Source organism: Maribacter flavus (genome assembly GCF_008386635.1).
In the GTDB taxonomy this organism is placed as follows: Bacteria; Bacteroidota; Bacteroidia; order Flavobacteriales; family Flavobacteriaceae; genus Maribacter; species Maribacter flavus.
Genome location: NZ_VUOE01000005.1, coordinates 1 through 40576 on the forward strand (window position 1 = coordinate 1; position 40576 = coordinate 40576).

At 42.2% G+C, this 40576-nt stretch carries 37 protein-coding genes, 1 rRNA gene and 1 other RNA gene; 15 read left to right on the forward strand and 24 right to left on the reverse strand.

The genetic code is table 11. The features are described 5' to 3' along the window. From rrf to F0361_RS18400, 4 genes are all read left to right on the forward strand, one after another. A 5S ribosomal RNA gene (gene rrf, locus F0361_RS18385) occupies window positions 1-87 on the forward strand; the annotation flags it as partial. Between the two features lie 166 nt (window positions 88-253). After that, window positions 254-1591: an amidohydrolase family protein gene (locus F0361_RS18390; protein WP_154920861.1), complete on the forward strand. Its 1338-nt coding sequence runs from the start codon at window positions 254-256 to the stop codon at window positions 1589-1591. Then, window positions 1588-2235, forward strand: coding sequence for a PAQR family membrane homeostasis protein TrhA (gene trhA / locus F0361_RS18395; RefSeq protein WP_154920862.1), 648 nt, complete (start codon window positions 1588-1590; stop codon window positions 2233-2235). Before F0361_RS18390 ends, trhA begins: the two co-directional genes overlap by 4 nt. 31 nt (window positions 2236-2266) lie before the next feature. After that, a complete protein-coding gene (locus F0361_RS18400) occupies window positions 2267-4507 on the forward strand; it encodes a DUF7133 domain-containing protein (protein ID WP_246160935.1) in 2241 nt (746 codons plus the stop codon). Between the two features lie 4 nt (window positions 4508-4511). On the opposite strand, the gene F0361_RS18405 is transcribed toward F0361_RS18400, so the two are convergent. After that, entirely contained in the window at window positions 4512-5420 is a 909-nt protein-coding gene (locus tag F0361_RS18405; RefSeq protein WP_154920863.1) for a ThuA domain-containing protein, read from the reverse strand. 272 nt (window positions 5421-5692) lie between these two features. Here F0361_RS18405 and F0361_RS18410 point away from each other — a divergent pair, with 272 nt between their 5' ends. Both F0361_RS18410 and uxuA read left to right on the forward strand, forming a co-directional pair. Then, on the forward strand, window positions 5693-6511 hold the full coding sequence (locus F0361_RS18410; RefSeq protein ID WP_154920864.1) for an SDR family oxidoreductase: 819 nt from the start codon (window positions 5693-5695) through the stop codon (window positions 6509-6511). Continuing rightward, window positions 6511-7701 (forward strand): mannonate dehydratase, encoded by a 1191-nt coding sequence (uxuA, locus tag F0361_RS18415; protein ID WP_154920865.1) that lies wholly within the window; start codon window positions 6511-6513, stop codon window positions 7699-7701. Before F0361_RS18410 ends, uxuA begins: the two co-directional genes overlap by 1 nt. An 84-nt stretch (window positions 7702-7785) precedes the next feature. Here the strand turns inward: uxuA and F0361_RS18420 are convergent, their stop codons facing one another. Together F0361_RS18420 and F0361_RS18425 are read right to left on the reverse strand one after the other, a co-directional pair. Further along, entirely contained in the window at window positions 7786-8211 is a 426-nt protein-coding gene (locus tag F0361_RS18420; protein ID WP_154920866.1) for a DUF4268 domain-containing protein, read from the reverse strand. Continuing rightward, the gene (locus F0361_RS18425) at window positions 8211-8882 is read right to left on the reverse strand and encodes a ZIP family metal transporter (RefSeq protein WP_154920867.1); all 672 of its coding nucleotides are present in this window, start codon (window positions 8880-8882) and stop codon (window positions 8211-8213) included. Before F0361_RS18425 ends, F0361_RS18420 begins: the two co-directional genes overlap by 1 nt. Before the next feature lie 88 nt (window positions 8883-8970). Here F0361_RS18425 and F0361_RS18430 point away from each other — a divergent pair, with 88 nt between their 5' ends. Both F0361_RS18430 and F0361_RS18435 read left to right on the forward strand, forming a co-directional pair. Further along, window positions 8971-10146, forward strand: coding sequence for a THUMP domain-containing class I SAM-dependent RNA methyltransferase (locus F0361_RS18430; RefSeq protein WP_154920868.1), 1176 nt, complete (start codon window positions 8971-8973; stop codon window positions 10144-10146). Beyond that, window positions 10143-10373, forward strand: a complete 231-nt coding sequence (locus F0361_RS18435) for a hypothetical protein (RefSeq protein ID WP_154920869.1) — start codon at window positions 10143-10145, stop codon at window positions 10371-10373. The genes F0361_RS18430 and F0361_RS18435 overlap by 4 nt, the downstream gene beginning before the upstream one ends. Here F0361_RS18435 and F0361_RS18440 read toward each other — a convergent pair whose 3' ends face one another. Genes F0361_RS18440 through rlmD form a run of 3 tightly spaced genes read right to left on the reverse strand, consistent with a single transcriptional unit; the run spans window position 10374 to window position 13027 of the window. Next, window positions 10374-11126: a DUF6048 family protein gene (locus F0361_RS18440; protein ID WP_154920870.1), complete on the reverse strand. Its 753-nt coding sequence runs from the start codon at window positions 11124-11126 to the stop codon at window positions 10374-10376. It abuts the gene before it with no gap. Next, on the reverse strand, window positions 11107-11613 hold the full coding sequence (locus F0361_RS18445; RefSeq protein WP_154920871.1) for a DUF6452 family protein: 507 nt from the start codon (window positions 11611-11613) through the stop codon (window positions 11107-11109). The genes F0361_RS18440 and F0361_RS18445 overlap by 20 nt, the downstream gene beginning before the upstream one ends. Window position 11614: 1 nt before the next feature. Beyond that, the gene (gene rlmD / locus F0361_RS18450; RefSeq protein WP_154920872.1) at window positions 11615-13027 is read right to left on the reverse strand and encodes a 23S rRNA (uracil(1939)-C(5))-methyltransferase RlmD; all 1413 of its coding nucleotides are present in this window, start codon (window positions 13025-13027) and stop codon (window positions 11615-11617) included. Window positions 13028-13259: 232 nt separating this feature from the next. On the opposite strand from rlmD, the gene rocD reads away from it, so the two are divergent. Continuing rightward, on the forward strand, window positions 13260-14540 hold the full coding sequence (rocD, locus tag F0361_RS18455) for an ornithine--oxo-acid transaminase (protein ID WP_154920873.1): 1281 nt from the start codon (window positions 13260-13262) through the stop codon (window positions 14538-14540). A 49-nt stretch (window positions 14541-14589) separates the two neighbouring features. Here rocD and F0361_RS18460 read toward each other — a convergent pair whose 3' ends face one another. Genes F0361_RS18460 through F0361_RS18470 form a run of 3 tightly spaced genes read right to left on the reverse strand, consistent with a single transcriptional unit; the run spans window position 14590 to window position 15552 of the window. Continuing rightward, window positions 14590-14889, reverse strand: a complete 300-nt coding sequence (locus tag F0361_RS18460; RefSeq protein WP_317131751.1) for a CCC motif membrane protein — start codon at window positions 14887-14889, stop codon at window positions 14590-14592. 12 nt (window positions 14890-14901) lie between these two features. Continuing rightward, window positions 14902-15228, reverse strand: a complete 327-nt coding sequence (locus tag F0361_RS18465; protein WP_138259684.1) for a CCC motif membrane protein — start codon at window positions 15226-15228, stop codon at window positions 14902-14904. Between the two features lie 18 nt (window positions 15229-15246). Next, the gene (locus F0361_RS18470) at window positions 15247-15552 is read right to left on the reverse strand and encodes a DUF2752 domain-containing protein (RefSeq protein WP_154920875.1); all 306 of its coding nucleotides are present in this window, start codon (window positions 15550-15552) and stop codon (window positions 15247-15249) included. Window positions 15553-15610: 58 nt separating this feature from the next. Between F0361_RS18470 and F0361_RS18475 the strand changes: the two genes are divergently transcribed. After that, window positions 15611-16153: a Smr/MutS family protein gene (locus F0361_RS18475; RefSeq protein WP_154920876.1), complete on the forward strand. Its 543-nt coding sequence runs from the start codon at window positions 15611-15613 to the stop codon at window positions 16151-16153. A gap of 3 nt (window positions 16154-16156) precedes the next feature. On the opposite strand, the gene F0361_RS18480 is transcribed toward F0361_RS18475, so the two are convergent. Beyond that, window positions 16157-16660, reverse strand: a complete 504-nt coding sequence (locus F0361_RS18480) for a hypothetical protein (RefSeq protein WP_138259687.1) — start codon at window positions 16658-16660, stop codon at window positions 16157-16159. A 204-nt stretch (window positions 16661-16864) separates the two neighbouring features. Here F0361_RS18480 and F0361_RS18485 point away from each other — a divergent pair, with 204 nt between their 5' ends. Next, entirely contained in the window at window positions 16865-18013 is a 1149-nt protein-coding gene (locus tag F0361_RS18485; protein ID WP_138259688.1) for a cysteine desulfurase family protein, read from the forward strand. Between the two features lie 10 nt (window positions 18014-18023). On the opposite strand, the gene F0361_RS18490 is transcribed toward F0361_RS18485, so the two are convergent. Genes F0361_RS18490 through F0361_RS18500 form a run of 3 tightly spaced genes read right to left on the reverse strand, consistent with a single transcriptional unit; the run spans window position 18024 to window position 22846 of the window. Further along, a complete protein-coding gene (locus tag F0361_RS18490; protein ID WP_154920877.1) occupies window positions 18024-18674 on the reverse strand; it encodes a hypothetical protein in 651 nt (216 codons plus the stop codon). A gap of 9 nt (window positions 18675-18683) precedes the next feature. Further along, window positions 18684-21116: a TonB-dependent receptor gene (locus tag F0361_RS18495; RefSeq protein WP_154920878.1), complete on the reverse strand. Its 2433-nt coding sequence runs from the start codon at window positions 21114-21116 to the stop codon at window positions 18684-18686. Window positions 21117-21154: 38 nt separating this feature from the next. Next, window positions 21155-22846 carry a M23 family metallopeptidase gene (locus F0361_RS18500; protein ID WP_154920879.1) on the reverse strand — a complete coding sequence of 564 codons (1692 nt, stop codon included), beginning with the start codon at window positions 22844-22846 and terminating at the stop codon, window positions 21155-21157. A 190-nt stretch (window positions 22847-23036) separates the two neighbouring features. Here F0361_RS18500 and F0361_RS18505 point away from each other — a divergent pair, with 190 nt between their 5' ends. The 4 genes from F0361_RS18505 to rny all read left to right on the forward strand — a co-directional run bounded on the left by F0361_RS18505 (window position 23037) and on the right by rny (window position 25417). Next, entirely contained in the window at window positions 23037-23327 is a 291-nt protein-coding gene (locus tag F0361_RS18505) for a hypothetical protein (protein ID WP_138259692.1), read from the forward strand. 11 nt (window positions 23328-23338) lie between these two features. Next, entirely contained in the window at window positions 23339-23635 is a 297-nt protein-coding gene (locus F0361_RS18510; RefSeq protein ID WP_138259693.1) for a cell division protein ZapA, read from the forward strand. Between the two features lie 56 nt (window positions 23636-23691). Further along, window positions 23692-23801: non-coding RNA, 6S RNA (gene ssrS / locus F0361_RS18515), on the forward strand. 47 nt (window positions 23802-23848) lie between these two features. Continuing rightward, the gene (gene rny, locus F0361_RS18520; protein ID WP_138259694.1) at window positions 23849-25417 is read left to right on the forward strand and encodes a ribonuclease Y; all 1569 of its coding nucleotides are present in this window, start codon (window positions 23849-23851) and stop codon (window positions 25415-25417) included. A 400-nt stretch (window positions 25418-25817) separates the two neighbouring features. Here the strand turns inward: rny and F0361_RS18525 are convergent, their stop codons facing one another. The 11 genes from F0361_RS18525 to F0361_RS18575 all read right to left on the reverse strand — a co-directional run. Continuing rightward, complete coding sequence (locus F0361_RS18525; protein WP_138259695.1) at window positions 25818-26423, reverse strand: MarC family protein; 606 nt, start codon at window positions 26421-26423, stop codon at window positions 25818-25820. 1 nt (window position 26424) lies between these two features. Beyond that, window positions 26425-26946 carry a DUF3124 domain-containing protein gene (locus F0361_RS18530; RefSeq protein ID WP_154920880.1) on the reverse strand — a complete coding sequence of 174 codons (522 nt, stop codon included), beginning with the start codon at window positions 26944-26946 and terminating at the stop codon, window positions 26425-26427. Window positions 26947-27015: 69 nt separating this feature from the next. Next, window positions 27016-29061, reverse strand: coding sequence for a DUF349 domain-containing protein (locus F0361_RS18535; RefSeq protein ID WP_154920889.1), 2046 nt, complete (start codon window positions 29059-29061; stop codon window positions 27016-27018). Window positions 29062-29211: 150 nt separating this feature from the next. Further along, complete coding sequence (locus F0361_RS18540; protein ID WP_154920881.1) at window positions 29212-29973, reverse strand: shikimate dehydrogenase family protein; 762 nt, start codon at window positions 29971-29973, stop codon at window positions 29212-29214. Then, window positions 29945-30964, reverse strand: coding sequence for a DUF368 domain-containing protein (locus F0361_RS18545; RefSeq protein WP_154920882.1), 1020 nt, complete (start codon window positions 30962-30964; stop codon window positions 29945-29947). The genes F0361_RS18540 and F0361_RS18545 overlap by 29 nt, the downstream gene beginning before the upstream one ends. A 12-nt stretch (window positions 30965-30976) precedes the next feature. Next, window positions 30977-31891, reverse strand: coding sequence for a DUF368 domain-containing protein (locus tag F0361_RS18550; protein WP_154920883.1), 915 nt, complete (start codon window positions 31889-31891; stop codon window positions 30977-30979). A 19-nt stretch (window positions 31892-31910) separates the two neighbouring features. Then, window positions 31911-33314, reverse strand: coding sequence for a tetratricopeptide repeat protein (locus F0361_RS18555; RefSeq protein ID WP_154920884.1), 1404 nt, complete (start codon window positions 33312-33314; stop codon window positions 31911-31913). A gap of 103 nt (window positions 33315-33417) precedes the next feature. After that, window positions 33418-34593 carry an aspartate aminotransferase family protein gene (locus F0361_RS18560; RefSeq protein WP_154920885.1) on the reverse strand — a complete coding sequence of 392 codons (1176 nt, stop codon included), beginning with the start codon at window positions 34591-34593 and terminating at the stop codon, window positions 33418-33420. 12 nt (window positions 34594-34605) lie between these two features. Continuing rightward, entirely contained in the window at window positions 34606-36294 is a 1689-nt protein-coding gene (locus F0361_RS18565; protein ID WP_246160936.1) for an OstA-like protein, read from the reverse strand. 158 nt (window positions 36295-36452) lie between these two features. After that, window positions 36453-37442 carry a ThuA domain-containing protein gene (locus F0361_RS18570; protein ID WP_154920886.1) on the reverse strand — a complete coding sequence of 330 codons (990 nt, stop codon included), beginning with the start codon at window positions 37440-37442 and terminating at the stop codon, window positions 36453-36455. Window positions 37443-37552: 110 nt separating this feature from the next. After that, the coding region (locus F0361_RS18575) for a PVC-type heme-binding CxxCH protein (RefSeq protein WP_154920887.1) at window positions 37553-40576 on the reverse strand (3024 nt) is incomplete at its 5' end.

The window sequence follows — 40576 nt, forward strand, 5'->3', positions numbered from 1 at the left end:
ACCCCTTACCATTCCGAACAGGGAAGTTAAGACCGTTTGCGCCGATGGTACTGCTATACCAAGTGGGAGAGTAGGTAGCCGCCTTCCTCAAAGCCCCCTTACATAACGTAAGGGGGCTTTTTTTATGCCCAAAAATTTATACTATTTCCTAAGGTCATTACAAATTCTTTTACATTCTTGATTGAACAATCCTGTGTCTTGGATATATGTTTTATATTCCCTATTTAGTATCTTTCTTTTAAAATTAATATTCATGCGAAAATTTCAGTTTTTGTTCGTTGTCGTTCTGGTATTCATGAATTCCGTTAACGCTCAAAATACCAAGATTGCCCTAGTAGGAGGAACTCTTATAGATGGATTTGGGGGCATACCTATTAAGAACAGCGTAATCCTTATTGAAGGAGAATATATTAAGGAGATTGGCAGTGTTGCCACTTTAGAAATTCCTTCTGACTACACTGTGATATCTACTGAAGGAATGAGTGTATTACCAGGACTTTGGGATATGCATGTACATACCATGATCAATGGTCATGCAGATTACACCTATTGGGATAGAACATACCCGCCATTACTGGAGGATGTAATAATGCCTTCATCAGCAGAACAATTACTATTAGCTGGTGTAACAAGTGCCAGGGATTTAGGTGGACCATTGCAAGAAAGTATTAATGTTAGGGATGCTATCAATAACGGAGAAATACCAGGTGCCACATTATATGTTTCAGGACCTTTTATCCAGCATGAGCCCTATCCCGGCACTGAAGCATTTCGATGGGGAGTGAATGGAATTGAGGATGGTAGAAAAAAGATTAAAAAATTGGCTGATGCCGGTGTAGATGTCATCAAGCTAATCGATCAAGATAAAATGACGATGGAAGAAGTAAGGGCAATCGTTGATGAGGCACATAAGCAAGAACTTAAAGTAGTTGCACATGCCCACAGACCGGAAGAAATCAGGAAGGCACTTTTGGCTGGTGCAGATTGCTTTGAACACACTGGTTTATCCTCGGCCCCGGAATATCCGGATGATATTATGCAAATGATAAGGGAACGTACCGCAGATATGAGCCAAGGTCCTTTATTCTGGTGCCCTACTGTGGAAGGATTATATAACTATGAATATATTAGGGACAATCAGGAGGAACTTGATAATGACTCTTGGCACCGTGGTTTACCTGACAGTGTAATTATGGATATCAGGAACAGTTTTGCACATCCCGATCGACTTCCCTATTTTCAATTGACGCCTTCCAGGAAGCCTACCTTGGAAACAAAGGTCAAGCAACTCTTGGATGCAGGGGTCGTATTATTAATAGGAACGGATAGTGGCATTCCCATGAAGTTCCATAGTCAATCAACATGGCATGAATTTGATGTTTGGGTAAATGAGTTTGGAATCGACCCAATGTATGCCCTTAGGGCAGCTACCTATTGGCCCGCGTTATGGATGGGCGTTGCCGATAAGGTTGGGACCGTAACTCCTGGTAAATACGCTGATATCATTGCGGTAAAAGGTGATGTTCTTCGTCATATAAACATTTTGCAGGACGTTGACATCGTATTTAAAAAGGGCAAGCAGTACAAATGAATTTGAATCAACTCTTCAAAATAGGAAATCAAGATACAGAAGAGCGTTTAAACTCCTTTTCACACTTTTGTGGTGTTATTGCCTCTTGTATAGGTCTTATTTTTTTATGGAAGGATAACAACCATAGGTCGGTCTATTCGGAATTTAGTATTGGGGTGTATGGTATAAGTTTAATAGTACTATTTGCATCTTCGACATCCTATCATTTTGTTGACAATCCTAATTGGAAAAAACGCCTTCGAATTCTTGACCACATAAATATCTATTATTTGATTGCCGGTACATATACCCCAGTAGCCTTGATAACTTTGGTGAATGGAAACGGTTGGACCTTATTTTACATTGTATGGGCAATTGCAGCATTGGGAACAGCATTAAAAATTTTTTATACGGGGCGATTTGAATTTATTTCTCTGTTACTATATCTGGTTATGGGATGGTTGATTGTCTTCGACCTTAAAAATCTCCTCGCAAATTCTACTTCCCTTGGTCTAACTCTTTTGTTTCTTGGAGGCATGTTTTATAGTGCTGGAATTATGTTTTACGCAATTCAAAGAATTCCCTACAATCATTTTATTTGGCATTTGTTCGTTTTGGCCGGTGCCTTTTGTCATTGGTTCTTTTTATATACCGATGTAATCTAATTTTTAAATAATTGTCTAATTTGAAGATTCGATGATTATTCGAAACTATTTTATACTTCTCCTTATTCTTTTTGTCTCATGTAAGAAGGATTATCATGAAACGGATGTCGACTTGACAGCCTATATTTTACAGGATGGATTTAAATTAAAACCCATTGCCTCAGAACCTTTGCTCATAGCCCCCGTAGCTATGGATTTTGACAATCGAGGAAGAATTTGGGTCGCCGAAATGAACGGTTATATGAATACTATGGAGGGCAAAGGGGAGGAGTTGCCACTGGGAACGATTAAAATTTTGGAGGATAGGGATGGTGATGGCGTTATGGACCACGCCAAAAAGTTTTTGGATAGTTTGAGATTGCCCAGGGCCATCGCCCATGTATACGGAGGCTTGTTATATGCGGAACCCCCCAATCTTTGGTACGTTGAAATACAGAATGACAGACCGTTTAATCGCATATTGGTCGATTCTATGTATGCTCCGGACGGTAATCCGGAACATCAGCCCAATGGACTTATGATGAATGTGGATAATTGGATATATAATGCCAAATCGCACTTTAGATACCGCCAAGTAAATGGGCAATGGATAAAGGAACCAACTACTTTTAGAGGGCAATGGGGAATTACCCATGACAACTTTGGGCGTTTATACTACAATGATAATTCCAGACAATTATTGGGGGATTATGTTTTGCCAAATAGAACTACCCGTAACAAGTTCTTGAAACCAGCCCATAGCGTACATAAATTGCTAACGGAAGACCAGCGAGTGTACCCGTTACACGCCAGTTTGGTCAATAGGGGATATGCCGAAGGTATTTTGGATAAGGACAGTTTGTTGGTAGATGTAACCGCAGCTTGTGGACCGCTGGTATACAGGGGAGGAATGTTTCCATTGGAATATGACCAGAACGTTTTTGTCTGCGTGCCCGAGGCAAACCTGGTCAAGCGTAATATTTTGGAATTTCATGGCGACAGTACCAGTGCCTATCAGGCTTGGCAAGGAAAGGAGTTTTTAGCGTCGACCGATGAAGGCTTTAGACCCGTAAGCCTATCCAATGGTCCGGATGGGGCATTGTATATTGTGGATATGCACAGGGGCGTAATTGGTCACCATGCGTATTTGAGTCCATACTTCAAAAAGAAGGCCAAGGAAAAGTCCCTGGATACCATTATCAACAGAGGTAGGATCCTAAAAGTAGAAAGTGAAAATATTTCAATTGCAACCCCAGTAAACCTCGAGACAGCTACAGATGAGCATCTTTTAGAATGGCTAGATCATCCAAACGGTTGGGTCAGGAATCGTGCCCAGCAACTTTTAATAGACCGAAACAAGAAAGGATTAGTGAACTCTTTAGTCAATTTGGTGAAAGAAAAGGAACCCAGTATTTCGCAAATTCATGCCTTATATACGTTGGAAGGAATGGATACCTTGGATTTTGATCTTTTACTTCATGTTGCTAAAAATGGCGAAGAACAACTGGCTGTCCATGCTATTGTTTTGCTCGAATCTTTCGTAAATAGCACTAATACTGCCGATTTCCTTGAATTGGGGAATGGGATAATCAAGGAAAAAAGTCTATTTAAAGATATGTATTTGGCCAGTTCATTGGGTATTTGGGCGCATGGATCCAAAGAAATGCTAGCACCTTTGCTTGTGGAGTATAGTATTTTATATAAGGGAAATCCTATTATATCCGAAGCTTTGGTAAGCGGTGCCGAGGCCATACTGGAAGATTATAAGGTGATTTTGGACCAAATTGACTTTGATAGGTCATCGATTTTGTACCAAATGCTATTGGAAAGCATACAAAATAAAGCCGATGCTATTCTAAATCCAATTTACGTAAGTAAGGGATTGAAAGAAGATCCTAGAACCAAGGGTGCAAAAATCTTTAGGCAGATTTGCGCTGCATGTCATGGCATCAACGGAGAGGGAAATGAGGGGCTTGCTCCGCCATTGGTACATTCAGAGTATGTTTCCAAGCCTATTGAGCGCTTGGCTTTGATAATTTTAAATGGATTAAAGGGACCCATCCATGTAAATGGAAATCGGTATGAAATGAATCAGGCTATGCCAGGGTTAAAGAATAACGAAACGTTATCGGATAAGGACATAGCAGATGTAATTACCTATGTGAGCAATGCATTTGCGGATAACCCTCAGTGGATTTCGGAAGAAAGCGTAGGTGAATTAAGGAAAATAGAATCCCAGGATGGGAATGAATTTACCGAGGCTGAACTGTTGGAACTCGATTTTGAAAATTAAGTGACTAGGACTTCATTGGACTATCGTCACATTCTAAATCTCCCGTTGCATATAACAATCCATTGAGCAGAAATGAAAGTATGCTAGGGTTTTCATAGCTCTGTGGATTATGTGAAGGGGCGGAGTAAAAGACCCTACCTTTTCCAAACTTTTTTATCCAAGCCAAATAACTTATGTTTTTGGAAACTTCTTTATTTTTTCCTTCTATTTTTTCCGTCTCCATATATAGCAAAGGCTTAAAATCAAACTCAAAATAGGCGTTGTCAAAAAAATAAGGTTCGTCCACATGTGCAAAGCCTTCCCCATCAAAGGCTCTAAGAATAGGATGGTCTTTATCCGCCAGTTTGACTTGGATCAACTGCTGTTTGGGATGATAATCAAAACTTCCACCCACCAATTCACTGAATTTTTTGGATTTGTTCAGCATGGTAATGCCACCGTGAAGTACCACCAAACCGTTACCTTCCCGGATGTATTGCAAAAGATTGGTTTCATATTGCTCGGCTTTTGACCAAGCCGCATTAGCATTCAATTCTTTCTTAAAAACGTCGTAGAAGAGATTTCTAAAATCTCTTTCGGAACAATTGTTATTCAATACGATCGCATCAAATTGCTGGATATTTTCCTTGTTGAACATGGCAACATCCTTGGAAGTTGTGATATCAAAATTTTCACTTTTTTCCGCTATACCTTTGATTACGGCCTCGGTGTGTGGAACCGTCCAATGGTCAAACCCGGTGAATAGGCTAAAAATCAACACCTTTTTCCTTTCTTTCAATTTTGGATAATCATTCGGTAATTTGGATACGATGGAATTTGTCCATTCCTGGGTTAAATCGAAAGCTTCCAGATCTTGTGAAGAAACCTCAAGACACAGAAATAGCAAAATAAGGGAATAGACTAAAGTTCTCATACGTTTAAAACTAGGTTAATAACTTGATTCTTAAACATTTCCTATTGTAGAGGCATTTAACTTACCATATCAAATCCCTCTATGAGGGTTTCATTTATTTATTTGAAATGTATTGGAATATACGTTTGTTTTTCACGAATGTAAGTAATTAAAATTTCTTTATTGAGGCCGCATGATGGGATATGAATTTCGAATATCTTATTTTTAGCGCGAAAAACGTTCGTCCCCGGATTACTGGATTCCGGTGTGTCGTTAAAACTTAATTTACTTAAATGACCGATTTATTTTCCCTAAAAAATAAGATTGTTGCACTTTCTGGAGGAACGGGAACCTTGGGCGGATCTATCGCCAAATACTTGATCGAGCAAGAGGCTCGGGTAATTTTACTGGGAAGGTCAACAAAAAAATTAAGGGATAAAAAAAATGAACTCGATAGCATTTCCCCGGATCGCACATTTACTTTTGAAGTGGATGTTTTAAATGAGGAAGCACTTAACGAAGTTCGGGAGGAGATTGCCCAAAAGTTCGAAAAGTTAGATGGTCTGATCAATCTAGCAGGGGGGAATATACCTGGGGCAACTTTAAGTGCCAATCAAAGCATTTTTGATATAGCGATTTCGGATACACAAAAGGTCTTGGATATCAATCTTTTCGGGACGGTCATCCCAACGATCATATTGAGCGGGCTTATGGCGAGACAGGGACATGGTTCCATTATAAATATTTCCTCTATGGCCTCAAAACAGGCTATTTCAAGGGTTTTGGGCTATTCCATGGCCAAAGCGGGCGTAGATACCTTCACCCAATGGATGGCAAACGAAATGGCTTCCAAATTTACAAACAGGATTCGCGTAAACGCCATCGCTCCTGGGTTTTTTATCGGAAATCAAAATAGAAGCCTTTTGACAAACGAAGATGGCTCCTACACGGAGCGCGGAAACAAAATAATCAACAATACGCCCATGGCCCGTTTTGGGGATGCTTCGGAATTAAATGGAATGGTCCATTATTTATTGAGCGAGGCTTCCAGTTTTGTAACGGGTGTGTGTTATGATGTGGATGGTGGTTTTAATTCTTTTTCAGGAGTTTAATGGAATATTTAAAAAAGACATTTAGGTGGTTTGGACCCTCTTTTGGGGTTCGATTAAGCGATATTAGGCAAATTGGAGTGGAAGGTATTGTGGCCGCTTGTCAGGAAGTACCTTTGGGAGAGGTTTGGCCCAATGAAACCGTAGCATCCCTGAAATCTGAAATTGAAAGTGCGGGATTGGATTGGTCCGTAGTGGAAAGTGTGAACATCCATACTTCCATTAAATATGGTCTTCCGGATAGGGACCGATATATTTCCAATTACATTGAAACGCTTAAGAATTTGGCAAAGAACGATATAAAAGTTGTTTGCTATAATTTTATGCAACTGATCGATTGGACACGTACCAACTTGGATTACAAATTGCCCAATGGGGCATCGGCATTGCAATACGATCCACTGGCCGCAGCAGCTTTCGATTTATACATCCTTAAACGCTCAAATGCGGAAAAGGACTACAACGAAGTTTTTTTAAAGGAGGTAGCCTCTTTTTTCAAAAATTTATCGACCGAGGAGATTTCCAAACTCGAAAAGTCTATTTTCGCCGGAATGCCGGGTTCAAGGAAGCTTATCGATTTGAACGAGTTCAAAAAGAACCATGAAATCGTTTTGGGAATCAGTAAACAACAACTTCAGGATAATTTGGCCTATTTTCTGAAAGCTGTGATTCCCGAGGCAGAAAAATTGGGTGTTAAAATGGCCATCCATCCAGACGACCCACCATTTTCGGTATTTGGGGTACCAAGGATAGTTTCCAATTACGAGGAACTCAAGTTTTTGTTGGATGCCTGTCCTTCGCCCAGTAATGGATTAACATTTTGTTCCGGTTCCTTGGGGGCCTCTTCCAATAATGATTTGGTGAAGATCATCAAGGATTTTGGGGATAAGATTCACTTTATCCATTTGAGAAACGTTCAAAGAAACGAGAATGGAAGCTTTTATGAGGCCGAACACCTAAACGGTTCCGTTCCTATGCAAAAGGTCATGAAAGCTATTGTTGAAGAGCAGTTTAAAAGAAATGAAAAGGGTGGTATAGTTAATATTCCCATGCGACCCGATCACGGCCATGTGCTTTTGGACGATATCCAGAGACAGGACGAGTTCTATTCCGGATATTCCTTAATAGGAAGGGCTATGGGACTTGCCCAATTATCAGGACTTGAAATGGGTATTCGGGAAAGCCTTCTTTAACAAAGGGGTTTGTTTGGGCTAGGGAAACACGGAATTCCATTTTTTAAATCATTGCATTGCAAAATACAACCCTATATAAGGAATTCAAGATTTTAAAATATCCCTGAAATCTTCAAAAAAGGCCTCGACAAGGCCCATGTTTTCATTGAAAAATAACATGGTCTCCAACCAGGTATTTTTGTTGTGGATAGATACTCCGTTACGTTCAACATAAATTCTGGAAATCTCTTTTTGGTTTTCCAGCAAGTGGTATTCTTCGAATATTGCATTGTGCCAGTAGTCCTCCAAAAGAACGGATTTCAAGGATAGGAGTTTTTCCCATAGCAATATACGTTGTTCAAGGCCTCCCTCCACATCAATGGATACCAAGGCTTTTTTGGAGTCAAAAGTGAATTTAAATGTCAGCCCCTTTATTTTGGTTTTATAGAGTATCCATTTTTTGGGATATGATTTACCAAAGGAAATCCAGAATTCCTCCCTGAGTCTTCGTGATTTCTCTTTGCTGAACATTAAATAAAATAGGCTATGGTTATTCCAAGTACAATGACCACTAGTTTTCTTAGGTTGAATTTATGTCCTTCTGAACTTTCAAATAGGATTACCGTAGAAATATGGAGTAAAACCCCAATGACAATGGCATTAATGAACATCAGGTTGTCCATTATAAAACCAAAGGATTGCGATAGATAGGTTCCCAAAGGTGTCATCAACGAGAAAAGTAGTATGAACAATGCAGATGCAATTGTTTTCATTTTGGAGTTCAATAAAAAGAAGCTCAGAATTACGGCGATGGCTATCTTGTGGATCAGGATTCCGTAAATAATACTGTTGTTTTCGGAAATGGGAATACCTTCTAGAAGCGAATGGATGGAGAGACTTCCAAAAAGCAACCAGGGAAAGTTAGTATCGGTTTTGGACAAATGAACGTGTCCATGCTCCGCACCCTTGGAAAAGAATTCCAGGAATATCTGTAGTAATATCCCCAACATGATAAATATTCCTATACTTTTGGTATTGGAATGCTCGTACACTTCCGGCAGCAATTCAAAAATGGTCAATGCGAGCAAGAACGCCCCGCTAAAGGCCAGTAATAATCTAAAATGCTCCTTTTTTTTGGGTTTGGTAAAGAAAACAAAAACAAAACTTAGCAGTACACCAAGAATTGGCAGAATATAAATCATGTAAAGCAGGGTTTGTTGCCTAATTGAGAATGGCGAATCTTTGCTGCATCAAAATTAACGTATTTTTGTTGTATGCTAAACAATGAGTATGGGGAATAATTTTAGGATGGTAGCCAAAACACTTTTTGGCTTTGAAGAAATATTGGCCAAGGAACTTAGGAACCTTGGTGCAGGAAATGTTGAAATTGGGATTCGCAATGTGGCCTTTGACGGCGATACCGGATTCATGTACAAGGCCAATCTATGCTTGCGGACCGCTATTAAAATTATAAAACCCATCGCCACCTTCTCCGTATTAGGGGAGAATGATCTTTATAAAAAGATTTTTCGGATGGACTGGGCCGAATATTTGTCCGTGGACGATACGTTTGCCATTGATGCCACTGTTTTTTCCGATAATTTCACCCATTCGCTCTATGTTTCCCAAAAGACCAAGGATGCCATTGCCGATAAATTCCGAGAAACGGATGGCAAACGTCCCAATGTGGATGTCAAGAACCCGGACCTAAGAATCAACGTTCATATTCACAAAGATCAATGCAATGTTTCCTTGGATAGTTCCGGGGCCTCCTTGCACCACAGGGGCTACAGGACAGCGACCAATATAGCCCCCATTAATGAAGTCCTTGCTGCCGGAATTCTATTGTTGAGCGGGTGGGACGGCCAGTGTGATTTTATGGATCCTATGTGCGGCAGTGGAACCATGCTGGCGGAGGCGGCCATGATTGCCTGCAATATTCCGGCGAACATCAACCGGAAAGGTTTTGCATTTGAAAAATGGCTCGACTTTGATGCAGATCTTTATGAAAAAATTATCGAGGCAAGTCTCAAAAAGACCAGGGAATTCCATCATAAAATCATCGGAATGGACAAAGCTCCCTCAGCGGTAAGAAAGGCAACGGAGAATATTGAGAATGCAAACCTATCGGATTATATAGAAGTAAAAAGGGATAACTTTTTCAAGACGGAAAAGGAGACGGAAGGACCTTTACACATGTGTTTCAATCCGCCGTACGGCGAACGTTTGGACATCGACATGCAAAACTTTTATGCCTCCATTGGTGATACCTTAAAACAGGGATATCCCGGCACCAACGCATGGATGATTACTTCAAATCTGGATGCCCTGAAATTTGTTGGGCTAAGACCCTCACGCAAAATAAAGGTATTCAACAGCCATTTGGAGTCCCGTTTGGTACATTATGAAATGTATGAGGGAAGTAAGAAGGCGAAATATAATAAAACTGGAAATACAGAGTCATGAGTTTGAAGCAAAAGGCATTGTTGTTCAATTTTTTGGGATTTGCCGTTATTTTCCTCCTATTCCGGTTTGGACTTTCTTATTTGTTGGCCATCAAACCGGTATATATTTCGGTACTTTCCGCAGTTTTGGCAATGGTTATTGCCCCAAAATTTGCCGTCGCTAGCATTGAGGGTGTCAATAAATTGTTGATGAAGTGGATTTTCCTGAAGGGTTTTAAGGAATTGTGATTATTGCTCAGGCTCCAGTTCCTTGGGCTGTTTTTTCTTTTTGTAGAGGGGTAGGAAATAGGAAATGGAATAATTATAGCCTACACCAAACCGGGTACCGTCCGTGACCTTGTTAAAACCTGGAATCCAAAGGTTGGGAAACCGATCGTCCCCACCGTCAGAATTGGAAACCAAAATTCCCAAACGTACACTCGCTCCCAAAAATATATTTGCGAACAGTTCCACTTTGGTACCAAAAAGTGCCTCTATCCATACGGCGGACCTTCCGGAAAATTCCTCCGCTATGTTGGAGCTTTCTACAAAATCCGTCGGATTCCAGTACCTGTTGGAATTGAAATATTGATAGTTGTTCAAGGTCTGACTAAAACTGCTAAAAGCCAATCGGCCTCCATAATAGAGCAAATTTTGTTCCCCGTACCAGTTTTCATAGGTATTGTTGTCAAACCCCAATTTGAGGTAGCTTCCGGTTGTGGTAAAATTATATAGGTCTTCCTGTTTTGTCTTGTCTTCCGTACCTAGTTCAGCGGCCAAGTACAGTTTTTCCGTGAGTCTATAATCGGCCACAATTTCAAATCCCGTATAGTTCTCGTCCAAAGCGCTGATCAAGGGCCTACTAAGGTCGATTCCCGCACGCAGTCCGTAAGCCTGTTTATATTCCACGGTATCCTTGGGCTGGGTGTCAATGGGTTTGCTTTGGGCAAAACCAAACATCAGTCCGGATAGAAAAAGGGAATTAATGAAATATTTTGACATGTGTGGAGTCTGAGTTTGTAATATTGGCCCTAACGATTTCTATATCCAAGATCCAATTATCAGAGCCGGATTGTAGGTTGGTCGTAAGACTGTCATAATTGACAATAAATCCGCAGGCACGCGATGTAAAGTCCTCTAGGCGTTCATAATTGAAGGTCAGGGTATCGATATTGCCAGTTTCTTGTCCGCCATCGTTTGTGGCAGAGTTGGAAATCATCAAAAATGTGGTTGCATCCGTTTCCGTTCTGAGAGGGATTTGGACGTTGTTCACATTGGACCGATCTGTAAATGTATTGACCGCAGTACTTTGCCCTTCGCCCAAAATACGCAGGGCGGTGACATTTTTGTTTGCGGTGGGGTTGGCCGCATCAAAAAATTCCAGAACAAGCAGCGGTGTATCTCCCTCAACACAAATGTCATCCTTCTCACAGGAAGCCACAAAGAGGATACACAATACCGCGAACAAGACCCAACCTAACTTCTGCATGCTAATTTTTCTTTTTCAAAAGTACGACATTTTCAACGTGGTGTGTCTGTGGGAACATATCCACGGGCTGAACCTTTACTACCTCATACCTATCTTTCATCAGCTCAAGGTCCCTGGCCTGGGTAGCACTATTACAGCTTACATAAACGATACGTTGTGGGGAAATGTTGAGAATTTGTTGCACCACATCTTTGTGCATGCCGTCCCTTGGGGGGTCGGTTATGATGACATCTGGTTTTCCATGTTGTGCAATGAAACTATCGTTAAAAACGTTTTTCATATCCCCAACGAAGAAAGCCACATTATTAATATTATTTCGTTCCGCATTTGCCTTGGCATCCAGAATAGCGTCCGGAACGGATTCGATTCCAATGACTTTTTTGGCCTTTTTGGCAACGAATTGGGCTATGGTTCCCGTTCCGGTATAAAGGTCGTACACCAGTTCGTTCCCGGTAAGCATGGCGAAATCCCGGGTTATTTTATAAAGTTCGTAGGCCTGTTCAGAATTTGTCTGATAGAAGGATTTTGCGGTAATCTTAAAGGAAAGGCCTTCCATCTCTTCAAAAATATGGTCCCTCCCTGCAAAACAAATCACCTCTTGGTCGTAAATGGTGTCGTTTTGTTTTGTGTTGACTACGTAGAGCAAGGAAGTAATGTCAGGGAATGTTTCCTTTAAATGATTTAGCAATAGTTCTATTTGAGGTTTGTCTTCCTCAAAAAACTGTATCAATACCATCAATTCACCCGTCGAAGCCGTGCGTATCATGAGGGTGCGCAGCAAACCATGTTGATTTCTTGGATTGAAAAAAGTAAGGTCGTTTTCTTGTGCGAATTTTTTGGTTTCCAACCGTATGGCATTGGATGGATCCCGCTGCAGATGGCATTTTTTTATGTCCAGGATCTTGTCCCACATGCCCGGTATATGAAAACCGAGGGCGTTTTTGTTATCGATGTCCTTGTTGGATTGGATTTCATCCATGGTAAGCCACCTGCTGTCCGAAAATGAAAACTCCATTTTGTTCCTATAAAAATAGATGTCCTTGGAGCCTAAAATGGATTGGATTTCGGGTAGATCCAAATGACCTATTCGCTTTAAATTGTTCTCAACCTCTTTTTGTTTATAATAAAGCTGGTGATCATAGCCCATATTTTGCCACTTGCATCCGCCACAAACACCAAAATGTTCGCATTCAGGTTCGACCCGCTTTTCCGAGAGGGAGTGGAACGCAACGGCTGTACCCTCAAAATAGCTTTTTCGTTTCTTGTGCGTTTGCACATCCACCACATCGCCCGGTACGGCGTTATCCAAAAATACGATTCTTCCATCTGGGGCCTTCCCCACGGTTTTCCCCTTGGCACCGGCGTCCACGACTGCTACTTTTTCAAAAATGAGTCTCCTTCTGTTCTTTCGCATGCGGCAAAAATAATAGGTTTCTTTGGATTGAAGGTTAGGATAGGCATACTATTAACAAGTGCGTTGACACCCTTCAAAAAAGCTTTAAAATGAATTGGAATATTTGTACTTTTGAAGCTCTACAGGGATGATTTCTCTCCCACGCTGAATTTTCGTTCCGATGCCCATCGGGATAGCGAAAGGATAAAGGTACAGAAGGAATTGCTAAAGTCTTATTTAAAGTAATTTTATCATGTCAGTTTTAGAAAAAATCACTTCTGAAGATGCCATTGCATTGGAGGATAAGTACGGGGCCCACAATTACCATCCGTTGCCCGTAGTTTTGAGCAAGGGAGCCGGCGTATATGTGTGGGATGTGGAAGGTAAAAAGTATTACGATTTTCTTTCGGCCTATTCTGCAGTAAACCAAGGGCATTGCCATCCCAAGATTGTTGGGGCCATGATGGAGCAGGCCCAAACCTTAACGCTCACTTCCAGGGCATTTTATAATGACAAATTGGGCGCGTTTGAAAAGTATGCAACGGAAACTTTTGGGTTTGATAAACTCCTCCCGATGAACACCGGTGCCGAAGCCGTAGAGACCGCCTTGAAGATCTCTAGAAAGTGGGGGTATGAGAAGAAACGGATTCCGGAGAACGAAGCGGAAATCATTGTGTGTGAAAACAATTTCCATGGACGGACCACCACGATCATTTCCTTTTCCAATGATCCTATTGCAAGAAGGAACTTTGGGCCTTATACCAAGGGCTTCCTAAAAATCGCATACGATAACCTGCAGGCCTTGGAGGAAGCTTTGAAAGACAACCCCAATGTAACCGGATTCTTGGTGGAACCTATCCAAGGTGAGGCCGGGGTGTATGTTCCGTCCGATGGGTATTTAAAAAAGGCGAAGGAACTTTGCGAAAGATATAATGTGCTTTTCATTGCCGATGAGGTACAGACAGGCATTGCGCGTACGGGCCGACTTTTGGCTACCTGCGGTAATTGCTCCTGTTCAGATAAGCATTGTAGTGGCACTCCAGAGGTAAAACCCGATATTTTAATTTTAGGGAAGGCATTGTCCGGTGGGGCCTATCCTGTTTCCGCTGTATTGGCCAATAACGATATTATGGAGGTCATTAGACCTGGTAATCATGGAAGTACTTTTGGGGGCAACCCAGTGGCCGCTTCCGTTGCCATGGCCGCATTAAGTGTCATTAAAGAGGAGCGATTGGCAGAAAACGCCCAAGAACTTGGGGAACTGTTCCGGGAAAAACTGAATGAATTCATCCCCAATTGCGATTTGGTTACTGCGGTGCGGGGTAAGGGCCTTTTGAACGCTATTTTAATCAATGATACCGAAGAAAGCTCCACGGCATGGGATATTTGTATGGCCTTGAAGGAAAACGGTTTATTGGCGAAACCTACGCATGGTAACATCATCCGATTTGCGCCACCACTGGTAATGACCAAAGAACAGCTACTGGATTGTGTCGGCATAATCATCAGAACGTTGTCCGAGTTTAAGAAATAAAAAAATCCCCGAAATTCTTCGGGGATTTTTTTCTCTCGATTCCTATTATTTAAAAATTACCTGATGACATTACAAGGGCTATGATTGCCCCAAAATAAATAATGGTAAAAATCAAATAGATCAAGGCGAGGCCCAATCCAATATAGGAAAGGATCCTTCCTGTTTTTACATTTTCATATCCGCTGTACGAATTGCCGACTTCAGACCGATATATGTTCTCCGCTTTTTTGGCATTGCTCAGTCCTATGAAACTGAAAATAGCACCAAAAGGACCACAACAGAAAATGGTCAAAACAATGGACAGAATGCCAAAAGTTAGGGCATTACTTGCGCCGGGTAGTGGTTGCATATTCATAGTTGACTACTCTTCAATTCCCCACTGTTCCATCATTTCCCTTTGTTGTTCCATAATGCCGTCCCAACCGATAGTGCTTATTTGGTATATCACGCTACCTATGTAATATACGCTTAAAACAATTCCTATAATGGCCAGAATCTTGCCAATGTTGATGGTCTTAAAGTTGGAGTACAGTTCAGGGTTTTCCTTATAAATCCTTTGTGATTTAAGGGCCAATACCAAGGCTATCACCGCTGGGATGATCCCAAGACCAAAACACCAGCAACAGATAATTCCAAAGATTGATAAAACGATGATCGCTATTTCATTAGGTAATTTTTGTTGTTCCATAATTTTTAAAAGGTTTGGTTAGATAAATTTTAAAATAAAGTTAATGAATACGGCCGCAGTGCTTATAAACATGAGTGAAAACGTAATATTGGACTCGTGTTTAAAGTTAAACCTATTTCTCACTAGTAAAAACGCGAACAGGGCAATCAAAGGATATATGGCAGGATACATTTTAAAGGCCTCCACAAATTCGCCCTTAAACAAAAACAAAAGGGACCGTTGTAATCCGCATCCCGGACAGTCCACACCCAGAAATTGCTTCGTAAAACAGGGAAGCATGTACTTCTCAATGTTGAGTATATATAACAATGCCGATAGTTGCATGGTACGCTTTATTCACAAGCAGAAAATTACCACTATTTTTGGGTAAACAAAATAAAAAATGACGCAATTTGAAATAGGGGATAGGGTAGAGGCAATTGACGATGTCATATCGGGAACCGTGACACAAGTAAGCGGTCATATGGTTACGCTCATGACCAAGGACGGATTCCCCATGCAATTTCAGGACACGGAATTGGTGCTGGTCTCCAATGACATAAGGGTAAGTAATTTTGAGGTGGCCCAGGTAAAGAAGGAAAAAGAGCTTCCCAAAAAAAGAACTAATAAAACGGTCAAGCCCAAGGAAAGAAACCTACCAAAGATGGAAGTGGACCTACATATTAATCAGTTGGTGAAAAACCCAAAGCCCTTGAGCAATTTTGAAATGTTGAACCTACAACTGGACACTGCGAAAAGGCAGCTTGATTTTGCCATTGGCAAACGCATACAAAAAGTAGTGTTTATACACGGGGTGGGCGAGGGAGTCTTAAAGGAGGAATTGTACTCCTTATTTAGAAAATACGAAAATGTAAAATATTATGATGCCGACTACCAGAAATATGGATTAGGAGCCACCGAAGTATATATCTTTCAGAACTACTGAAAACTACAATTTGGTCGTAACCGTACCGAAATCATTGATGCGTAAGTCTGTAATCCTACTTTCATCTTCGGTTACCAAAGAAATGCCGCTTAGACGTATGGTGTGTTCAAAGGTAACGGAATCCACGGGCGCTGTAGTTATAAAAACGACCCCATCCTGAGCAATGATTTCCTTGGTGACCACAGGTTCAACAGGTGGCACATCGTCACAGAAATAGTTCGAGGAGACCGTGCCCGAGAAGATTCGGTAGGTCACGGAACCCGATTCCGTAATGTTCACGGTAATGTCCTCCGTAGTAGCCTCGTTTTTTATCGCCCCATTGGGCAATTCAAGAATCAGGGCCTCATCCCCATTGATCTTGAACAGCACATTGGCCGAAGTTACGGAGACCCCACCGCAACTTTGCACGGAAGTAATACTATCGAAATCCAGGGTTTCTATTTCCAAATCCCCATCGTCACACGAAAGGAAAAGCGCAAACAGCGCTAAGACAACATACTTTTTCATCCCTCAAATTTAATTGAATTATTGGATATGGCTCAATCGACCCAACACCAATTATGTTTAAATTAACAGGGCCAAGGTTTGGAACCTGGTGTAGAAATAGCATTGATATGATTTATAGTTTTGGCATATCCTCCCCTTATATCAAGGCATTTTCCTTTATTTCAATTATTTTTGCGGCTCTAAAGAAATCTGATTCAGGAAGTCATGAAGCACGTATATCTTGACAATGCCGCTACTACCAAGGTTCGGGACGAAGTAATATCTAAAATGCAGGATGCCTTGGCCAACAATTATGGTAATCCATCCTCTACGCACAGTTACGGTAGAACGGCGAAAACGGCTATTGAAAGCGCCCGTAAAACCATTGCCAAATATATGAATGCGCTACCTTCTGAAATTATATTTACGTCCGGGGGCACGGAGGCGGACAACATGATTTTACGAAGCGCCGTGAAGGACTGCGGGGTAAAGACAATTATCACCTCAAAAATTGAACACCATGCCGTACTGCATACCGTGGAGGAAATGGAACAGTCCGGCCTACTTGATGTTTTGTACGTTCGTTTGGACCAGGTTGGAAATCCAGATTTGGAACATTTACAGGAACTATTGCAAAAGGACTCGGGCAAAAAACTTGTAAGTCTTATGCATGTAAACAATGAAATAGGAAACTTGTTGAATATTAAACAGGTCGCCAAAATGTGTAAGGAACACGGGGCCTTGTTCCATTCGGATTCCGTGCAGTCCATTGGACATTACCCTTGGGATGTAAAAGAAGTCCCGGTCGATTTTCTAGCTGCCGCCGCGCATAAATTTCACGGCCCAAAAGGGATTGGTTTTGCCTTTATTCGCAAGAATTCCGGTCTTAAATGTTTGATATCCGGAGGTTCCCAAGAGCGCGGTTTTAGGGCGGGAACGGAATCCTTCCATAACATCGTAGGCTTGGAAGAGGCCTTTGTTTTGGCCTATGATAATCTTGAAAAAGAGCAGTCTTACGTAAAGGAATTAAAAGGGTATTTTGTGGAAAAGATTAAAACCGAGATTCCGGGAGCCAAGTTCAATGGTCTTTCCGGAAGTCTGGAAGAAAGTACCTATACCCTTGCCAATGTCTGTTTGCCCGTATCTCCAGAAAAGGGTTTAATGCTTCTTTTTCATTTGGATATTAAGGGAATTGCCTGTTCCAAGGGAAGCGCTTGCCAATCCGGTAGTGATTCCGGTTCCCATGTGCTCAACGAAATTTTAAGCGGCGAGGACCTAAAAAAACCTTCTCTAAGGTTTTCGTTTTCAAAGTACAACACCAAAGAGGAAATCGATTACACGATTGGGGTGCTTAAGGAATTTACCCTCCAATAGCAAAAACCTTTTATTGGCCTCTGTCCCTTTTACGTTCCCGTTCGTATGGGAATTTTCGAATGGCAAGCTTCATCATCCGATCTATCAGGTCATCGGTATTCTTGCCGGTCTTTTTGTTGATTTCCTTTTCATATTTCCAGAGAAGTTTGCCCGTATCGCCATCACTTATCTTAACTCCGATCCTTCCATAGTCCGCAGCTCCAGAGAAATAATCGGTTATACTAAAATCCGTGGAAACTCCCTTGGACAATAACACGTTCAAGTCCAGCGTGCCACTGATAATGGCATCTACGCCCAGGATCTCGCTCAGTTGTTTGGTGGTATAGACATCTATATTGCGGTAATCAATGTTGTGCTGGGCAAGAATCGCCTTGGTGTCCTTAATATTCTGGAAGTCCACCGGAAATTTCTTTTTTTTCTTTCTTTTGGAAAAATAGGTTTCAAAGGCATCCTGAACGGCATATCCCTCTTTTTCCTCTAGGGATTGGATATCTTCTTCGGATGCATTTTCCCTCAGGTCCAAATTGGTAAGGAAGGGTAGAATGGCCAGCATTTTATGGTCATCGCTCATTTCATCGAAACGAGGGTTTTCATAAATGTTTTTTTGGGCGTTTAAGGAAAAGGCGCAAAATAGGGAAACGTAAAGTATGAATTTCTGCATTTTTCTATATCACAGTCGCATTTGTAATCTCAAGTTAAGAACCCTGGATGTGAGATAGTTGGGTACGGCAAACTCATTTTTACTATCCACGTCCCTTACCCATGTATTGGTTATCGAATTTTGATTGTTGAACAGATTGAAGATTTCAAAACCGACACTCAAATTCTTGAAAGCGTGTAACCAGTGGCTTTCGGGAAAGGATTTGTTCTTATCGGCAAAAATATAGGAAATTCCTAAATCGGCACGTTTATAATCTCTTAATCTATTCTGAAAAATATAGGGGTCCGCATAACTGGGGGAACCCCCTGGTACGCCCGTGCTGTACACCAGGTTCAAATACATTTTCAGCTCTGGAATGTTGGGAATGTAATCTTGGAACAGGATCCCCAGTTTCAGCCTTTGGTCCGTTGGTCTTGAAATATAGCCTCTATTGTTCCTATTTTCCTTGGTTTCCATATAGCCCAAGCTTACCCAGGATTCAGTTCCGGGAACAAAGGCGCCGTTGAGCCTTACTTCAGCTCCATACACATAGGCCTTCGCATCGTTATTTGCGCTATATCGAATACGAACATCCTCCAATGTGTAGGGATTCACATCGGTCAATTTTTTATAATATCCCTCGCTGATCATGGTAAACGGCCGTTCCCAAAGCAAGAAACTATATTCATTCCCAGCAACGATATGAAAGGATTTCTGGGCTTCCACATAGGGATTGATAGTACCCGTGCTATCCCTTAACTCCCTGTAGAAAGGAGGTTGTTGGTATAGGCCCGTGGCAATTCTGAACAGCATGTCTCGCTTCCAATTCGGTTTTATGGCAATTTGGGCCCTAGGGCTTACAACGGTATGCGATACTTTTTCTACATTCTGTCCACTGACCGTCCAGTGATGGGCGCGTATGCCTAGATTGTAATACAATACGTTGGAGTTCCACGCTGTTTGGGTGCCCATTTGTACAAAACCGGAAAACCGATTGGTCTTAACAAAATTTAGGGCATTAATGCTTTGATAGGCCTCTAAAGGCGCTAAAAACGGTTCCTCTGGCTGATTGTTCACAAAAGATGATCCCGGAGGTCGTACCGAAAACCCTAAGGAATCGATGAATTCAGATTCCCGCAGTTGGTCCCTGATATCCTCATGGGTATATTTTACGCCCCATTCCACATTCGTTTTATCCTTCCGATGGCTCCCCCTGTGGGAAAGATTGACTATGAGTGCGTCCAAATCGTTTCTGGCACGGTTAAACTGGGAACCCACACCGCGACTGTTGGTGGGCTGTCCAAAGTTGTCGCTCCCCAAATTACTATCCACTTGGCCCAGTAGATAACTCGCAATAACATCCGAGTATTCTTCCTCCGTGGTATGATAAATGGAGCCTATCAATTTTAAGGTGGTATTTTCATTCAAATAATAATTTCCCTTGAGGGCACCCAATGCCGTTGCGAAGCGATTGTTTTCCCTTCCTTCATAAAAAATGGTCAGTGCCCGGGGATCCGTAATGGTCCCAAAGTTGGTCTGTCTCTGTCTCGGTTCATTTCTATAATTGTTGACCGATATGTTTCCTAAAAAATTTATATTGAACTTGTTAGAAACCTGATAGGTGATAAAACTTTGTAAATCCGTAAAGTTGGGTTGAAGACTTCCCTGAGTCTGGAGACTGTTTAGTAATAGTGAATTGTTTCGATACCGGAAACCCGATGTGCTGCTTAGTTTCTTGTTTTTGGAACGTGTGTCCATGGAAACATTGGCCCCTAAAAAGCTAAAGTCACCCGTGAGGTTAAAACTGGTTGGGATTTTGTATTTGATATCCAGTACGGAAGAGAGTTTGTCCCCATATTTCGCCTGAAAACCTCCAGCGGAAAACATGACCTCCTGCACAAGGTCGCTGTTGACAAAACTAAGGCCTTCCTGTTGTGCGGAACGAATTAAAAAAGGTCTATATACCTCAATATCATTTATGTAGACCAGATTCTCATCGTAATTTCCCCCGCGAACGGAATATTGGGTGCTCAATTCATTGTTGGAGGTTACGCCAGGCAACAGCTTTAGGATATTCTCCACGCCGGCATTGGCACCAGGTATTTTTCTGATCTTTTCGGGCGAGATGTTCAGGATTTCCATAGGCTTTCTATTGCCAGTGGAAGTAACGGTAACCTCGTCCACTTGCAGCACATCCATTTTTAGAACCGGGTGAAACTCAAAGGTCTCATTCGTATTCAACAATAAATTTTCAAGAATGACCTTTTGGTGGCCAATATGTGAAAAAGTTACGGACGTTTCTAAATCTGAAACCAGTTCCAGAAGATAGAAGCCCGTTTCGTCCGAGAAGGTTCTGGAACTGCCTGATGTAATCTCGACATTGGGCAAGGGGGTGTTCTCCTCATCCAAAACAATTCCTGTTATGGAGGCAGTTTGGGCGGCCACAATAATGCAAAAAAGCATTATTGGGACGAAAATGATGTTCCTAAGCTTCAAAGACTTTAATTTCTGTAAAAAGGTGTGGCCAAGGTACTGGTATTACCCACATTATCAGTAACGGAAACTTCCAGTACACATTGCTTTTTATCCAAAATTGAATCGTCAAAATTATAGGTAAGCGTATTCGTTTTTGGCTCATACTCCATCAATATCCATTCCCCGTTGAGCGTGGCGGAATAACTGTCCACCCCGCTGAGGTCGTCCGAAATATGGACGCTGAGATATCTGTAGTTGTTTAGCCATTGTTTTTCCTTAAAGTTCTTTGTACGTATGGTAGGAGGAACGGTATCCTTTGCCAAGGTATAGGTGCCCAGATTTCTAGTCCTTGCCGTAAATGTATTTCCCCGTTTATAGGTATTCAAATAACTAGGGTTCAACCGATTATCCAATCTTGCTATGAACAATTGTTTTCGTTCTTCTTCCGGATATTTATCCACGTCAAAGGTGATAGTGAAATTCCTGTGCGCTGGAACGGTGTTCCTATGGATGGTAACCGTATCCTGGCCTTTTTTCAATTCGATGTAAAAGTCCTCGTAAAAAGTATTCTCGGGGAAATAGACCTTTGCCCCGCCAAGGTCATAGTTGTTGGGTTTCTTGGCGATAACATAATAATCCGTCCGGTCATCCTCCTTTTCAATTTTTATTTCTTCCTTTTTCCCTTCCACGGGAATGTTGAGGGTAACCTTGTTCCCTTTGAAGTCGGAAATCAGTAGTTGCAGGTTATAGCTCAAACCCTCGCTCACCTCAATAATGCCATTATTATAGAGTTCTTCGTAAATGCTAAGGTAATTTCCAGGGGATTTGAATAATTTTTGGATTCGTTCCCTATAGCGTCCAAGGTGATCATAGTCGATGAGTGTATTGATATACCTAGTTTCGCCAAAGGAAAAGGATTCAAAATCGTAGGAGCAGTATGTTTTACCGTTTACCGAAAGCGATACGGCGTAGACGCCATTCTTGTTCGCGGCCATATCTAGACGGTCATATCCCACAAAACCGACGCCTATTTTTCCCAAGGCGTTTACGGTGCTCGCCAAATAGGTACCGTCCGGTTGCCGACTAAAATTGACCTGGATCTTTTCCCGGCTCTGGTTCACTTGCGAATTATCGGAAAGTGGATAAACAAAAAGTTTTTCCAAGGTAGGGTTTGTGGCATCTGGGATATCGATTCCGTAAAGCATTGGATTGGTGGGTTTTTCCGAAATACTACTGCGAATTTCAAAATGCAGGTGCGGACCAGCGGAACCTCCCGTATTTCCACTGTATGCGATAAGCTCACCTTTTTCTATTTTTAGTTCGCCATAATCAGGGAAGGCCTCAACTTCAAAGGATTTTTTATCGTACTGGAGTTTTTTTACATATTCCTCTATTCTAGGGGAAAATTTCTGAAGATGACCGTAAACCGAGGTGTATCCGTTGGGGTGCGCGACATACAGCACCTTGCCATAGCCCCAGATGGAAACCTTTATCCTCGTGATAGTACCATCGGCTATACCATATACTGGCAGCCCTTCACGTTGTTGTGTCTTGATATCGATACCCCCATGAAAATGATTGGAGCGAAGTTCACCAAAAGTACCGGCCAAAATAAGCGGGATATCCAACGGGGACCTAAAAGCGTCCTGGGGATAGTTTTCTTGGGTGAAACCAAAAGTGGAAAATAATAATAGGAGTCCAAGGGTAAATCTTTTCATAGCAATGTTACGTTGCTACGAAAATAAATAATAGGCTTCAATTGGAGAAAGCTCCGTATGCCAAAAATGAAATTGGCCCCAACGCTCCTATTTATTGAGGTTGTCCAAATGGCCAAAAGAATATTTCTGAAAAGTATTGCTAAGTCAGCGAACGAATGTTAACTTTGTGTAAATCGCATCGAATTTTTGTATGGGCGAATTAATTCAAATCGTTGATTCCTTAGAGAATAAGATTAGCAAGTTGCTCCATAGATTGGAGGTTTTGGACAGGGCTAACAAAACGTTGGAGAATGAATTAAAAAATGTACGGTCCAATCAGGAAAATGCCCGTAAAACGGTGTCTGAATGGGAGGAGAAGTACAATTCGCTCAAACTGGCAAATTCAATGCTTGGCAGTAATACAAACAAAACAGAAGCTAAGCTTAAAATAAATACATTGATAAGGGAGTTGGACTATTGTATAGCACAGCTTTCTGAATAATGTAACATACTATGTCTGAAAAGCTCAAAATAAAGCTCTCCATTGCTGACAGGGTCTATCCATTGACCATTGACCCAAGTCAGGAGGAAGGTTTGAGAAAGGCGGCCAAAAATATTGAACAATTGGCCAAAAAATTTGAGCAGAACTATGCCGTGCGGGATAAGCAGGATGTATTGGCCATGTGCGCCTTGCAGTTTGCCTCCAAAATTGAGCAGAAGGGGATAGAACAGACAAAGGGCACCAAGGAAGCAGAGGAGCGTTTAAAGGCGCTCGCGGAACTGGTAAATTTGCAGCTTGCATCAAAATAAAAACGTTCTTTTAAATACATTAAGTTACTGCCCACATTGGTAATACCTTTTGACGAACTCAACATTAATTAAGTTAAAAAGGGTGAGTTTAGATTGTAAAAGCAGGCCTTACTCGTATAAGGATCCTTGATCAGTCTGTTAGCCCTAAACCTGTTTATCGGAGTTTGTACAAAACTTCTCCAATGTGGGCTTTTTTTTTTTAAATATAACAATATGGATAGTACAATGATTATTATAGCGGCCATTGTTGGTTTGGCCATCGGTTTTGCCATCGCCAAGTTTATGGAAAAGGGCAAGGCCTCCAAAACCATCGCCAACGCCAAGAAGGATGCTGCCCAAATTTTGAAAGAGGCCAAGATAGAGGGAGAAAACATTAAAAAGGATAAGATACTACAGGCCAAGGAGAAATTCTTGGAGCTTAAGGCGGAACATGAGAAGGTCATCATTGGGAAGGACAAGAAAATAGGGGAGGCGGAAAAAAGGACACGAGACAAGGAGTCTCAAGTGAGTAGCGAACTTGCCAAGAATAAACAGCTCAATTCCCAACTTGAAAACAAGATGAAGGAAGTTGAGCATGCCAAGGAGTTTTTTGAAAAGAAGCAGGCCGAAGTGGATAAGCTCCATAAGAGCCAAGTGCAGCAATTGGAGGTCATTTCCGGTCTTTCTGCTGATGAGGCCAAAAGTCAATTGATCGAGAGTTTGAGGGATACGGCCAAGTCCGATGCTATGGGCTATATACAGACCACGTTGGAAGAGGCCAAACTTACCGCCCAGCAGGAAGCTAGAAAAATTGTTATCAATACCATACAGAGGATTGGAACAGAGGAAGCGGTGGAAAACTGTGTATCCGTTTTCAATATTGAATCGGACGATGTTAAAGGTCGAATCATTGGTAGGGAAGGAAGGAATATACGGGCATTGGAATCAGCTACCGGAGTTGAGATTATTGTAGATGATACACCGGAGGCAATTATTCTATCTTGTTTTGATTCCGTACGAAGGGAAGTGGCCAGATTGTCCTTGCACAAGTTGGTTACCGATGGAAGGATACATCCGGCAAGGATAGAGGAAGTAGTTAAAAAGACGGAGAAGCAGATAGAGGCCGAAATTGTTGAAATTGGGAAACGTACGGTTATCGATTTGGGTATCCATGGGCTACATCCAGAATTGATCAAAGCCGTGGGAAGGATGAAATATCGTTCCTCTTACGGGCAGAACTTGTTGCAGCATTCCCGCGAGGTTGCGAAACTTTGTGGCGTTATGGCATCCGAATTGGGCTTAAACCCAAAAATTGCCAAAAGGGCCGGTTTGTTGCATGACATTGGAAAAGTGCCCAACACCGAGGCCGAAGTTGAAACGCCGCACGCTATATTGGGTATGCAGTGGGCCGAGAAATACGGTGAAAAACCAGAGGTATGTAATGCCATTGGCGCCCACCATGATGAGATTGAAATGAAGACACTTATATCGCCGATCGTCCAGGTATGTGATGCCATTAGTGGTGCGCGTCCCGGAGCAAGAAGACAAGTGCTGGATTCCTACATTCAACGTTTGAAGGATTTGGAGGAGATTGCCTTTGGTTTTGGGGGTGTTCAGAAAGCTTATGCCATACAGGCAGGGCGGGAGCTGCGGGTAATTGTGGAAAGTGAAAAGGTCAGCGATGAAAAGGCCGCACAATTGTCTTTTGAAATTTCGCAGAAAATACAAACGGATATGACCTATCCAGGTCAGGTAAAGGTAACGGTGATACGGGAAACAAGGGCCGTGAACGTTGCCAAATAAATCGGCAAGGAGGCTATAATGCCTCCTTTTTACTTTTGTGATTCCCTGTTAATCCATAGCAATAGGGAATTTTTTTGTTCAAGTGTGAGGGCGTTATTTTTTCCTTTGGGCATTTTGTTTTTTACAAAGACCTGCTCATTGATTTTAGACACCAGACCGTTCATGTTATCCAATGTAAAGTGATCAAGCCTTTTCCTAGTCATATGGCAGAAATTACATTTGGAATCCAAAACGGAAAAGGCCTTGTTTTGAATGGGATCCTGTGGCTCAACCGAAATGGGTAATTCCGAGGGTCCGGTTAGAGCATCAAAACAAAAATGTATTCGGTCGTTGTAGAAAAAGTGAACCCAAATTAACAATGGAAAAATAAAAACCTTGCTTTTGACCATTATGTATAATTCTAATGGAAAAAATCCTTGAGGCCGTCCAAAATGCTTTGCACGGCATAAGAGGCCAAAATTAGTCCCATAATCTTACTGATTACCGTAATGCCATATTCACCGATTCTTCTTTGTACTATGTTGGCGGCAAGTAACAACAAGCAGGTTAAAAATATGACTACCAAAACCAAAACGGTAGTTATTACTTGCTGATTCAGAGCGTATTTGTGATTGTCAGTCATCAAAACAACGGCCATGATAGCACCAGGGGAAGCGATGCTTGGTATTGCCACCGGGAAGATAGTAACATGTTTGTAATCCGAGATTAAATGCTTTTCCGATTCTGGTTTACCGTCGCCAAAAATCATGGTCAAGGCAAAGAGAAACAAAATAACGCCACCCGAAACTTGAAAGGCATCTAGTGAAATCTCCATGCCTTCAAGAATAAGTTGGCCAATGACGATGAAGAACAATAATATGAAGAAGGCGACAATGCAGGCTCTTACTGCAATCTTTCTCTTATGAAGCCTGTCAAAGTGTTTGGTGGCCTCCAAATAGACGGGAACTGAACCTATTGGGTCAATTACTGCAAAAAGAAAAAGGATGGTAGTGATTATTTCCTTCACATCATTTTATTTGGTGTCCTTGGGTAGTAAATGATAAACCTTGCTGTCCATAGGTTGAAATCATTACTGCTTCAAAAATAGGGTAGGTGCTCTCAGGTTCAATTGCCCAATCGAAAATAAAATTAGCTCCAGTGCCCCCCTTTTTATCAAATTCCGCAATGACTATTTCCAACGTTTCCAATTCGGAAATTTCTATAGGTTTGTTGATATAGGAATGTATTTTATTTCCGTGGGTGTCAAAATAGTCGGCTTTTAAAAGATAGAGCTTCCTTTTGTCATCTGTATTGCGTATGCTTACGGTCGCCGTTAAATCAATGGAGGTATGCTCCGTGTAACTGTATATCTGTGAATAAACGGATAAGTAAGTGCTTCCGGTAAGCAATGAATCTTTTTGGCCAAGATTCACTTCCTTACTTCTCCAATCAATTTTGGACAAAGGTTCCTCGGTTCTTTCCTTACCGGAATTACAGCTGATAAGTCCAACGAAAAAAAGAAGCATTAAACTAACTATTCGGATTTTCATATCCCGTATTTTTTTGGTGGAACAGTAAAGTGTATAACCATAAAGAACTGTAAAACAGGAAGTATTGGATTATTCCTCTTCAGGGGCGTCGTTAGCTTCTTCGGCATCCTCCTTTTCCAAGTTGTTCCTTAAGATATTCAACTTCTTAAGTTTCGTTTTCCAGGAGTCCAAGGCTTCCTTATGTTTTTCAACCCGGTTGATTACATCTTGGACCAATGGATTGTTTTCGGAATCGTCTGAAAAAAACTGTAGGTTATTCTCAAGCTGTATTATTTCGTTTTTGCTTTCCTCGATTTTTTTCTTGATAAAGCTACGTTCCTTTTGAATGGCTATTTCTTGGTTGTCCTCTTCCTTGAGCTTTTGAATTTTATTTCCATATTTCAACAACTCCGATTCTTGGGGGCTTACCTTTAATTTATTGAACAGGGCGTCGACTATTTTATGAAACTTTTGATTGATGTTTTTTTGTTTGAAGGGAACATGGCCAATGACCTTCCATTCCTCCAGCATTTTTTGGATTTCCTTTATGTCGCTTTCCTTTTTATCGCTCAGTTTGAAATCCTTTAGGCTTGCAAGGATGGCCTCTTTTTTATTGAGGTTCTCCATCTCCTCCTTATAGGAATCGTTTTTGGAGGCATGTAATCTATCAAAATAATGGTTACAGGCAGTCTTGAAATCCTTCCAAAGTTTATCCGAATATTTTCTGGGGACATGACCAATTTTTTTCCACTCGCTTTGAATGCGTTTCATTTCATTGGTCGCGGTTTCAAAATCTTCACTGTCCTTGAGAGAAACCGCTATATCCAATAAGGCCCTCTTTTTGTCCAAATTGTCCTGTTGGTCCTTTTTAAGGTTTTTATAAAACGCGTTCTTGTTTCGGTTAAAGGAACGCACCGCATTCTTAAAGGAACTCCATGTCTTATCATTTTCTTTTTGGGGGACCTTTCCCGCCTTAAAGAAGAGTTCCCTAAGTTCTTCCAGATGCTTGATCTGCTTTTGGATGCCCCTGTGATTGTTGGCCACATTTTCCGAAAGCTTAACAATTTCCTGGATTATTTCGTTTTTCCTTTCCAGATTTTTCTCGCTTAGTTTGTCCAGTTCCTTAAAATACTCCTGCCTTCTTTCATGAATGGCCTTGGTAGCACCGCTAAAACGCTCCCATACTTCTTCCCTATGTTCCTTGCCCACGGGTCCAATGTCCTCCTTCCAAATCTTGTGCAGCACCTGTAGTTCCCTAAAGGCTTTGTTGAGGTCCGGCTCCACGGCAAGGGCTTCGGCACGTTCCACGATTTTGAGCTTTTCCTCCAGATTATGTTTGAAGTCCAGATCTCTGAGTTCCCGGTTCAGGTGAAGGAAATCATAAAAAATCTCGATATGGTGGTGGTAGGTTCGCCACACATTGTTGTATTCGGCTCTGGGGACCGGACCGGCATTTCGCCAATTTTCCTGAATCTCCTTAAAGGTTTTGTACGTGGTGTTCATATCCTCTTCCATGTTTACCAGACCTTTCAAGCTCTCTATAAGTTCCAATCTATACGCCAAATTTTCCTTATGGCTTTTCTCAAGGTTCTTGTAATACTGGTTTCGCTTTTCCTTGTAATCCGTATATACCTCGTTGAACTGACGCTTGGTAACGGAATTGTACCGAAAGTCGATTTCATTGCCTCCATTGGCCACGAAATCCTCTTTTTTCTGTTCGATAAAATCCTGAAACTTCAGATTGAATTCGTCCTTAATGGTGTCCACATGCTTCCTAATGGCCTGTACTTTCTCGTTCCTGACCAATTTTTGAAGTTCACCAACGAGATTTTCCATGGACATGGAATGGTAATCCAAAAACGGAATTTCATGTCGCTTTTGGGTTTCCGTATCCTCGGCATCTTCGGCGTTGCTTTCATCGATTTCGTCCTGGACATCCACCTCTTTTTCGGAGGCTTCCTCTACCGATTCGGTATGTGTCTCTTCCGATTCATTCGATACAAGGGGTTCATTTTCAGCATTGTCGGTTCTTTCCTCGGTAGGTTCTTCTAGAATGGAATTATCGGCCTTTACAACTTCGGTCTTTTCCTCGGCTACGTTTTCTTCGGTTATTTTTTTCTCGTTTTCTTCAGACATCATGGAAAATTAGTTGTCTACAAGATAGTGACAACCTAAATAACTGCAAAGTATATGGGTTTTCTTTTTGTGGGCCTAGAATACACCTATGGTTATGCTAAATGTAACATAGTTAAAACCATAGTGTTGGAAAACGATTATGGAAACCAATCAATAGTCCTTTGCGTTCCAGATTTCCCAAGCGCGTTCGGCCTGTAGTTCCAACATTTTCAATCCGTTCAATATGACAGCGCCTTGGGCTTCCCCCAATCGTAGAAATTCCGTTTTTTCCGGATTGTAGATTAAATCGAACAGGAGGTGTTTTGGTCCCAAATAGGCATAGGGTAGGGCAGGTTTGTCCATTATATTGGGGAAAGTACCCAAAGGAGTACAGTTTATGATCAACAAATGCTCTTTTATAATTTCTTCCGATAGCTCTTCGTAGGTAAAATCACCCGACTTTGATTTTCGTGAAACAAATGAAAACTGGATGCCTAATTGCTTAAGCACAAAGGCAATGGCCTTGGATGCGCCACCTGTTCCCAATATCAATGCTTTTTTGTGGTAGGTTTTGAGAAATGGTTCCAAGGATTTTTGAAAACCATAGGCATCGGTATTGTATCCCTTTAAATGATTTCCCCGGATTTTTATGGTATTTACCGCGCCTATTTCCGCTGCCGATGCATCAAGGGCATCCAAAAATGGAAGCACTTCCCGCTTGTAGGGAATGGTAACATTTAAGCCGATGAGATTTTCGGTGTTGGAAATGACCGATTCAAAGTCCGCTATCGACGGGATATCGAAGTTTTCATACCGATGGCTGTCCAGACCAAGTGCCTCGAACTTTTTTGAAAAATAACCTCTTGAAAAGGAATAGGAGATATTTCTACCCACCAACCCGAATCTATGCAAACCGTTTCCTGTTTTTTCCATACCAATCCAAAAGTAACAAAATACCAACACCCAGAACTATGAAGAAGAAGGCCCACCAGGTTTCGGTCAACCCAAGATCTGGAAGATAGCGTTCGTAGTTCATGATGATTTCTTTTCCGTTGGAGTCCAAAAGAATAGTACCATCAGCGTCCTCCTTAAAAATTGTTTTTTTCCAAGGCCATACTACGCCCAAAGATCCCGTTATAAACCCTAGAATTACTGCTGTGGAAATATGTTTGTAATGTTTTAGCACATAACTGAGAATATGTGACAAGGTTACCAATCCGGCCGCCGATCCCAAGGTGAATACCGCAAGAATCTTCAATGTCCTAAGGCGTTCCGCATTGGAAACGAAACTGAAATCCCCCACAAACACCTCTGAAAAAGTGTCGTAGAGAGCGTTTACGGAATCTACCAGAAGCAAAACGTAATTACCTAGCAAAATCAGGATGAACGAACCCGATAATCCGGGAAGTGTCATACCCGATACACTGATCATGCCACAGAAAAAAATGAACAACAGATTATCGTTTTCCTTTGCGGGACTCAAAAAACTAATGGCCACGCCTACGGCAAGCCCCAATAGGGCGGCTGGAACCGTTTTTTTTGTCCAATGCCCAAAATCCTTTCCAATGTAATAAATGGACCCTATGATCATCCCGAAGAAAGCCGCCCAAACATAAAGTTCCTTTTTGACCAAAAAATAATCGAGCACTTTTGAAACACTGAAATAGCTCACCAACATCCCGAAAATTAGGAGAGAAAGGAAAGAGCCGTTGATATATCTGTAGAAACTTTTGAACCTACCAGCGATCAGAAGCTTAAAAGCCTTGATATTTACCTTTTGGAGGGAATAAATGAATTCTTCGTAGAATCCGGCAACGAAGGCCACAATACCGCCGGACACTCCGGGCACTTTATTGGCGGCGCCCATACATAGTCCTTTGACCACTAAAAATAGTTTGTCCAGTAAAGTTCTAGTATCGCTCATTTGGGACCTTGCCTATTTTTTGGAAGCTGTTCTTTCCAAGATAAAAATAAGGGAAAATCCTATGAGGGCCGCAAGGATGGCATATAATATTTGGGGATCACCCTCATAGTTGAAAGGGGAAGTATTGGTGTCGATAACCACGGTTTTTTCTCCAAAAACCCTAGTTTCCAAGATGCGCTTCCATGGCCAAATTTTATTGAGGGATCCTAGAATGAAACCCGTTAATATTGCCAAGGTCAAATTCTTATAATTGGTGAACATCCACTTTAGCAATCTTGCAAAACTCAACAGCCCGAAGACAGCTCCCAGACCCACAGTGATGATTATTGCAAAATCCTTTTCATGTACCGCGTCCAAGATGGTTTTATAGGACCCTAAAAGCACCAAAATGAACGCTCCTGAAATTCCGGGCAAAATCATGGCACATACGGCCAAAGCTCCAGAAAGAAAAAGATACGGAAGGCTGTCAATATTATCGCTTGGTGGGAGGGTGGTAATGTAAAATGCAACAAAGGCTCCCAATATCATGGCAAAAACGATTCCAAGATTCCATCGTTTGATTTCCTTGCCCACAAAAAAAACACTGGCCAGTACCAACCCAAAAAAGAAGGACCAGAGCAAAATGGGCTCGTTTTCCAATAACCAACTTACCAAGGTCGCCAGTGAAAAAAGGCTTATAAAAATGCCGATGAATAGAGCCAATAGAAAATTTCCATTCACGGATTTCCAAACGGCCTTAAAACCATCCTCTTTCCACGTATTTAATAATCCAAGATTAATATTGTTGATGGCTGTAATCAACTCTTCGTAAATCCCTGAAATAAAGGCAATGGTGCCGCCGGAAACGCCGGGTACTACATCGGCCGCCCCCATGGCCATTCCCTTAAGTGTTATGAATAGGTAGTCTATTAATTTTCTATTTCCCATACAATTTTGGAGTGAAACGTCAAGAAGCTTTTTTGTAGTTCGCTAAAATAGTATTAATCCACTCTGAATTGCTGTATTGGGGAAATTGTTTATTAAAAAGTTGGAGTTGTTTTCGTTTTTTGTCGAGTTTCAGGGCATCCAGAAGGCATATTCTGGCATTGATAAAATCTTTAATGATTAAGTTAAACCCAACCGATTTATAAATAATTTTCAAATTTTTTGGATAAAACTCCCTTCCTTGCGCCAGAATTTGTAGGGCGGACAATGTGTCTCCGTTATAGTGCGCTACATCGGCCCATTTTAACCACGTGTCCAATTCATAGTTTCCTAGATCTACCACCTGCTTGTAGGCGAAATCGGCTTGGTCGTAATTTTCCAAAGCGTAATTGATATTGGCACATTTCTTCCAATACAACGGATTTTCCCCGTCAATGTTCAATGCCTTGTTTATGTAATAAAGGGCCTTCTCGTAATTCTTATTATTGTAATAAAAATTGGTAATGGCCAACCAACCTTTATCCAACAAAGGATCTTCGTGAACGGTTTGGTAGAAATAGTATTTGGCCATTTCCTTGTTCTTCAACTTTTCATAGCACTTTCCAATACGTAGGAATGCATGGGAGGTAGGATCCTCAATATTGATGGTGGTCTCGTAATTCTCTATGGCCTCCTTGTATTTCCCTAGTTTCTCCAACACTTTTCCTTTTTCAAAGTAGGCCCCTATGAAGGTGTCATCGGATATTATGGCAAAATCGAATGCCGTTAGGGCTTCGGGGAACATACGCTTTTCGTAGTACTGCTTGCCCAATTGATGCCAAGCAACTTGACAATATGGATTTTTGTCCAGGTATTCGTTGAGATAATAAATAGCACCGTCGTAGTCTTCCAAAAATTCAAAGCAATAAATGACGTTGTAGAGCGACGAATAATCCTCGTTATCGAATTCAACACAGCGCATAAAGCTTTCCTTCGCCAATTTAAAATCGTCCATGAACAAATATTCCATGCCTAAGAGGGAATAAATGTCAAAAGAATCGGTCGTTAGTTCCAAAGCCTTTTGCAATAGGGAAACCGCTGCCGCGTGATTGTCCTTTTTTGAAAAGATATTCGCCCTTTGGATGTAGATTTCCTCATTGTTCCTATCCAACATCTCCAGTTCGTCCAATAATTTTTCGGCGTTTTCCAAATGGTTTTCAAACACCATGACCTCCACCTGCAAAAGTTTCAGTTCAATGGAACATGGATGCTGTTGTAAACCTATTTTAATACCTTTTTTGGCTAGGGAAATCTTACCGTTGTTCAGGTAGTGGTGCACTATGTCCTCAAAGTCCTCCGCGTCAAAAAAATAGACGTCATCGGTCTTAAGCATAGATTCAAACTTGGTAATGGGCTTGTCAGGTCTTTCGTTAGATTCTAACGCCATAGGAACGTTTTGGTTAAACTATGGATTTAAAATTAATCTTTTGTTGGTGCTTAGTACCCCAAATAGGCGGTATATTATTAACAAATTAGTTAACAAAATATTGTCAGATTCTGTCAAGAATATCAAGAATAACCCTACACCCCTTGCGGATTTCATCCATGGAAATGGTCAATGGAGGAGAAATACGTACTGCCCTTTTTTCAAACAACAACCAAAATAAAATCAGGTTTTTCTCTTTGGCTTCTAGCACCAATTGATCGGCTATTTCCGGAGTTTCCATAATCAATGCCAACATAAGTCCCTTTCCGCGTATCTCCTTGATTTTGGGGTGCTTCAAACAATCCCTAAACAGTTTTTCCTTTTCCAAGGTATCTTCGATCAAGGTTGTTTGCAATAGGGTTTTGAGCGTTGCCAAACTGGCGGCGGCTATCACGGGATTTCCTCCAAAAGTGGTAATGTGTCCCATCTTGGGACCGTCGCTCAGGGTATCCATGATGGTCTTACTTGCAATGAAGGCACCTACCGGCAAGCCGGATGCCATTCCCTTGCCTAGTACCAGTATATCCGGTTCACAATCAAAATGTTCAAAAGCGAAAAGTTTGCCCGTCCGGCCAAAACCGGGCTGGATCTCGTCCAATATCAACAGGGCACCTACCTCTTTACATCGGTTGCCGATTTTTTTGAGATAGTCGTTTTTCGGCAAAATAAAACCCGCTCCTCCTTGGATGGTTTCCAGCACCACACATGCCGTTTTCTCGGTAATTAATTCAATGTCGTCAATTTTATTGAATCTAATATGGCGTACATCTGGAATCAAAGGTCTAAAGGGGGCCTTACGTTCCTCATAGTCCATAAGACTCAAACTACCCATGGTGTTGCCATGGTAGGCGTTATGCGCCGCAATAATCTGTGACCGCCCCGTATAGCGTCTTGCCAATTTAAGGGCTCCCTCCATGGCCTCCGTCCCGGAATTCACCAAATAGGTCACTTCCAGGTTCGCAGGTAGCTGTTGTTGCAATAATTTGACGTATTCCGTGGCAGGGGATTGGATATACTCCCCGTACACCATTACGTGCATATACTCCTGTGCCTGTTTTTGAATGGCCGCTACCACTGCTGGATGGCAATGCCCCAGACTGCAGGCGGATACCCCGGCAACAAAGTCAAGATGGGCATTTCCTTGGACATCGTAGATGTAGCTCCCTTGGGCATGTGAAATTTCAATCCCCAACGGATGCAGGGAAGTCTGTGCCTGATATTTGAGGAAATCCTCTTTCATGAATGGGGTCGATTATTTTCTTGAAGCATTTTTTTGCCTTGGATCCGTAGCCTTGGTATTGGGAAGGTTGTTCACGGGGTCGCTCTCATTTTTGCTCCGCTCCTCTTCTTCGGCATCAATATCTATGGGATTGTCAATTCCCCGGATGGTGACCAACTCAATGTTGTTATCGTCCTCATCAAAGATGTCGTCCTTGGTCATGATGCGTTCATCGCCCCGCCAAATAAAGCCTTGGAGTTTTCTACTGTTTTCCGGGAGTTCCGCTTCCGTATAGATGGTTCCATCGGGATTGGTAAAAAACGTCAGGTCCTCTACATCGTTATTGGCCATGGTTATTCTGATGGCACTACAGACCGTTTTGTCAATGCCAATAAGCGCATCGTCATCATTGTACATGTAGTAGATTACCTCCGTATTCTGTACCAGGTCGATAATCTTTAATTCGTTTTCCACGAACTGACCGTACAGATTGATGCCCTTCGCCTGATTATACCCTTTTTTACTGATGCTGTCCAGAGAAATGACAAAGGCATTTTGTAAAACTTTTAATGAATCCAACTTTTCCGTTTCCAAGTTGGAAATAAGATGGATACTGTCGCCTGTCATCTGGTTGGCCCCGTTCCATAAAATGGGATTTTTAATCAGTTGGGTAATACCCGTTTTTTCTTCGGAATGAATGGAATCACACTTGCCACTAAGGTCTTTTTTGAAAAACTTGGCGTTTCTAAACGCACGCGTAATCCTAGCCTCCGGTTTACCGGTAACCATCAAGGTATCGCCATGGACATAGAGCGAATCCAGTTCTTGAACCAAAATAGAGACAGCCCTTTTTGTCGCAAAAACCGAATCTTTCGCTTTATGGACTTCGGCATAGTGAGCTCTTATTACTCCATTGTTTATGGTGTCCGTAACGGTGATATTGTTGGTGGCTGATGCGAATTCCCTGGCCTTGTTAAAATAAACGCTATCCCCCTCTACGATGCGATTATTATAATTGATTTTGGTATTTTTTATGCCGTAACCACTCTCCACCTTGGTGTCGTAAAACCCCCGTTCGCAGTAAATTTTATAGGTTTCCCCAACAATGGTGGACGGCCCATACATATAGGCATTTTTGGAAGTCGTGTAATAATCCAGTTGCTCCGAATCCAAAATATATTCAGGATTGTCAATATGAACGCTGTCCAAGAACTGATATTTTTTCTGTTCCATGAAATACCGACCTATTCTGCTGGTCAGGGTATTGGCCGAATCTATTACGGTGCCATTATCTTGGTAGTAGGCTTCCTGCTTGATACGGTCCAACCGAAGTGTATCGGTTCGTAGGGTCATATCGGCGTTTTTTAACACGACATTGCCCCAGGCTTTGGCCAATTTTTCATCTCCCTGATAATTGATTTTTTTGGCCGTCATTTCTACGGAATCGCCTTGTTTTAAGAGCACGTTGCCAATCGCCTCCAGCCGATTTTCACGCTGAAAATAAATGGCCACGTCGCACCATAGGTCGGCCCCTTGGTGTTCAAATTGGACCTGTCTTTCATCCTTGCTAAAAATGGAGGCACCGGGATATTCGGTTTCGTTTTTGGTGAAGTTGGCCCCATAAACAATATTGATTTGTTTAGGTTCCTCTGGGGGTTCCTGCGCAAAAACGGATATGCTTACAAAAAGGAACCAGGTTCCCAATACGGTACTACGCAACACGAATTTTTTTTTTCAAAAATAGGATTTTTAGCGGTGGCTGGCACATCCTTAGCATTCTTTTAGGAAACCTGGATTCCTATTCGTTTCCTTTGGGAACTAAGTTCGAAACTCAGTTTTCCAATAATAGCTGGACTATTGTTAGTGCCGGTTTCTCGCCATTAGTGTATGGGTTTTGGCTTTTGGTTCAATTTGTACTTTTGGCCAAATCCGGAATTGTTGGGTTCATAGGGACTCGCCAAGGTAACGTTCACCCCATCCTCAGGAATCTTATCCTCTTTCCCCAATGCCCAAAAAATTCCGTTAATGGCAATTTTGCGCACCTGCGGAAGTTTAAAATCATAAGGGTGGCCCAAGGTGGTAAAAAATACGCGCCCTGCTTTCCCACTGTTACCGGTATAACTTTTGGTCCAGGCTACGGGGTTGGTCAGTGGAAATTTATCCAAATTTCCATCTATTTCATGTTGGGACTTGGTGGAGTATCCTTTTAGAATAGGTTTTGAGTCGCCATATAAACTCCAATCCCCACCATCCACATGATAGAGCCAGGAATATGCCTCAAAAGGTTTAAACCCGTTGAGGATGGCATTACTGGAATCGATGGCGGATATATTCGTAACGGGAAATTTGCCGTCGTCAAAATGACCGTGGTGGGTAATCCATTGCTGACCGAATACTTTGGTAGGCCATTCATTGTTCCAGTATTCCAAGGTTGAATCATCGTATTTGAAGGCGTGGGTCGATGTTCTAAAGCCTACGATCGGTTTTCCAGATTCCACATAGTTTGAAATGTAATCCCGTTCTTCTTTGGGCAATTGCCTGTATCGGGTAAAGATCACCATTAAATCTGCATCTTCCAATGCTTCCAAATTTGAAATATGGTCCAATCTGTTGGGGTCTATAGTCCCAGTGGAGTCCAAAGCATAACAAACAGTGACCTTGGCGTTCAATTCCCTTTTAGCTATGGCCGCCAGCATGGGCATGGATTCTTCGGAGCGATATTCCTCGTCCCCGGTTACGAACACGATATGTGGGGGATTTTCAGTTTTCTTTTGTGCCAATTGGGGCTCCTTTTTTTCCTCCTTGCAGGCGAAGGCCAGTATCATAAAAGCAAATACCATTAAGTGTCTGAAATTGATTCGTTCTTTCATACTTTTAAGATTAGGTTTAGAGCTTCATTTTTAAACATTTCCTTTTGTAGAGGTATTTAACTTACCATAACAAATCCCTCGATGAGGGTTTCATGGTCTTCATTTAAATACTATTTCATAGGATGTTCCTTCAACAATTCATCCGGGGTGTAAAAATCGTTTCGGTCTTTGGTGGCTTCCCTGACACGTTGTACCGTTTCGGGTTGTACGACAGACGCTTTGTTTCCAAATGCATTGCGCACATAGGTCAGTACCGCCGCGATTTCCTCATCGTTCAATAGACCTTTAAAAGGCATCATAGGAACCTGACCGTCATAGTGATTGCCCATGACGTCCATGGGCCCGTACAGGCCATGTAAAGCCAATTTAATAAGTCTTTCTTCATCGCCGGTAACCCATTGTTGATTTACCAAAGTTGGATAGCCAGCCTGTTGAAGACCGGTACCACTTTCTTGGTGGCAGGTAATGCAATAGCCCTCCGTTTCATAAATTTTCTTTCCTTGGGCAAACACCTTTAAATCCTCCCCTTCAAGCGTAGTGATGAGGTTTTCTTCTTCTGTGGTGTCCAAGAAGTTACCGGTAAGTCTTGTTTCGGCGAACTTATAGGAATCTTCCATCCATCGGTCCAAAGGATGTTGACCCGCAATTTCCAGAATTTCCAATCCTTTCTCTTTTGGTAACCAGGAGGCGGCCGTTATAGCTTCCAAGCGTACACGGCCATGTGCATCGGCAGCCGCTGTCTTTAAAAGTTCCTGTGCATTGTCCAGTTGATGTCCCATATATCTGAGAACGCGTACCGAGGCTGCCCTGACCCTATGGTCCTGCGATTGCAGCAGGCTTTCAAGCAGGTTTTTGTCCACCTTGTTCAGTCCCCAGGTTACCCATAAGGCTTCCAATCTGTGGTGTTCAAAATTTTCCTCCGATGCATCTAGGTTGTTTACCCACGTTTTTAATTTTTCCAGAACTTCATCTGTATTCCTGGCCCTAAGTTCGCGTCGGGTTCTGTATCGGGTCCTATATTCTGGCAGTTTTAGGTTCCCCAATAAGGTCTCTATGGATGCCCCGTCGATTTTGGCCGGTTCCACCAAGGGTCTGGAAGGATAGGTGATCCGGTAAATCCGTCCGTGGACATGATCACGTAATGGGTCCCGTGCATTGTGTTGCATATGGCCGATGAGTACATTGTGCCAGTCTACCACATACAGGGAACCATCTGGGGCGAATTCCATTTCTACGGGTCTAAAGTTTTTGTCCTTACTGCTGATGAGGTCCAGCCGATGTTTTGTTTTATATCCCGTACCATCTTCCATCACTTGATGTTGCTTCATTCCCAAAAACCCAATGGAATTGGCAAGGATCATATCTCCTTGTACTTCGTCTGGAAAATGTCTACTGGAGATAAATTCCATGCCGGAGGTAGGCCGTACCCGATGGGCCTCCTCGATAAGGTCCTCTGTCAACGGAGATGCTACACCATAAATCGGTTTTAAGGTGCTGGGCATCATCCAATTGACCGTTGGCCCGGAAGTATGCAGGAAAAAGTCCTGTCCCCAATCGTCAAAAGCGATTCCCCACGGATTGGGAATACTCACCTGAACGGCGCGCTCCAATTTTTTTCGTTGCGGATTGTATCGGTAAAAGCCGCCGTTGGTGCCTCGCACGGGACCGTAGGAAGTCTCCACGTTGGTGTGGAGAAAAACTCCTTCGGCCATATAAAAAGCCCCGGAAGGATCCGCACAGAAAGCGGAAATGGCATGATGGGTGTCATGGTCATCAAAACCGCTTAGCAGGATTTCGATATTATCCGCCTTGTCATCGCCATCGGTATCGGTTAAAAGTTTAAGGTTCGTTCCCTGACTCAGGTACACCCCCTCTGGGGCAAACTCAAATCCTATGGGCAAATGAAGGCTGTCCGCAAAAACCGTTTGCTTGTCCGCTTTTCCATCGTTATCTGTATCCTCAAGAATGATCAGTTTATCGTTCGGTTTGGCATCGCCTACACGATAATGTGGATAGGAGGGCAGGGTAGCCACCCATAATCGGCCTTTATTATCGAAGGAGATTTGTGCGGGGTTGGCCAAATCCGGAAACTCCTTTTCGGAAGCGAACAACTCCACTTTATATCCCTCCGGGACCGTGAGTGTTTCCAATGCGTCCTCCCCGTATTTGTAACTGATCATTTCTCCTTCGTCAGCTAGATTGTAATTTGTTTCTACTTCGGGGAGTACCGTGGTCCTGGCATCGGCCATAGAAATATCATAATTCTTATTTTTGAGGATGGACCAGATGGCGGTATCCCTGATTGCGGTCATTTCCCTGACCTTCAATTTTTCATAGGGATAATTATCGGGTCCAAACGGGTCGTACCTCCTTCCATAGGCATGCACCCCGTTGGGAATTTTATAGTCATTATGCCAATAGAAATTCTTTTCGTTAACCATTTTGTTGATGGCCATTCGTTTAGAGGCGCTACCGACTTCGGGGATTCCTGTAAGCTGTTCCACAAGGTAGGCAGCAAATTTTTGATACCCTTTTTCATTTAACTGAGAACCATCTATCGTGTAGTCATCATTATCTGCAAACCACCCTAAGGTCGGCGTATAAACATCTATAAAGGGTACTTGGTTTTCAAGACTTACCTCTTTTATGGCATCTGTATACAACCTAAGATTTTCATTCTCCTTTTGACCGTTGGGTAGGTCCAGCTTTTGGGAAAGGTCCTCAAATGCAATTGGGGATATAAGGACCAGTTTTGGACTTGTTTTTCCATTATAGACCTGATTCTTGGTGTGTTGGATAAAGGCCTCCAATTCACCTTTAAAATTATCCAACTCCTCTGGACCTTCAAAGGATTCGTTATAGCCAAAAAATCCAAGAACGATATCCGCCTCCAATTGTGTCAACCATTCATCCGGAGAGGGGAAAAATCCTTCGCTGCCGGAATTTTGGGCCAGTTCCGTTTGGAATTTCTCCGCGCCAGGAAACGCCCATGGATTGTTTCTGGACGAATGTGGCCTGAACCCGGGGGTGTTTCCACCATCGCACATGTTCCGTATCCGCAGGGAGTCCTTTGGGAACCTCAATTGCATTTCGGTCTCAAAAAAACCGTAATTCAGCATTCTGGAACCTAGGTT

Coding starts and splice junctions, on each gene's coding strand:
- F0361_RS18390 (WP_154920861.1), top strand. CDS start 254: ATGCGAAAATTTCAGTTTTTGTTCGTTGTCGTTCTGGTATTCATGAAT.
- trhA (WP_154920862.1), top strand. CDS start 1,588: ATGAATTTGAATCAACTCTTCAAAATAGGAAATCAAGATACAGAAGAG.
- F0361_RS18400 (WP_246160935.1), top strand. CDS start 2,267: ATGATTATTCGAAACTATTTTATACTTCTCCTTATTCTTTTTGTCTCA.
- F0361_RS18405 (WP_154920863.1), bottom strand. CDS start 5,420: ATGAGAACTTTAGTCTATTCCCTTATTTTGCTATTTCTGTGTCTTGAG.
- F0361_RS18410 (WP_154920864.1), top strand. CDS start 5,693: ATGACCGATTTATTTTCCCTAAAAAATAAGATTGTTGCACTTTCTGGA.
- uxuA (WP_154920865.1), top strand. CDS start 6,511: ATGGAATATTTAAAAAAGACATTTAGGTGGTTTGGACCCTCTTTTGGG.
- F0361_RS18420 (WP_154920866.1), bottom strand. CDS start 8,211: ATGTTCAGCAAAGAGAAATCACGAAGACTCAGGGAGGAATTCTGGATT.
- F0361_RS18425 (WP_154920867.1), bottom strand. CDS start 8,882: ATGATTTATATTCTGCCAATTCTTGGTGTACTGCTAAGTTTTGTTTTT.
- F0361_RS18430 (WP_154920868.1), top strand. CDS start 8,971: ATGGGGAATAATTTTAGGATGGTAGCCAAAACACTTTTTGGCTTTGAA.
- F0361_RS18435 (WP_154920869.1), top strand. CDS start 10,143: ATGAGTTTGAAGCAAAAGGCATTGTTGTTCAATTTTTTGGGATTTGCC.
- F0361_RS18440 (WP_154920870.1), bottom strand. CDS start 11,126: ATGTCAAAATATTTCATTAATTCCCTTTTTCTATCCGGACTGATGTTT.
- F0361_RS18445 (WP_154920871.1), bottom strand. CDS start 11,613: ATGCAGAAGTTAGGTTGGGTCTTGTTCGCGGTATTGTGTATCCTCTTT.
- rlmD (WP_154920872.1), bottom strand. CDS start 13,027: ATGCGAAAGAACAGAAGGAGACTCATTTTTGAAAAAGTAGCAGTCGTG.
- rocD (WP_154920873.1), top strand. CDS start 13,260: ATGTCAGTTTTAGAAAAAATCACTTCTGAAGATGCCATTGCATTGGAG.
- F0361_RS18460 (WP_317131751.1), bottom strand. CDS start 14,889: ATGCAACCACTACCCGGCGCAAGTAATGCCCTAACTTTTGGCATTCTG.
- F0361_RS18465 (WP_138259684.1), bottom strand. CDS start 15,228: ATGGAACAACAAAAATTACCTAATGAAATAGCGATCATCGTTTTATCA.
- F0361_RS18470 (WP_154920875.1), bottom strand. CDS start 15,552: ATGCAACTATCGGCATTGTTATATATACTCAACATTGAGAAGTACATG.
- F0361_RS18475 (WP_154920876.1), top strand. CDS start 15,611: ATGACGCAATTTGAAATAGGGGATAGGGTAGAGGCAATTGACGATGTC.
- F0361_RS18480 (WP_138259687.1), bottom strand. CDS start 16,660: ATGAAAAAGTATGTTGTCTTAGCGCTGTTTGCGCTTTTCCTTTCGTGT.
- F0361_RS18485 (WP_138259688.1), top strand. CDS start 16,865: ATGAAGCACGTATATCTTGACAATGCCGCTACTACCAAGGTTCGGGAC.
- F0361_RS18490 (WP_154920877.1), bottom strand. CDS start 18,674: ATGCAGAAATTCATACTTTACGTTTCCCTATTTTGCGCCTTTTCCTTA.
- F0361_RS18495 (WP_154920878.1), bottom strand. CDS start 21,116: ATGCTTTTTTGCATTATTGTGGCCGCCCAAACTGCCTCCATAACAGGA.
- F0361_RS18500 (WP_154920879.1), bottom strand. CDS start 22,846: ATGAAAAGATTTACCCTTGGACTCCTATTATTATTTTCCACTTTTGGT.
- F0361_RS18505 (WP_138259692.1), top strand. CDS start 23,037: ATGGGCGAATTAATTCAAATCGTTGATTCCTTAGAGAATAAGATTAGC.
- F0361_RS18510 (WP_138259693.1), top strand. CDS start 23,339: ATGTCTGAAAAGCTCAAAATAAAGCTCTCCATTGCTGACAGGGTCTAT.
- rny (WP_138259694.1), top strand. CDS start 23,849: ATGGATAGTACAATGATTATTATAGCGGCCATTGTTGGTTTGGCCATC.
- F0361_RS18530 (WP_154920880.1), bottom strand. CDS start 26,946: ATGAAAATCCGAATAGTTAGTTTAATGCTTCTTTTTTTCGTTGGACTT.
- F0361_RS18535 (WP_154920889.1), bottom strand. CDS start 29,061: ATGTCTGAAGAAAACGAGAAAAAAATAACCGAAGAAAACGTAGCCGAG.
- F0361_RS18540 (WP_154920881.1), bottom strand. CDS start 29,973: ATGGAAAAAACAGGAAACGGTTTGCATAGATTCGGGTTGGTGGGTAGA.
- F0361_RS18545 (WP_154920882.1), bottom strand. CDS start 30,964: ATGAGCGATACTAGAACTTTACTGGACAAACTATTTTTAGTGGTCAAA.
- F0361_RS18550 (WP_154920883.1), bottom strand. CDS start 31,891: ATGGGAAATAGAAAATTAATAGACTACCTATTCATAACACTTAAGGGA.
- F0361_RS18555 (WP_154920884.1), bottom strand. CDS start 33,314: ATGGCGTTAGAATCTAACGAAAGACCTGACAAGCCCATTACCAAGTTT.
- F0361_RS18560 (WP_154920885.1), bottom strand. CDS start 34,593: ATGAAAGAGGATTTCCTCAAATATCAGGCACAGACTTCCCTGCATCCG.
- F0361_RS18570 (WP_154920886.1), bottom strand. CDS start 37,442: ATGAAAGAACGAATCAATTTCAGACACTTAATGGTATTTGCTTTTATG.